The organism is Streptomyces sp. 150FB (assembly GCF_000818195.1).
Classification (GTDB): domain Bacteria; phylum Actinomycetota; class Actinomycetes; order Streptomycetales; family Streptomycetaceae; genus Streptomyces.
Genome location: NZ_JTHL01000001.1, coordinates 3520106 through 3577776 on the forward strand (window position 1 = coordinate 3520106; position 57671 = coordinate 3577776).

Annotated in this window: 49 protein-coding genes and 1 tRNA gene (1 of these 50 cut by a window edge); 20 read left to right on the forward strand and 30 right to left on the reverse strand. The window is 69.9% G+C overall.

Annotation, left to right across the window (positions count from 1 at the left end; translation table 11 throughout):
• Positions 1-170: 170 nt before the first annotated feature.
• The gene (locus QR77_RS14985) at positions 171-1169 is read right to left on the reverse strand and encodes a sigma-70 family RNA polymerase sigma factor (protein WP_040022255.1); all 999 of its coding nucleotides are present in this window, start codon (positions 1167-1169) and stop codon (positions 171-173) included.
• 154 nt (positions 1170-1323) lie between these two features.
• Here QR77_RS14985 and QR77_RS14990 point away from each other — a divergent pair, with 154 nt between their 5' ends.
• Positions 1324-1887, forward strand: a complete 564-nt coding sequence (locus tag QR77_RS14990) for a GNAT family N-acetyltransferase (RefSeq protein ID WP_040022256.1) — start codon at positions 1324-1326, stop codon at positions 1885-1887.
• A gap of 116 nt (positions 1888-2003) precedes the next feature.
• Here the strand turns inward: QR77_RS14990 and QR77_RS14995 are convergent, their stop codons facing one another.
• Positions 2004-2786 (reverse strand): class III extradiol ring-cleavage dioxygenase, encoded by a 783-nt coding sequence (locus tag QR77_RS14995; RefSeq protein ID WP_040022257.1) that lies wholly within the window; start codon positions 2784-2786, stop codon positions 2004-2006.
• A gap of 150 nt (positions 2787-2936) precedes the next feature.
• On the opposite strand from QR77_RS14995, the gene QR77_RS15000 reads away from it, so the two are divergent.
• A complete protein-coding gene (locus QR77_RS15000) occupies positions 2937-3488 on the forward strand; it encodes a MarR family transcriptional regulator (RefSeq protein ID WP_052488759.1) in 552 nt (183 codons plus the stop codon).
• Positions 3489-3633: 145 nt separating this feature from the next.
• Here the strand turns inward: QR77_RS15000 and QR77_RS15005 are convergent, their stop codons facing one another.
• Together QR77_RS15005 and QR77_RS15010 are read right to left on the reverse strand one after the other, a co-directional pair.
• Entirely contained in the window at positions 3634-5181 is a 1548-nt protein-coding gene (locus QR77_RS15005; protein WP_040022259.1) for an MFS transporter, read from the reverse strand.
• 289 nt (positions 5182-5470) lie between these two features.
• Complete coding sequence (locus QR77_RS15010) at positions 5471-6124, reverse strand: TetR/AcrR family transcriptional regulator (protein ID WP_040022260.1); 654 nt, start codon at positions 6122-6124, stop codon at positions 5471-5473.
• 400 nt (positions 6125-6524) lie between these two features.
• On the opposite strand from QR77_RS15010, the gene QR77_RS15015 reads away from it, so the two are divergent.
• A complete protein-coding gene (locus tag QR77_RS15015) occupies positions 6525-7934 on the forward strand; it encodes a M6 family metalloprotease domain-containing protein (RefSeq protein WP_078877810.1) in 1410 nt (469 codons plus the stop codon).
• 12 nt (positions 7935-7946) lie between these two features.
• Here the strand turns inward: QR77_RS15015 and QR77_RS15020 are convergent, their stop codons facing one another.
• The 7 genes from QR77_RS15020 to QR77_RS15050 all read right to left on the reverse strand — a co-directional run bounded on the left by QR77_RS15020 (position 7947) and on the right by QR77_RS15050 (position 16529).
• Positions 7947-9692 (reverse strand): class I adenylate-forming enzyme family protein, encoded by a 1746-nt coding sequence (locus QR77_RS15020; protein WP_173476307.1) that lies wholly within the window; start codon positions 9690-9692, stop codon positions 7947-7949.
• Positions 9693-9829: 137 nt separating this feature from the next.
• Entirely contained in the window at positions 9830-10591 is a 762-nt protein-coding gene (locus QR77_RS15025; RefSeq protein WP_040022262.1) for an SDR family oxidoreductase, read from the reverse strand.
• Between the two features lie 239 nt (positions 10592-10830).
• Positions 10831-11406 carry an isochorismatase family cysteine hydrolase gene (locus tag QR77_RS15030; protein WP_040022264.1) on the reverse strand — a complete coding sequence of 192 codons (576 nt, stop codon included), beginning with the start codon at positions 11404-11406 and terminating at the stop codon, positions 10831-10833.
• Between the two features lie 124 nt (positions 11407-11530).
• A complete protein-coding gene (locus QR77_RS15035; RefSeq protein WP_236711111.1) occupies positions 11531-13147 on the reverse strand; it encodes an MFS transporter in 1617 nt (538 codons plus the stop codon).
• A gap of 110 nt (positions 13148-13257) precedes the next feature.
• Positions 13258-13707, reverse strand: a complete 450-nt coding sequence (locus QR77_RS15040; RefSeq protein WP_040022265.1) for a MarR family transcriptional regulator — start codon at positions 13705-13707, stop codon at positions 13258-13260.
• 150 nt (positions 13708-13857) lie between these two features.
• Entirely contained in the window at positions 13858-15180 is a 1323-nt protein-coding gene (locus QR77_RS15045; protein ID WP_040022267.1) for a ThuA domain-containing protein, read from the reverse strand.
• Positions 15181-15347: 167 nt separating this feature from the next.
• Positions 15348-16529, reverse strand: coding sequence for an FAD-dependent monooxygenase (locus tag QR77_RS15050; RefSeq protein ID WP_040022269.1), 1182 nt, complete (start codon positions 16527-16529; stop codon positions 15348-15350).
• Positions 16530-16714: 185 nt separating this feature from the next.
• Between QR77_RS15050 and QR77_RS15055 the strand changes: the two genes are divergently transcribed.
• From QR77_RS15055 to QR77_RS15080, 6 genes are all read left to right on the forward strand, one after another.
• Complete coding sequence (locus QR77_RS15055) at positions 16715-17707, forward strand: GntR family transcriptional regulator (RefSeq protein ID WP_040022270.1); 993 nt, start codon at positions 16715-16717, stop codon at positions 17705-17707.
• A gap of 73 nt (positions 17708-17780) precedes the next feature.
• A tRNA-Arg gene (locus tag QR77_RS15060) sits at positions 17781-17853 on the forward strand.
• Between the two features lie 484 nt (positions 17854-18337).
• On the forward strand, positions 18338-19021 hold the full coding sequence (locus QR77_RS15065; protein ID WP_040022272.1) for an HAD-IA family hydrolase: 684 nt from the start codon (positions 18338-18340) through the stop codon (positions 19019-19021).
• Between the two features lie 635 nt (positions 19022-19656).
• The gene (locus tag QR77_RS15070; RefSeq protein WP_052488762.1) at positions 19657-20361 is read left to right on the forward strand and encodes a TetR/AcrR family transcriptional regulator; all 705 of its coding nucleotides are present in this window, start codon (positions 19657-19659) and stop codon (positions 20359-20361) included.
• A gap of 55 nt (positions 20362-20416) precedes the next feature.
• Positions 20417-21640, forward strand: coding sequence for a cytochrome P450 (locus QR77_RS15075; RefSeq protein ID WP_040022274.1), 1224 nt, complete (start codon positions 20417-20419; stop codon positions 21638-21640).
• Positions 21641-21741: 101 nt separating this feature from the next.
• Entirely contained in the window at positions 21742-21936 is a 195-nt protein-coding gene (locus QR77_RS15080; RefSeq protein WP_040022276.1) for a ferredoxin, read from the forward strand.
• Between the two features lie 83 nt (positions 21937-22019).
• On the opposite strand, the gene QR77_RS15085 is transcribed toward QR77_RS15080, so the two are convergent.
• The 4 genes from QR77_RS15085 to QR77_RS15100 form a co-directional block, all read right to left on the reverse strand.
• Positions 22020-22805, reverse strand: coding sequence for an SAM-dependent methyltransferase (locus QR77_RS15085; RefSeq protein ID WP_040022278.1), 786 nt, complete (start codon positions 22803-22805; stop codon positions 22020-22022).
• Between the two features lie 184 nt (positions 22806-22989).
• Positions 22990-23559: a hypothetical protein gene (locus QR77_RS15090; RefSeq protein WP_040022280.1), complete on the reverse strand. Its 570-nt coding sequence runs from the start codon at positions 23557-23559 to the stop codon at positions 22990-22992.
• A 170-nt stretch (positions 23560-23729) separates the two neighbouring features.
• Positions 23730-24506: an SDR family NAD(P)-dependent oxidoreductase gene (locus tag QR77_RS15095; RefSeq protein ID WP_040022282.1), complete on the reverse strand. Its 777-nt coding sequence runs from the start codon at positions 24504-24506 to the stop codon at positions 23730-23732.
• An 84-nt stretch (positions 24507-24590) separates the two neighbouring features.
• Positions 24591-25613 (reverse strand): aldo/keto reductase, encoded by a 1023-nt coding sequence (locus QR77_RS15100; RefSeq protein ID WP_040022283.1) that lies wholly within the window; start codon positions 25611-25613, stop codon positions 24591-24593.
• A gap of 213 nt (positions 25614-25826) precedes the next feature.
• Here QR77_RS15100 and QR77_RS15105 point away from each other — a divergent pair, with 213 nt between their 5' ends.
• Positions 25827-26666 carry a helix-turn-helix transcriptional regulator gene (locus QR77_RS15105; RefSeq protein WP_040022284.1) on the forward strand — a complete coding sequence of 280 codons (840 nt, stop codon included), beginning with the start codon at positions 25827-25829 and terminating at the stop codon, positions 26664-26666.
• Between the two features lie 65 nt (positions 26667-26731).
• Here the strand turns inward: QR77_RS15105 and QR77_RS42175 are convergent, their stop codons facing one another.
• A complete protein-coding gene (locus QR77_RS42175; RefSeq protein WP_052488763.1) occupies positions 26732-27988 on the reverse strand; it encodes an alpha/beta hydrolase in 1257 nt (418 codons plus the stop codon).
• A 171-nt stretch (positions 27989-28159) separates the two neighbouring features.
• Between QR77_RS42175 and QR77_RS15115 the strand changes: the two genes are divergently transcribed.
• Entirely contained in the window at positions 28160-28711 is a 552-nt protein-coding gene (locus tag QR77_RS15115) for a TetR/AcrR family transcriptional regulator (protein ID WP_040027988.1), read from the forward strand.
• A 110-nt stretch (positions 28712-28821) separates the two neighbouring features.
• Here the strand turns inward: QR77_RS15115 and QR77_RS15120 are convergent, their stop codons facing one another.
• The 3 genes from QR77_RS15120 to QR77_RS15130 all read right to left on the reverse strand — a co-directional run bounded on the left by QR77_RS15120 (position 28822) and on the right by QR77_RS15130 (position 34151).
• Positions 28822-29391: an ATP-binding protein gene (locus QR77_RS15120; protein WP_052488764.1), complete on the reverse strand. Its 570-nt coding sequence runs from the start codon at positions 29389-29391 to the stop codon at positions 28822-28824.
• A gap of 417 nt (positions 29392-29808) precedes the next feature.
• Positions 29809-31500 (reverse strand): hypothetical protein, encoded by a 1692-nt coding sequence (locus QR77_RS15125; protein WP_040027990.1) that lies wholly within the window; start codon positions 31498-31500, stop codon positions 29809-29811.
• Positions 31501-31775: 275 nt separating this feature from the next.
• A complete protein-coding gene (locus tag QR77_RS15130; protein WP_040022285.1) occupies positions 31776-34151 on the reverse strand; it encodes a serine hydrolase in 2376 nt (791 codons plus the stop codon).
• 190 nt (positions 34152-34341) lie between these two features.
• On the opposite strand from QR77_RS15130, the gene QR77_RS15135 reads away from it, so the two are divergent.
• From QR77_RS15135 to QR77_RS15145, 4 genes are all read left to right on the forward strand, one after another.
• Complete coding sequence (locus tag QR77_RS15135; RefSeq protein ID WP_040022287.1) at positions 34342-35085, forward strand: GPP34 family phosphoprotein; 744 nt, start codon at positions 34342-34344, stop codon at positions 35083-35085.
• A gap of 307 nt (positions 35086-35392) precedes the next feature.
• Positions 35393-36250: a helix-turn-helix transcriptional regulator gene (locus tag QR77_RS15140; RefSeq protein ID WP_040022289.1), complete on the forward strand. Its 858-nt coding sequence runs from the start codon at positions 35393-35395 to the stop codon at positions 36248-36250.
• Positions 36251-36502: 252 nt separating this feature from the next.
• A complete protein-coding gene (locus tag QR77_RS43565) occupies positions 36503-36712 on the forward strand; it encodes a DUF397 domain-containing protein (protein ID WP_078877811.1) in 210 nt (69 codons plus the stop codon).
• A 496-nt stretch (positions 36713-37208) separates the two neighbouring features.
• Positions 37209-38804: a sodium:solute symporter family protein gene (locus QR77_RS15145; protein ID WP_040022291.1), complete on the forward strand. Its 1596-nt coding sequence runs from the start codon at positions 37209-37211 to the stop codon at positions 38802-38804.
• Positions 38805-38932: 128 nt separating this feature from the next.
• On the opposite strand, the gene QR77_RS15150 is transcribed toward QR77_RS15145, so the two are convergent.
• The 4 genes from QR77_RS15150 to QR77_RS15165 all read right to left on the reverse strand — a co-directional run bounded on the left by QR77_RS15150 (position 38933) and on the right by QR77_RS15165 (position 47107).
• On the reverse strand, positions 38933-40048 hold the full coding sequence (locus tag QR77_RS15150) for an ADP-ribosylglycohydrolase family protein (RefSeq protein ID WP_040022293.1): 1116 nt from the start codon (positions 40046-40048) through the stop codon (positions 38933-38935).
• Between the two features lie 105 nt (positions 40049-40153).
• Positions 40154-43384, reverse strand: a complete 3231-nt coding sequence (locus QR77_RS15155) for a tetratricopeptide repeat protein (protein WP_040022295.1) — start codon at positions 43382-43384, stop codon at positions 40154-40156.
• Between the two features lie 203 nt (positions 43385-43587).
• Complete coding sequence (locus QR77_RS15160) at positions 43588-46179, reverse strand: bifunctional FO biosynthesis protein CofGH (RefSeq protein WP_078876690.1); 2592 nt, start codon at positions 46177-46179, stop codon at positions 43588-43590.
• Positions 46180-46279: 100 nt separating this feature from the next.
• Positions 46280-47107 (reverse strand): LLM class F420-dependent oxidoreductase, encoded by an 828-nt coding sequence (locus QR77_RS15165; protein WP_040022298.1) that lies wholly within the window; start codon positions 47105-47107, stop codon positions 46280-46282.
• A 302-nt stretch (positions 47108-47409) separates the two neighbouring features.
• Between QR77_RS15165 and QR77_RS15170 the strand changes: the two genes are divergently transcribed.
• From QR77_RS15170 to QR77_RS15180, 3 genes are all read left to right on the forward strand, one after another.
• Positions 47410-48936: a CehA/McbA family metallohydrolase gene (locus QR77_RS15170; protein ID WP_107069080.1), complete on the forward strand. Its 1527-nt coding sequence runs from the start codon at positions 47410-47412 to the stop codon at positions 48934-48936.
• 173 nt (positions 48937-49109) lie between these two features.
• On the forward strand, positions 49110-49748 hold the full coding sequence (locus QR77_RS15175; protein ID WP_040022300.1) for an ATP-dependent Clp protease proteolytic subunit: 639 nt from the start codon (positions 49110-49112) through the stop codon (positions 49746-49748).
• Position 49749: 1 nt separating this feature from the next.
• Positions 49750-50355, forward strand: coding sequence for an ATP-dependent Clp protease proteolytic subunit (locus tag QR77_RS15180; protein WP_040022302.1), 606 nt, complete (start codon positions 49750-49752; stop codon positions 50353-50355).
• Positions 50356-50365: 10 nt separating this feature from the next.
• Here QR77_RS15180 and QR77_RS15185 read toward each other — a convergent pair whose 3' ends face one another.
• Complete coding sequence (locus QR77_RS15185; RefSeq protein WP_040022303.1) at positions 50366-50998, reverse strand: TetR/AcrR family transcriptional regulator; 633 nt, start codon at positions 50996-50998, stop codon at positions 50366-50368.
• 173 nt (positions 50999-51171) lie between these two features.
• Here QR77_RS15185 and QR77_RS15190 point away from each other — a divergent pair, with 173 nt between their 5' ends.
• Complete coding sequence (locus QR77_RS15190) at positions 51172-51732, forward strand: hypothetical protein (RefSeq protein WP_040027991.1); 561 nt, start codon at positions 51172-51174, stop codon at positions 51730-51732.
• A gap of 59 nt (positions 51733-51791) precedes the next feature.
• Here QR77_RS15190 and QR77_RS15195 read toward each other — a convergent pair whose 3' ends face one another.
• Together QR77_RS15195 and QR77_RS15200 are read right to left on the reverse strand one after the other, a co-directional pair.
• Complete coding sequence (locus QR77_RS15195; RefSeq protein WP_040022304.1) at positions 51792-52145, reverse strand: beta/gamma crystallin domain-containing protein; 354 nt, start codon at positions 52143-52145, stop codon at positions 51792-51794.
• Positions 52146-52298: 153 nt separating this feature from the next.
• A complete protein-coding gene (locus QR77_RS15200; RefSeq protein ID WP_040022305.1) occupies positions 52299-53225 on the reverse strand; it encodes a LysR family transcriptional regulator in 927 nt (308 codons plus the stop codon).
• A gap of 170 nt (positions 53226-53395) precedes the next feature.
• On the opposite strand from QR77_RS15200, the gene QR77_RS15205 reads away from it, so the two are divergent.
• Entirely contained in the window at positions 53396-54733 is a 1338-nt protein-coding gene (locus QR77_RS15205; RefSeq protein ID WP_078876691.1) for an MFS transporter, read from the forward strand.
• Positions 54734-54739: 6 nt separating this feature from the next.
• On the opposite strand, the gene QR77_RS15210 is transcribed toward QR77_RS15205, so the two are convergent.
• The 4 genes from QR77_RS15210 to QR77_RS15225 all read right to left on the reverse strand — a co-directional run.
• On the reverse strand, positions 54740-55303 hold the full coding sequence (locus QR77_RS15210; protein ID WP_150130377.1) for a hypothetical protein: 564 nt from the start codon (positions 55301-55303) through the stop codon (positions 54740-54742).
• Positions 55304-55308: 5 nt separating this feature from the next.
• Positions 55309-57105 carry an alpha/beta hydrolase gene (locus QR77_RS15215; RefSeq protein ID WP_052488766.1) on the reverse strand — a complete coding sequence of 599 codons (1797 nt, stop codon included), beginning with the start codon at positions 57103-57105 and terminating at the stop codon, positions 55309-55311.
• A complete protein-coding gene (locus QR77_RS46650) occupies positions 57102-57533 on the reverse strand; it encodes a hypothetical protein (protein ID WP_040022306.1) in 432 nt (143 codons plus the stop codon). Before QR77_RS46650 ends, QR77_RS15215 begins: the two co-directional genes overlap by 4 nt.
• A 122-nt stretch (positions 57534-57655) precedes the next feature.
• Positions 57656-57671: the 3' portion of a helix-turn-helix transcriptional regulator gene (locus tag QR77_RS15225; protein ID WP_040022307.1), read on the reverse strand. It continues 458 nt past the right edge of the window; only the last 16 of its 474 coding nucleotides appear in the window; its start codon lies off the right edge, out of view; the stop codon is at positions 57656-57658.

Sequence of the window (57671 nt, forward strand, 5' to 3'; positions counted from 1 at the left end):
CCCCGCGACCCCGGCCCACAAGCCCTACGCCCCCGCCCCCGGACACAGGTGAGCCCCGGCACCTGGGGGGGGTTGGTGCCGGGGCTCGTCTGAGGGGGCCGACGAATCGGCCGCTACGCACAAACAAGCTGTGCGGATACGGGTGACACTACGGCTGCGGAGCGGCTGCGTCACGCCGCCGCGTCGAAACCTGTGTCGCGAGCCATTTTCTTCAGCTCCATGAGCGCGTGCTTCTCGATCTGCCGGATGCGCTCACGAGTCAGGCCGTGCTCCTTGCCGACCTCGGTCAGCGTGCGCTCGCGGCCGTCCTCGATGCCGTAACGCATCTTGATTATGGACGCCGTTCGCTGGTCGAGCCTGCTGATCAGGTCTTCCAGCTCCTCGCTGCGCAGCAGCGTCATCACGGACTGCTCCGGCGACACCGCCGAGGTGTCTTCGAGCAGGTCACCGAACTGCGTGTCCCCCTCGTCGTCCACCGACATGTTCAGGCTGACCGGGTCACGTGCCCAGTCGAGAACATCGGTAACACGTTCGGAGGTGGAACCCAGCTCCTTGGCGACCTCCGCGTGCTCCGGATCACGGCCGTTCTCGCGATTGAACTCGCGCTGCACACGCCGGATCCTGCCCAGCTCCTCCACCAGGTGGACGGGCAGCCGGATGGTCCGGGACTGGTCGGCTATGGAGCGGGTGATGGCCTGACGGATCCACCACGTCGCGTACGTCGAGAACTTGAAGCCCTTGGCGTAGTCGAACTTCTCCACCGCGCGCACCAGGCCCGCGTTCCCCTCCTGGATCAGGTCCAGCAGCGGCAGTCCGCTGCGCGGGTAGCGGCGGGCGACCGCCACCACCAGGCGGAGGTTGGAGCGGATGAAGACGTCCTTCGCGCGCTCACCCGCCGCGAACAGCGCTTCGAGCTCCTCGCGCGAGGCGCCCCCGGCGTCGCTCTCCACCTCACCGTCGAGGATATGGCGGGCGTACACACCTGCTTCAATGGTCTGGGACAGCTCGACTTCCTTTGCGGCGTCGAGCAGCGGCGTACGTGCGATCTCGTCGAGGTACATGCCGACCAGGTCGCGGTCGGCGATCTCCCCGCCTACGGCGCGAACACTGCTTGCCGCTTTCGTCCCACCGGAAGTGGTGGTACGACGGGCGACGGCACGGGTTGCCATGCGAGCTCCCTTACTGGAATGAGTAGGTCGCGACACCCTCCCGGGTGCCCTGCATCCGTTGGTAAGAACGACTGGAATCCGGACAGAATTCCCCGGGCCTGCGTTGATTTTCGGGCTGATGCAGTACCCTGTTGCGGCGCCACGGGGAGGCACAATGCCGCAGACGACGACAGACACCGAGGTCAGAGCGGGAGTGGAGGCCGATATCGGCCCGCTCACGGATCTTTACAACCACTACATCCGTGAGACCGCCATCACGTTCGACACCGTCGCGCTCACCCCCGAGAACCGGTTGCCGTGGCTGCGTTCCCACCGTGAAGACGGGCCGCACCGGCTTTTGGTTGCTCAGGATGTCCCGTCTGCCCGCATTCTCGGGTACGCGACCAGCAGCCCGTTCCGCCCGAAGGCCGCGTACTCCACCTCCGTGGAGGTGAGCGTCTACTGCGCCGCCGAGGCCGTCGGGCGCGGCGTGGGGACGCTGCTCTACAGGTCGCTCTTCGAGGCGCTTGAGGGCGAGGACGTCCACCGCGCCTACGCCGGCATCACCCAGCCCAACGAGGCGTCGGAGCGGCTGCACAAACGCTTCGGCTTCCAGTACTTGGGGACGTACGGCGAGGTCGGGCGGAAGTTCGGCCGGTACTGGGACGTCGACTGGTACGAGAAGAACCTCGACTCGCCCACACCGGTCGCCCCGCCGCCGCCCGGGACGCGGCCCTGACCCGCGAGGGCCCCATGGGGGCGGGTCCGGAGGCCCCAACCCCCGAGTGGAAGCCCCTACTTCCACCCCGCCCCCGCGCCGGCCGGCGCCGCTCAGGGCCGGTCGGCCGGTTCGGATCAGCCGAACTGGACGGACCGTTTCGCCAGGCCCATCCAGAAGCCGTCGATCATGCTCCGCCCGCTGTCCAGCTCGCCCTCAGAGGCGCCGAGCGTCACGAACAGCGGGGCGAAGTGCTCCGTACGCGGGTGCGCGAGGCGGCCCGCCGGAGCCTTGTTCTCGAAGTCCAGCAGCGCGTCCACGTCCTGCGCCAGCAGCGCCCGCGTACCCCAGTCGTCGAACTCCGCCGACCAGCCTGGCACACCGCCCGCCGCCTGCCGCAGGGCGGCCAGGTTGTGCGTGAAGAAGCCGCTGCCCACGATAAGTACACCCTCGTCCCGCAGCGGCGCCAGCCTGCGCCCGATCTCCAGCAGCTTCCGCGGGTCGAGCGTCGGCATGGAGACCTGGAGAACGGGAATGTCAGCCTCGGGGAACATCTCCACCAGGGGCACATAGGCGCCGTGGTCGAGCCCCCGGTCCGGCACGTCCTGTACGGGCGTACCCGCGCCGCGCAGCAACTTCCGGACGGATTGCGCTAGTTCGGGCGCTCCGGGAGCGGCGTACCGTACAGCGTAATAGTGCTCGGGAAAGCCCCAGAAATCGTGCACGAGCGGCACGGTCTCGGTCGCTCCGAGCGCCAGCGGAGCCTCTTCCCAGTGAGCGGAGACCATCAGGATCGCCTTGGGACGGGGGAGCTTCGCCGACCAGTCGGCCAGCTCGCGGGGCCAGAGGGGATCGTCGGCGAGGGGCGGGGCGCCATGGGACAGATAGAGGGCGGGCATCCGCTCCGCGACTTCGCGCATGACATCTCCCGGCTTACTTGAATCATCAAGCATTCGCTTCAGGGCATACCTTAACCTGATCTAGTTCAACATTCAAGAAAATCCGACAATCTGACAAGCAAGACAACCTGCGGGAAACGACCCGCGGGCCGACCAAGTGGAGTGGGGTCCATGACCGACGGCAGTAAGGACGAGGAGCCACGCGAGCCGAGTGAGCCGGGCGAGCCGGGCGAGCCGGGCGAGCCACGCTGGCTCAGCGGCGAGGAACAGCGCGTCTGGCAGGCGTACCTCCAGGCCACGCACCTGCTGGAGGACCATCTCGACCGTCAGCTCCAGCGCGACGCCGGAATGCCGCACATCTACTACGCCCTGCTCGTCCACCTCTCCAGGGCGCCCCGGCGCCGGATGCGGATGACCGAGCTGGCCATGACCGCCAAGATCACCCGCTCGCGGCTCTCCCACGCGGTCACCCGGCTGGAGAACCACGGCTGGGTCGAGCGCGAGGACTGCCCGTCCGACAAGCGCGGGCAGAACGCGATCCTGACGCGGAAGGGCGAGGACGTGCTGCGGCGGTCGGCGCCCGCGCATGTCGCCGCCGTACGGCAGGCGATCTTCGACCGGCTCACCCCCGAGCAGGTCGGGCAGCTCGGCGAGATCATGCGGGTCATGGCGGAGGGGCTCCAGCCGGAGGGTACGGGCGCGGATCTGCCCTGGCGCCGCTGAGTCGCGGCGGCACCAGGGCAGATCCTTGGTGGAGCGGTGGAGCGGTGGAGCGGTGGAGCGGGCGGAACGGCGGTACGGACAGGCAGTACGGCCGTACCGCCGCTGCGGCGTCGCCGCGTCGCAGCGGCGGCGTCAGCGCGTCCCGTCAGTGCATCGCCACCGGGATCCTGAGCTCGTCCTCGTCCCCGTCGGCCCCCTGCGTCTCCGAAGAGGAGACCTTCGAGGCACCGGGCCGTCCGGCGTTGATGAACGTCAGCGCGATCGCCGAGGCGACGACCAGGATGCCGACCGCCCACCAGATGGCGCTCGTGTAGCCGTGCACCAGGGCCTGTGCCTGGAACAGCTTCTGGTTGCCGCCGGCGGCGGCGGCCAGCGTGTGCCCGGCGACGTACGCCGTGGTGGCGGAGGCGGCGATCGTGTTCAGCAGTGCCGTACCGATCGCACCGCCCACCTGCTGCGAGGTGTTGACCATCGCCGAGGCGACACCCGCGTCCCGCGGCTCGATGCCGTGCGTGGCGAGCGACATGGCCGGCATGAACGCCGTACCCATACCGAGGCCGAGCAGCACCATGCCGGGCAGGATCACGCTGGCGTACGGCGAACCGACCTCCAGCCGCGTCAGCAGCAGCATGCCGACGGCGGCGAGGGCGAAGCCCGGGCCCATCAGCAGGCGGGCCGGGACGCGGTTCATCAGGCGGGCGCCGACCTGCGTCGAGCCCGTGACCATGGCGGCGACCATCGGCAGGAACGCGAAGCCGGTCTTGACCGACGAGTACCCCTGGACGACCTGGAGGTAGTAGGTCAGGAAGAGGAAGAGACCGAACATCCCGATGATGGCGAGGCCCAGCGACATGTAGATGCCGGCGCGGTTGCGGTTGGTGACCACCCGCAGCGGCAGCAGCGGCGCCTTGACCTTCGACTCGACGAGGGCGAACGCGGCGAGCAGCACGACGGTCGCGACGAACAGGCCGATCGTCACCGGGTCGGACCAGCCGTCGGAGGCGGCGCGGGTGAACCCGTACACCAGCGAGACCAGGCCCAGGGTGGAGAGCACCACACCGGGGACGTCCAGCGGCGAGCGGTTACGGCCGCCCGCGGGCTCCCTGATCACGAAGAACGCGCCGAGGGCGGCGATGATCGCGAACGGGATGTTGACGAAGAACGTCCAGCGCCAGTTCAGGTACTCGGTCAGGAATCCACCGAGGAGCAGACCGACGGCGCCACCGCCACCGGCGATCGCACCGAAGATGCCGAACGCCTTCGCGCGCTCCTTGGCGTCGGTGAAGGTCACGGCGAGCAGCGAGAGCGCGGCCGGCGCGAGCAGCGCGCCGAAGAGGCCCTGAGCGGCACGGGAGGTGAGCAGCATCGCCTCGTTGCCGGCGGCGCCACCGACGGCGGAGGCGGCCGCGAAGCCGAGCAGGCCGATGACGAACGCGCGCTTACGGCCCCACAGGTCGCCGATGCGGCCACCGAAGAGGAGCAGACCACCGAAGGCCAGCGCGTAGGCCGTGATGACCCACTGCTTGTTGGCGTCGGATATGTGGAGGTCGGTCTGTGCGTGCGGCAGTGCGATGTTCACGATCGTCGCATCGAGCACGACCATCAACTGGGCGAGCGCGATGAACACCAGCGCCGTCCAGCGCTTGGGGTCGGTGTGTCCGATATCCGATCGGACTTCTGCTGTTTTTGGCATGGAGGGATCCACCTAAGGGTGCGAAAAGGCGAAAAGGTACGCAGGTGCCGGCGACGCTGCCGGACCCGCAAGGTCTGGAATCACCCGGGTGTTGAGCCGCCGGGTTGAGGAAGTGACGACGTGGAAGTGACGACGTGGTGGACGGACGGAGCTGGATCGGGTCCTACGGGGTGGGCTGTACGGCACCGGCCCGGGCGGTCGTGACCTGGCGGTCTTGACCTGACAGTCGTGACCTGGCGGTCCTGTCCGGGCGGGGGCCGTAGCCGGAAGTCATGGGTTCATGGGCGCGTCACGGAGCGGCGCGGCGCAGATCCTCCAGAGTCGCGGCAGAGCCGGACAGTCGGGACCGGGCCGGTGCCTCCAGGCCGTCGAGGAACAACTGGAGATGCCGGTGGGTGAACCGGTCCATATTCAGACACCCCGTACCCGGAAGTGGTCGGGTGAGCTGGGACAGCGCCACCATCAGGTCGCCCACGGCGACGTCGTCACGCAGCCGTCCCGCCTGCCGGGCCCGCTCCATCAGCGCTTCCACGGCGCCTTCGAGGCGTACGCGGGCCGCGTCGAGATCGGGCCGGTCGACGGTGAAGTCGCCGGAGAGCATGGGGCACAGGGCCCCGATCCGCTCGTCGGCGGCGGCGTGCACGAAGTGGCGCAGCGCGGTGAAGGGGTCGCCCTCCTCCGCGGCGCCGCTCTCGGCAAGGTCCGCCGTACGGGCCATCACGGAGAGGACGACGTCGTGGATGAGGGAGGTCCGGTCGGCGAAGTGCCGGTACAGCGTGGCATTGCCGATGCCGGCCCTGCGGGCGATCTCGTCGAGCGGGGCCTCGGGGCCGTACTCCACGAAGATCTCACGCGCCGCCGCCACGATCCGCTCCCGGTTACGCAGAGCGTCCGCGCGCGGCCGTGCGACACGGCGCGCCTCGGGTTCGGTGGCGGTGGTCACGTCGGGCCTTCCCTCTGTTGTGCGAGCCGTTGCACGCACTGTGCGCGAACGGTCGTGAGAGTTGATGGGTTTAGCTGCTCGGGGTCCTGATCGCCCACGTCATTGCTGACGAACGGTTTACAAGCCGGACATAACCGGTTCATGAGCCGTACATAAGCGGGGACCCCCTCCCCGCTTTCGCGGGACACAGGTGCAAACGGGGATGGCATCCCCGGTTATTTCACCGGACGCCAGTGACCTGAGTCACATGCCCACTTCGGGTCTCCGCCGGGTATGTCCGCCGCGCACGCGGGTCACCACGATCGGCGCACCCAGCGAGCGCCGACACGCCGATGGACGGAGGGTGATCGAACAGAGCGCGGCCGGACCGCCGGCTGCCGCGTACCCGGAAGGCGACCGCATGCGGCAGACCCGTCGGATACGCGAGTCCGGCAGCGCCGGAACCCCTCGAAAGCCCAGCGAGTCCACCGCTTCTCACACAGCCCACGCGTCCCACGCCTCACACGCGGCGCGTACGTCCCGTAGCTCCGGAGCCCGGCCCCGGTCCCCCAAGCACCGGCGCCCCCGCAGAGCCGGTGCGCTCGCGGGCCTCGCCGCCCTCACCTTCGCGGCCCTCACCACGGCGAGCACCACGCTCCAGGCCCCCTCGCGGGCCTCGGCGGGACCGGTCGCCGCCTACGGGGACTCGGCCCTCAACCCCTGCCGTATCGCCTCGGCCACCGCCGTACAGATGTCGGAAGGCGTGCCGACCGGGGCCGGCTACTCCCCCTCCACCGGCACCGTCCGGGCCCTCAACCTCATGATCGACTTCCCGGACGCGCGAGGCTCGGGGACGGCGCTGAACCGTCTCGCCGAGTTCTTCCCGCAGACCTCCGAGTGGTTCAGGACCAGTTCGTACGGGCGTCTCGACTACCGCCCCGAGGCGCCGCTGAAGAACTGGCTCCGCATGCCGAAACGCTTCTCCGAGTACGGGATAGAGCGCGGCTCACCGTACGAGCCCGGCTACCGCGGCCTCGTCGACGACATCGTGGCCGCCGCCGACCCCAAGGTCGACTTCGGCTCCTACGACCTGATCAACGTCCTCGTCACCCCGAACGCGGGACCTTCCGCGCTGGACACCGTCCTGTCCGTGACCTTCTCCGGCAACCACGACGCCCCGCGGGCGGACGGCGTACCGCTCGCCAACACGTCCTTCGTCTACAGCCGCCAGGACGACGGCTCCGGCTCGTACACCAGCACCGGCTACCGCGTGCTGCCGCACGAGAACGGCCATGTCTTCGGCCTTCCCGACCTCTACACCATGAGCGGGGGCGGCGCCGTCGGACACTGGGACATCATGTCCGAGGACTGGGGCGTCAACAACGACCTGCTGGGCTGGCACAAGTGGAAGCTCGGCTGGCTCGACGACAGCCAGATCCGCTGCGCCCCAGGGCGGGGCACCAGCGAACAGGTGCTGGAGCCGCTGGCGACGACCGGCGGGCCAAAGATGATCTTCATACCGCTCACGGCGGAGTCCGGGTACGCGGTGGAGGTACGGACCCGCGCCGGCAACGACGAGGCGGTCTGCGAGCCCGGCGTGCTGATCTACCGCGTGGACTCCGGGGTCGACACCGGGCGCGGACCTGTCACGGTCTCGGACAGCGCCAAGAACAGCGGCGGCTGTACGCGGCGGCCCAATGTGCACGCGGAGCTGTCGGACGCGCCGTACCGGCCGGGGCAGTTCTTCGCCGACCGCGCGAACGGCGTCAGGATCAGCGTGGTCTCGGAGACGGGCGAGGGGCAGTTCCGGGTACGGGTGGAGCGCTCCTGACGGGCCTGACGGTCACGCACGGCCGTCCGCGTCCGCGTTCGCGCGGGCCCGGATGTGTGCCTGTACCGGCCCGCGCAGCTCGCGCTTGAGCACCTTGCCCGTGGAGTTCCTGGGCAGCGGCTCGTCCCGTACGAGCACATGCGCCGGCACCTTGAAGGCCGCCAGGCTCGCGCCGACGTGCGCCCGCAGCTCCCCGGCGTCCGCCGTGGCGCCCGGCCTGAGCCGTACGACCGCGGCGACCTCCTCGCCCAGGACCGGGTGCGGTACGCCGAGCACCGCGGCGTCGGCCACGTCCGGGTGGTCGTGCAGGACGGCTTCGACCTCGACGCAGTACACGTTCTCGCCGCCGCGTACGACCATGTCCTTGATCCGGTCGACGACGGTGACGCGCCCTTCCCGTACGGTCGCCAGGTCCCCGGTCCTGAACCAGCCGTCGCTGAACGCCTCCGCAGTCCCGGCCGGGTCCTGCCAGTAGCCGCGTACGAGCGCCTGGCCGCGCAGCCACAGTTCGCCCACCTCGCCCTCGGGCAGCGCCCGGCCCCCGCGCCCGGCGATCCGTACCTCGGTGGCGGGCGTCGGCCGGCCCACGCTGTCGGGGAAGGCCCGGTAGGCGGCGCCGAAGTTGGCCAGCACGCCGCCGGAGGTCTCGGTGAGGCCGTAGCCGTTGCGCGGCTCGACGCGCTCGCCGTGGCGCGCGGTGAGCCGGCGGACCAGGTCGGGCGGGGCCGCGGCGCCGCCGGTGTTGAGCATGGTGAGCGAGGGCAGTTCGTCGCCGGACTCGGTCGCGGCGTCCAGGAGCTGGAGGGCGGTGGTCGGCACACCCGAGAACGTCGTCACCCGGTGCTCGGCGATCAGCTCCAGCGCCCGGCGCGCGTTCCACTTGTGCGTCAGGACGAGCGTGCCGCCGGCGGCCATCACACCGTAGAGGCTGGTGAACGCGGCCACATGGAAGAACGGGAACGTCATCAGCGTGACGGGCGCCGGTGCCCGCCCGGGGATGTCCCCGCGGCAGAGCGCGGCGGCCGACGAGAAGTAGCCCGGGTTCATCGCGGCGCCCGCCTGGGCGAGGTGGGTGGCGACGGCGCCCTTGGGGCGGCCGGTGGTGCCTGAGGTGTAGATGACGGTGGCGTCGTCCTCGGGGCGCACCTCGACGTCGGGCGGTGCGGCGGCGGGGTCGGGCGCGGGCAGGTCCTCGTAGCGTTCGATGTACCGCTCGATGGACCGCTCGGTGCTTCCGGTTGCTGTCGCACCGTGGTGGTGGAACGTCATGATCCGCACCCGTTCCCGCTCGGCCCAGCGCGCCACGCGCGGCAGCCGCTCGCCGTCCACGAGCAGCACGCGCGGCGCGCTGTCGTCCAGCGCATACGTGAACTCCTCGTCGGTCCACCAGGCGTTGAGCGGTACGGCGACGAGCCCGGCGAGCTGGGCGCCCCAGAAGGCGATCTGCCACTCGGGGTGGTTGCGCATGGCGATCACGGCGCGGTCGCCGGGGCGCAGCCCGTACGTGTCGACCAGGCGCACGGCGAGCGCGGAGGCGGCGGCGAAGAACTCGCCGTAGGTGTACGAGCGGCTCTCGGCGACCAGGAAGGGCCGGTCGCCGTAGGCCCAGGTCGTCTCGACGAACTCGCGGAGGGTGCGCGGACCGTTCGCGTAGACCAGCGAGCCGTCCTCGGCGCGTACGACTGCGTACGGCGCCCCGGGCGCGGTCAGCGCGGCCTCGGCGCGTACGGCGGGATCGTCCGGCGGCTCCACCATCATCCGGTCCTGTCCACCTCTCCGACTTTCCAAGCGCTTGCTCAGGTTCTCCGTGCGCGGCCGACGCTATGCCGGGGCGTCGGGCCGGGTCAACAACGGGCCGCGGCGCCCGCCCCGCGCCCATCACCCGACGCGGGCGGTCAGTCGGCCTGCGCGCCGCACGTGATGTTGAGCGCGGTGCCGGTCAGCGACCTGGCGTGGTCGGAGGCGGCGAAGACCGCGACATTCGCCACGTCCGCCAGCGAGGCCGCCCGCTTCAGCATGGTCCGCGCCTCGGTCTCCTCGACGATGGTCTTCCGCCAGGCGGTGTCGACACCCGGCGGGATCGCCTCCAGGATGCCGGCGGTCTGGAGGGTGAGCGCGCGGATGCCGTACCCGCCCAGCTCGCCGGCGAGCTGCCTGCGCAGGGTGTCGAGCGCCTGGAGACCGACCTGGAGGCCGCCGAGGCTGGAGCCGAGCAGCGGGTCACCGTACCCGCCGAAGAAGAGGAGTACGCCGGAGCGCTGCCGGATCATCTGGCGCGCGGCGGCGCGTGTGGTCAGGAAGTTGGTCCGCAGCGCCGTGACGACGGGCTGCTCGAAGTCGGCCAGCGCCAACTCGGCGAGCGGGGTGCCCTGCACGACGTTGTGCGAGATCAGATTGAACGAGATGTCGATCGAACCGGTGCGTGCCACCACGTCGTCGGCGTGCGCGTCCACCGCCCCCTCGTCGAGCGCGTCGACCACGGCGGTCTCGACCCGCCCGCCGTCCGAGTCGATGTCGGAGGCCACCCGCTCCAGCGGCTCCGGCGTACGGCCGGCGAGGAAGACGTGCGCCCCTTCGTTCGCGTAGGCGCGCGCGACGGCGCCGCCGATCGAGCCGCCACCGCCGTAGATCACCGCGGTCCTGTCCTTGAGAAGCATGCAGGCTGTCCCCTCTGTCCCTCGGGCTGTAGCTCGGGTCTGTCGCTCGGGCTGTGGCTCGGGCCCGTTGACGGAACGTACGCTCCGCCAGGCCCTACGACCGGCGGAACCCGCCGAACTCATCGCCCGCGGGACAGAAAAGCGACAGCGGAAGGCCCCTGACGGCGGGAGCGATGTCCTGCCGTCAGGGGCCTTCCGCCGGTGCGCCGGGCTGCCGGGCGCGGGCGCCCCGGCGCGGCTCACTTGCCGATGGCCGCGACCCATTCGTCGACGGTCACGATGTCCGCCTGCCTCGGGAACACCTTCTCGGTGAGTACGCGGTGCACCTCGGGGTCGGAGTCCAGGCAGCCGTCCTCCAGCACCGTGAGGCGGAAGTCCAGGTCGGAGGCCTGACGCAGGGTGGACAGGACGACACCGCTGGTGGCGATGCCCGTCAGGACGAGCGTGTCCACTTCACCGGCGCGCAGCACCATGTCGAGGTCGCTGCCCGCGAACGCGCTGACGCGCTTCTTCGTCACCACCAGCTCACCGGGCCGGGGCGCGGCGTCGGGGTGGATCTCGGCGAGGGGGTCACCGTCTGCGAACCCGCCGCCCGCCGGGGCGCTGCCCGCGATCGCGCCGAAGCTCTTGTTGCGGGCGCTGATCTCGGGGTGTCCGGCGCGGAAGCCGACCACGACGTAGATCACCGGTACGCCGGCGACGCGTGCGGCGTCGATGGCCCGGCGCAGGCGCGTCAGGTACTCGGGGTCCTCGGCGATGAAGCGGTCGACGATGCCTCGCTGGACGTCCATCACGAGGAGGGCGGTGTTGCCCATGCGTACGGTCCTTTCGCTTTGCTGATCGTTCTTGTCGTTCTTGTCGTTCTTGTCGTTCTTGCGGTCTTGCGGTCTTGCGGTCTTGCGGGTCTTGCGGCGCTGTCGCGCCCGCTTTGTGCTACCGCTACCGCGCCGACTCGGCCTTGTAGTGCCGGCCGCGCAGGACCGAGGCGATCGCAGCGACCACCGCCATCCCGGCGGCGACGGTGAAGACGACAACGAGACCGTGGTGGAAGGGCCCAGAGACCAGCTCGGGGAAGAACTCCTTCCCGGTCAGCGTCTTCGCCTGGCCGGGCGACACCGTCCTCAGCACACCGCTCGGCTCCAGCAGGTGGCTGATCGGGTTGTTGCCGAGGAACGTGGCGAACAGCGTGCTCACCGGCGGCAGCCCCGCCACCTGGTCCGCCGTACTCGCCGGCACCCCCTGCGCCTGCAACCCGCTGGTCAGCGCGTGCGGCAGCCGGGTGGCCAGGCCGGAGATCATCAGCGAGAAGAACACGCCGATCGACAGGGCCGTACCCGAGTTCTGGAACGTCGAGCGCATCCCTGACGCGACCCCGCGCTGCTCCGGCGGCACGCTTCCCATGATCGCCGAGGTGTTCGGCGCGGAGAACATCCCCTGTCCGAGCCCGCTCAGCAGCAGCAGTCCGGCGAACTCGGGATACGAGAAGTCCACCGGCAGGCTCAGCAGGCCGACGAACGACAGCGCCACCAGGCAGAGCCCGCCGGTGGCGAACAGCCGGGCGCCGAAGCGGTCGGACAGATAGCCGGACAGCGGACCGGCGATCAGGAAGCCGACGGTCAGCGGCAGCATGAAGATGCCCGCCCACAGCGGGGTGCGCTCGAAGTCGTACCCGTGCAGCGGGAGCCAGATCCCCTGGAGCCAGATGATCAGCATGAACTGGAGCCCGCCGCGCGCGATCGCGGTGAGCAGCGCCGCCAGATTGCCCGCGGCGAACGCCCTGACCCGGAAGAGCCCCAGCTTGAACATCGGTTCGGCGATCCGCGTCTCCGCCACGCAGAACACGACGAGCAGCAGCACGCCGGCGCCGAGGCCGCCCAGCACCACGGGGTTCGACCAGCCGGTCGGGTCGTCGCCGTACGGCTGGATGCCGTACGTGATGGCCGCGAGGATCGCCCCCGTACCGAGCGTGAACGTTATGTTGCCGACCCAGTCGATACGCCCGGGCCTGCGGGTGCCCGTCTCGCGCAGGCTGCGGTACGACCAGATGGTGCCGATCACACCGATCGGGACGCTGACCCAGAACACCGCGCGCCAGTCGATGACGGCCAGCAGCCCGCCGGCGAGCAGCCCGAGGAACTGTCCGGCGAGCGCGGTGATCTGGTTGACGCCGAGCGCCATGCCGCGCTGTCTGGCGGGGAAGGCGTCGGTGAGGATGGCGGCGGAGTTCGCGGTCAGCATCGCGCCGCCGAAGGCCTGCACGATGCGCCAGCCGATCAGCCATACCGCGCCGGAGCCGCCCTTGAACGGGTCGAGGGAGAGGGCGAGCGAGGCGGCGGCGAAGATCGCGAAGCCTATGTTGTACATCCGGACCCGGCCGAACATGTCGCCGAGCCGGCCCAGCGCGACCACCAGCACGGCGGACACCAGCAGATAGCCCAGGATCATCCAGAGCAGATAGCCGATGTTGCCGGGGGCGAGCGGGTCGAGGCCGATGCCGCGGAAGATGGCGGGCAGCGAGATGATCACGATCGAGCTGTCGACGGAGGCGATCAGCACACCGAGGGTGGTGTTGGAGAGGGCGACCCACTTGTAGCGGTCGCCGACCGGGGAGTCCCTGCGCGCGAGGGTGTTTTTGTTGGCGCCCTGCTTGCCGTCCTTGCCGAAACTCACAGCCGCTCCGCCAACCTGTCGAGCAGCGGCAGCACCGCCACGAGCTTGCGGCGCTCCGCCGCGGTGAACTCCTCGTCGAGCACGGTGGTGAGCCGCTGGACGGACTCCGACCGCCGGTCCATCAGCACCTGACGCCCCGCCTCGGTGACGGTCATCACTGCCCGCCGCCCGTCGGCGCTGTCCTGCCGCCGGCGCACCAGGCCGCGTTCTTCGAGGGCCGCGAGGGTGGTGGCCATGGCCTGCGGGCGTACGCGTTCCAGCTCGGCCAGCGCGCCGGGCGAGTCGGCGCCGTCGCGGCTGAGGCGCGCCAGGACGGACACCTCGGAGAGGGTCACGTCACCGACGGCGTGTGTCTGCCGCAGTCGGCGGGCGATGCGGGCGACGGCCAGTCGTATCGCCGCTCCGGCCTGTTCCGCGTCGTCGGACGCGGCTCCGATCTCGTTCATATTTAGTAACAATAGACTTATCAATCAACCGGAAGCATCCCGCCCCGCCACACACGAAAGTCTCCCGGCGCGCATGGTGCGCACCGGGAGACTTTTACGGCTGATACGGCTGATACGGCTGATCAGACCGGCAGGGAGGGCTACTGGCCCCTACGGCTGCTGGGTGAGCTGGAAGGACTGCGCGGCCGAGCCGTTGCAGGCGCTCTGTACGAGCTGCGCGCCGTCCGTCGTGTTGGCGGGTGCGCTCAGGCACTTCCCGCTGTGCCTGGCCGTGAAGTGGTAGCGGCCGGAGGTCTCGGCGACCGCCTTCCACTGCTGGTTCGTGCCGCCCGTATAACTCCAGAGCTGGAGCGCGGCGTTGTCGGCGAGCGAGACGTCCCGTACGTCGACGACCTGCTGCGGGTTCGCCCGTATCCCGATGCGGGAGAAGCCGCCGTCCGTCGCACGGATCTGGTACTGCTGGGCGCCGGTGCCGTTGCAGGCGTACTGGGTGATGTCGGTGCCGTTCGCCGTGGCGGCGGCCTTGGCGTCGACGCACTTGCCGTTGGCGCTGTTGGCGAGCGTGTACCACGCGGTCTCGGAGATCGGGCCGCCCGGCGGCGTACCGCCACCGTCACCGACCTGGCCGGTGCCGAGCCACTTCAGGCTGTCGATCAGGTAGCGGTTCTGGGTCTCGCTGGCGAACGTCGACGACAGGCGGGTGTTGTTGCTGTAGTTCATGTCGTTGTGCCCGAAGTTGTTGTAGACCATCTTGTACTGGGTGTTGGTCCACAGGATCGGGTAATAGCCGCTGGTCCAGTCCTGGTTGGGGTCCGTACCGAGCGGGAAGCTCACCGGGTCGACCGAGGCCAGGATCTTGATGTTCGGGTTCTGCCTGAGGTCGTTGCTCCAGCTGTACCACTCGCTGACAGCGGACGTGAAAGTCGCCGGCAGGTTCGCGGTGTTGGGCAGGGAGTGGTCCTCGACCTTCAGCGTGGCGGCCTCGGGGCCCCAGGTGTTGGTCTGGAAGTTCCCGGATCCCAGGAAGTCGTTGTAATACCAGGGCCATTCACCGGCGTTGGTGGTGAAGGCGGACACATGGAAGCCCATCCAGCCGCCGCCGCCCCGCATGTACTGCTCGAACCCGCTCCGCTGGGCGGCGCCGTGCGGCGCGTCGTCCAGGAAGAGGATCACTTGGTACTGCTTCAGGTCTGAGACGTTCGACAGCCTGTCCCAGTTGTTGGTGGCCTCGTACGAGAAGTTGTTGGCCGCCGCGGTCTTGGGGAACCACTCGTTCGCTTCTTTGACGAAGTCGATGTGGGCGGCGTCGTAGGTGCCGCTGTAGAAGGCGAGCACCTTGAACGCCGCGGCCGCCGGCGCCGCCGGTGCCGCGACGGCGCCCGAGGCGGGAGCGGCGGTCAGGCCGAGCAACAGGCCCAGCATCGCGAGCAGTCCCAGGCCGATCTGTCTCACACGGGCTTTGTTCCTGGCCATCCGGGATGGTCCCTTCCTCTGCCTACGTGGGGGGTGAGGCGGTCACACTGTCGTGCATATGACAACCCTCTCGCTGAGTAAAGAAGTGAACCAACCCCCTGTCAAGGCTTTGGTATGGACCATCATGGCGAAGGCCGCCGGGATGACCGGTCGCAGCCCGGAAACCCTCAACTGTCCAGCGAAATCGCGTTCTTGGCCCGCTCGATGGATTCCTCGGCGGCGCGACTGCCCGAATTCTCGATGGCGAGCTCCTGGTTGAGCTCGACGAACGGCCGCAGGCGCTCCTCGTAACGGGCGAAAGCCGCCCGGTGCCCCACACCCACGCCCCCTCCCGCACCCTCCAGGACCTTGCCGAGTTCGTCGGCGAGCACGTAGGCCCCCACCAGGGCCACACTCGTACCCTGCCCGGAGAGCAGCGACGGACTGTAGCCCGCGTCGCCGACCAGCGCGCACCTGCCACGCGACCAGTGGTCCATCCGGACCTGGGCCACCGCGTCGAAGTAGAAGTCGGACGCCGCCCACATGCCCTTCAGCAACTGCGGTGTGTCGCCGCCGAGATGGCCGAGGCCGCCGGCGACGAGCGCCTTCTGCTGCTCGATGTCCCGGTGGTCGTAGGCGGGCGGCTCCGACCTGAAACCGAGGGTGGCCCTGATCTCCGAGTTGTCGCGCACCGGATAGAGGCAGTAGGTCGCGGTGCCGTCGTCGAGCCACACCTGCCAGTTGTCGAGATTGACGAAGTTGTCGGTACTGAAGACGGCCACATGGGGACCGAGCGGACGGAGGTACCGCCCGTCGTCACACCCCTCGTCGCCGAAGGCGAGCTGCCGCACCTTCGAGCGCAGCCCGTCGGCGCCGATCACGAGGTCGAAGGTACGGGCGGGGGCGCGCTCGAAGCTCACGCGTACGCCGGCCCCGCCCCCGCCCCCCTCACCCTCCCCGTCCTCATCCTCATCGTTGTCGAGCGTGGCGATGGAGTCACCGAAGAGGTACTCGACGCCCTCGCGCGTCCGCCCGTACAGCAGCTCGGTGAGGTCGTCGCGCAGCAACTCGATGTCGTCGCTGTCGAGTCGTCCGCTGCTGAGAGTCATCTCCGTGGAGCGCCAGACCTCCTTGCCGTCGCCGTCGAGCATGGTCATGCCGCCCATGCGGGTACGGACGGCCCGCGCCTCCGCCAGGAGCCCCATCCGGTCGATGACGTCGAGCGCGACACCCCGGACGTCGAGCGCCTGCCCGCCGGGACGCAGCGCGGGGGCGCGCTCGACGACGGTCGGCGCGTAGCCGCGACGGCGCAGCCAGTGGGCGAGTGTGAGGCCGGCGACGCTGGCGCCGGAGATGAGCACGGTCTTCATGGGCTTTCCCTTCCAACGGTGTACGCACAGGAGCGCACGCCGTGAATATACGCCGTACGCACAGTGCCCCCAAGTGCGGTTACGGCCATCCTGTACTAGCCCAGAGAGGCTCTTTCCCCACTTTCCGCTGATAGCCTCTGTGCTAGTACAGCCGAAAAGATTTACGAAATAGAGGGAGGCCCCGGATGGTCGGCGAACGCGACGTTCCGCCCTATCTGCGCATCGTCGCCGAGATCCGCCGACGCATCGCCGAAGGCGAACTCGCGCCCGGCGACCGGGTCCCGTCCATCCGCCGGATCGCCGAGGAATGGAACGTCGCGACGGCCACCGCGACAAAGGCGCTGACGGCCCTGCGGCAGGAGGGCCTCGTACGGGCACGCGCCCGCGTCGGCACCGTGGTGGCAGCGCCACGCCACCGCCCGGCCCAGGCCACCGGGGCCGCCCAGCCCCGTACCCCACCCACCGCCCCGGACCAGGAACTGACCCGCGAACGTATCGTCCACGCGGCCATCGAGATCGCCGACACGGAGGGACTGGCGGCCCTGTCCATGCGCGGGGTCGCGGCGCGCCTGGGCGTCGCGGCGATGTCCCCGTACCGCCATGTGACCGGCAAGGACGACCTGGTGTCCTTGATGGCCGACACCGTCGCCGCCGAGATCACCTATCCGAGTGACCCCCCGGCGCACTGGCGGGCCCGCCTGGAGTGGGGCGCCCGCTCACTCTGGTCACTGCACCGCGCCCACCCGTGGCTGACACAGACCGGCCCCCTCACCCGCCCGCTGGTACTCCCGAACCTGATGAGGTACTCGGAGTGGATGCTGAGCGCCCTGGACGGCCACGGCCTCGACGCCACAACGATGCTCAACCTGAACGTGCTGCTCTACAGCCACGTCCAGGGCCTGGCGGCCCAGCTCGAACGAGAAGCACAGGCCGTCGACGTCACGGGCCTGACGGACGACCAGTGGCTGGACACCCAGACCCCGGCCCTGGCGGCGATCACGGAATCCGGCGACTACCCCACGTTCACCAGGGTGGTCAGCTCCCTCGGCACGACGGGCTACGACCTGCGCCTGGACGAACTGTTCGAGATCGGCCTGAGCTCAACGCTGGACGGCCTGACGGTACTCATCGAATCCCACCCCCCACCACCGCCACCCCGCCCCCACCGAAACGCCTGAGCCGCCCCCACGCACCACCCGCTACACTATGGGCCGTGGCGCAGGCTCCAACGGCCCGCACCAGCACAAGACTGCCTTCGTAGCTCAGGGGATAGAGCACCGCTCTCCTAAAGCGGGTGTCGCAGGTTCGAATCCTGCCGAGGGCACAGCACGTTAAGCCGCTGACCTGGGGTTTCTCCCCCAGGAAGGCACGCTACTCGGCCTCGGACTCATCGTCCGGGGCCGTTTGCGTGAGCGGTCCGTGAGCGGACGGGAAGTTGATCTCCCGGATACCGCCACGCGGCTCGGCATCATCCGGCACGGACGCGTCGGCCTCACCGAGGCTCTGGGGATCGTTCGTAGCGTTTCCTGTGATCCGTGCGTCCATCCGCGTAGGCACGGTGAGGTTGGGGTAGGTACCGGGACCGTCCGTCGCGCAGTGGACAAGGCAGAGACGAAAGGCCGGGGCCGTCGCATGCCAGGACTGGTGTCTGCAGACCGCGTCCACCACCGACGAAAGGCCGCGGGAAGCGTGCGAGACAGAGCCTGGCCAACCAGCACCGGACAGGCGGCAGACGTGGCCGAGCCTGAGCTGACCAGCGAGTAGCGCGACGACGTGGTACGCACACTCGGAATGGGGGGTACGCAGCTATGCCGCAGCGCACCTGTAGTGCCGGTCAGCACGTTCTGCGGGGGCTCATCCTGGACTTTGCCGGGGTGTTGACCGCTGATCCGCGTCCCGCGCATCGCGCGTGGGCGGAATCCGAGGGACTTCACGCTGACGCGTGGGGTGCCGCCCTTGGTGGCGATCCTGAAGGGCGGCGGCTGTACTCGGCGTTGGAGGTCGGGCTGATCGGCCAAGCCGAGTGGAATGCGGGAACAGCCACCCTGCTCGGTGCACATGTCGATCCGGCGAACCTGATGGGCCGGGCCTGGTCCGCCGTGCCCGCGGCACGGCAGATGGCCGCGCTCGCCCGTGCTGCCAAGGAAGCGGGATACCAACTCGCTCTGCTGTCCAACAGCTTCGGCCTGGATCCTTTCAATCCCTATGAACACGCCGACATCTGGGATCTGTTCGACGTGCATGTCATATCCGAAGTGGTCGGCATGGCGAAGCCGGACCCGGCCATCTACCAACTGACGTTGGACCGTCTCGGCCTTTCCGGGGAGGCATGCGTATTCGTTGATGACCACTCGGTGAACCTTCCGCCCGCCAAGGCGCTCGGTATCACTCCCGTCCTCGCGACTCACGAGGCAGATACGGTCGCCGCACTGGAGGGCCTGCTCGGTGTGACCGCGGCGCGGGCCGGTCAGCCGAAGCGGCCGTTTACGTAGTCCGCGATTCGGGTGTCTTGGGGGGGTGAACATCGCGTGGGTGTCGCCGTGTTCGGTTCTGACTCCTGGGGTGCCCTGGGCCGCCCAGGAAGAACGCGCAGGCGTGGGAGACCCGTGCGGCCTGTTGCATGTACGGGTGGACGGGCGGGTCGGTGTACGGGCGGATACGCGGGCAGAGGGCGGCGCCTGCACCGTTGTCCGAACGAGAGGCGCCCTCAGGCAACTTCCGGTGACGAGGTGCGCGAATGACGTGTGGGCGCGCCCGCCGTACGACCCTTTACGCGCCGTCCGCCGGCCTTCCTCACGCTTCACACCCCCGCCGCTCCTCTCCTCGGACCGCCGGCGCGGCACGTGGAGCGGCCATCGCAGCCTATTGAGGCGGTGGTGACGGTTGGGAACCAATCGGATACCCAGAGAGATGGTTCGCCGCGATACTGCCCCTTGGTCATCGTCCGGCCACCGGAGGCGGGCAGAAAGCGTGTTCAGCGGTCGCATGGCTGATTTAAGTCAGTCGCTTGACGTATGTAGGTACCCGGCGTTCACTGATCATCTGCGCCAGGCACGTCAGACACGTCGGTACGTCAGATACGTCGGTACGTCAGGCACGTTGGTACGTCAGGCGAGAGGGGACCCCGATGACCCATCCGTCCGCCCGCTCCGGCCGGGCCGTCGGGACCAGAGAGGTGATCCTCACGGTCGCCGAGCGGCTGTTCGCCGAACACGGGGTGTTCGCCGTGTCGAACCGGCAGATCAGCGAGGCCGCCGGGCAGGGCAACAACGCCGCCGTCGGCTACCACTTCGGCACAAAGACGGACCTGTTGCGGGCGATCGTACGCAGGCACAGCGAGCCCATCGGCACACTGCGCGACCACATGCTGGCGCAGGTCGGCGACTCCACCTCCGTACGGGACTGGGTGGCCTGTCTGGTGTGTCCCGCCACCGAGCATCTGGCCGAACTGGGCAGCCCCACCTGGTACGCCCGCTTCGGCGCCCAGTTGATGACCGACCCGGTGCTGCGCGAGCTGATGCTCGACGAGACCTTCGGTCCCCCGATCCGGCGGACCCTCGACGGACTCAACCGCTGCCTGCCCGAACTCCCCCTGCCCGTACGGATCGAGCGCGGCGACATGGCACGCAACCTGATGGTGCACATGCTCGCCGAACGCGAACGCGCCCTGGCCGAAGGCACCCACACCGCCCGCCCCGACTGGCCCGCGTACGCGACCGGGCTCATCGACGCGATCGCCGGCCTCTGGCTCGCGCCCATCACGCCCGTCACCTCCGTCACGCCCCTCACCTCCGTCACGCCCGTCGCACAGGTCGGCAGCGCCCGCACCTGACCCCCCACCCCGCACCGAGCCGGTCCAGGCGCGGCGCGGCGTACGAAAGGACACCATGACCAACACCCTGTCCCCGGCCGAAGAACAGTCCGCCGAGATACCCGAGTTCCCGATGCCCCGCGCGGCCACCTGCCCCTTCGACCCGCCGCCGGCCCTGCGGGAGCAGCAGGAGCAGGGGCCCCTCACCAGGGTCAAGCTCTGGGACGGCACCACACCGTGGCTCGTGAGCCACTACACCGAGCAGCGCGCCCTGCTGGCCGACCCCCGGGTCAGCGCCGACGTCACCAAGCCCGGCTACCCCAGCGGGGCTCCCGTCGTCGGCAACAGCATCGGCTTCATCCTGATGGACGACCCCGAACACGCCCGCCTGCGGCGCATGGTGACGGCGCCCTTCACGATCAAGCGGGTCGAGGCGATGCGCCCCCGCGTGCAGAAGATCGTGGACGACCTCATCGACGACCTGCTCGCCGGGCCCAAGCCGGTGGACCTGGTCCAGGCGTTCGCGCTGCCGGTGCCCTCGCTCGTCATCTGCGAACTGCTGGGCGTGCCCTACACGGACCACGACTTCTTCCAGGAGAACAGCAAGACGATCATCAACAGGGAGGCCACGACCGAGGCGCGCAGCGCCGCTCTCGGGCACCTGGCCGAGTACCTGGACAAGCTGATCGGGCAGAAGCTGGAGTCCCCCGAGGACGACCTGCTGTCCGGTCTCGCCGAGCGGGTCACGGCCGGGGAGCTGCCCAGGGACGAGGCGGCCCGGATCGGCGTACTGCTGCTGATCGCCGGGCACGAGACGACCGCGAACATGATCGCGCTCGGCACGCTCGCCCTGCTCGAACACCCCGAGCAACTGACCGCGCTCCGCGAGACGGAGAGCCCGGCGCTCGTCTCCTCGGCGGTCGAGGAGCTGCTGCGCTACCTGAACATCACGCACAGCGGGCGCCGCCGGGTGGCGCTTGAGGACATCGAGATCGCCGGGCAGACCATCAAGGCCGGCGAAGGACTGGTCCTCGCCAACGACATCGCCAACCGCGACCCCGCCGTCTTCTCCGACCCCGACGACCTGGACATCAGCCGCGACGCCCGGCGCCACGTCGCCTTCGGCTTCGGCGTCCACCAGTGCCTCGGACAGCCGCTGGCCCGGATGGAACTCCAGGTCGTCTACTCCACCCTGTACCGCCGGATCCCCTCCCTGCGGCTCGCGGCGGACATCAAGGACCTCCCCTTCAAGCACGACGGGGCCGTCTACGGCGTGTACGAGCTGCCCGTCACCTGGTGAACGGGCCCAGCCCCCGGCGTACGCGCCACCCAGCACTCTCCCCCGCCACAACGCGCCGCCCAGGCCGCCCCACCCGAACGCCGCTTTCTTGAAGGAGCACCGTGAAAGTACTTCTGGACCAGGACAAATGCGTTGCCTCCGGCCAGTGTGTCGTAGCCGCCCCTGACGTGTTCGACCAGCGGGACGAGGACGGCATCGCCGTACTCCTCGACGCCACACCGCCCGCGTCCGGCGCGGAAGACGTCCGGCACGCCGCCGCCGTCTGTCCCGCCCTCGCCATCATCCTGGAGGAGTAACTCCCGGCTGTACGCGGCGCGATGGCGCGGCGGCCCCGGGGAATCACTCCCCGGGGCCGCCGTCCGTGCGTTTCCGCAGCCGGCTACGGGATGCGGGCGACCGCCGCATACACGACGCTCTCCTCGTCCTTCGGCGCCGGTGTGTCCTTGAACCACTGCGGGCTGGTCACCAAGCCCGGGTCGACCAGGTCGAGTCCCTCGAAGAACCGCAGGACCTCGGCACGGGTCCGGTTCCGCAGCGGGATTCCGCTGGTCTTGTACGTCCCGACAACTCGCCGCACCTGCTCGGGTGTCAGGAAGTCCTCGGTGGCGTGCGACAGCACCAGATAGCTGCCGGACGGCAGCGCGTCGACGAGGGTGCGGACGACGGTGTACGCCTCCTCCTCGGGTACGAAGTGCATGAGCGCGACCAGCGACAGCGCGACCGGCCGGCTGAAGTCCAGGAAGGTACGGGCGTGTTCGAGGATCGCGGCGGGCTCGCGAACGTCGGCCTGGATGTAGTCGGTGGCGCCCTCGGGCCTGCTGATCAGCAGGGCCTCGGCATGGCGCAGCACGATGGGGTCGTTGTCCGTGTAGACGATCCGGGACTTGGGCTCGATCTGCTGGACGATCTGGTGCAGGTTCGGCTCGGTGGGGATTCCGGTGCCGATGTCGAGGAACTGGTCGACGCCGGTACGCGCCACCCAGGCGATCGCACGGTTCATGAAGGCCCGGTTGTGCTGTGCCCCGCGCCGCGCCTCCTGCGAGAGCCGCTCGCCCACTTCGCGGTCGACGGGGTAGTTGTCCTTGCCGCCAAGGAGGTAGTCGTAGATGCGCGCCGGGTGCGGCTTGCTGGTGTCGACCTGGGACTTGGGGATGCGTGCCGTCACGGAGAACTCCGGTGTGCTGTGTCGTCGGCGGGTGCGACGAGGCCGGGCGCGAGTTTACGCCGCCCGGCCCCGGAGCTTCCGGCCGGTGGGCCGGACCAGACCGGCCCGGACCACGACCGGCCGGACCACGACCGGCCGGGCCACCACGGGACGGGACGCGGCACCAATCTCAAGACCCCGGAGGCTACTGACCGATCTCCGAAGCGCGGCGGCTGCTCAGCCAGCCGTACGAGCCGAGCTTCGGGCGCAGCTTGGTGTCCAGGCTCCAAGTCGCCCCGGCGAAGGCGTAGTAGAGGGCCAGCGAAGCGAAGATGTAGCCGACCGAGGGGCCGAGGTCGGTCATGCCCGACTTCCACGGCAGGTGGAAGCCCTCGGCCGAGGACCAGATGCCGAACGAGAAGATCGCGCTGCCGATGAAGACGGCGTTGCTGAACACCCCGAAGATCAGGCCGAGCGCGATCAGCGTCTCGATGATCGCGGTACCGACCGCGAAAGCGCCGGGACTTGACGTACCGATCGAGTGCCACATCGACAGCCACTGGTGGATCACCGGGGTCTGTACGTCGGCGGCCTTGCCGAGTTCGTCGCCGAGGGTCTGGCCGTGGATGAAGCCGGGGAGCCATTTGAAGATCGCGTCGACGGCCCAGAGGACGCCGAAGGCGATCCGTACCACCGCCGCGCCGTGCAGCCGGCGGAGTGCGGGCGAGGTGGCGGACCCGGTGGCGGGGACGGCGTGGGGCTGGGTGGTGGTCACAGGCGTGTCCGTTCGGGGAATGAGTCAGGGGACACGACTTAGGTTAGGCACACCTAAGTGGAAGTCAATGTGATGCTTCACGCCCCCGGATGCTTGAACATTCCGGTCCGTATCCCCGTATCCCTAGAACACCCCTTTCGCGGAAGGGCCGTCCGGGCGGACCGCTTCGCTCAGCTCTCCTGGACCGTCGGCCTGACGACCATCTCGTTGACAGCCATCCGGCGCGGCCTGGTCACGATGTAGCCGACCGCCTCCCCGACGTCCTCGGCGGTGAGGTTCTCCATGCTTCCGTACCAGGCCCGGATGTTCTCGCGGACGCCCGGCTGGATGTGGTCCGTCAGCTCCGTCGCCACCGCGCCGGGCTCGACCACGCTCACGCGTACGTACTTGCCGGCGAACTCCTGGCGCAGCGCCTCGCTCAGCCCCGTCACACCGAACTTCGACAGGTTGTAGGCAGCCGCGCCGGGGCCCGCGACCCGCCCCGCGACCGAGCTGATGTTCACCAGGTCGGCCACTCCGCGCGGGCCTTCGGCCGCCGCCTCGACCAGGTGCGGCAGCGCCGCGTGCGCCACCTGGAGCAGTGCGGACACGTTGATGTCGACCGTCCGCAGCCACTCCTCGACCGGCGTACCGATCGCGGGGCCGATCAGCATGACGCCCGCGCTGTTCACCACGGTGTCCAGCCGGCCGAGGGCCTCCACGACCCGGCCCACCACGGCGGCCGCCTCCCCCGGCGCCGCGAGGTCGGCGTCGAAGGCGTGCGCGCTGCCGCCCTCCTCGCGGATACGGGTCACCACACCGTCGAGCCGGTCCTTCCGGCGCGCCACCACGGCAACCGCCGCGCCCTCGGCGGCCAGCGACAGCGCGGCGGCCTCGCCGATACCACTGCTCGCGCCGGTCACCAGCGCCACAGTGCCGTCAAGCCGTCCGCGTCCACGTCCACTCACAACTGTTCTCCTTCAATGCGGCCTTCGTCACGGCCTTCGTCACGGCCTTCGTCACGGGCTTCAGTACGGGCTTCGGTACGGGGCTCAAGCGGGGTCTTCGCGGGTGTCGGAGACCCAGTCGGGGTCCTCCCTGTTGTCGGAACGCCCGCCGACCACACCCAGCGCCAGTTCGTCGAGCAGCGCCATCCGCTCCGCGTCGAGAGCGACGTCCAGGGACCCGATGTTCTCGTCGACGCGCGCCGCGCGCCGCGTACCCGGGATCGGTACGACCGGCAGCCCGAACTGCCGCCCCCGCACCCGGAGCCAGGCGAGCGCCACCTGCGCCGGGGTCGCCCGCAGTTCGGCCGCGATGCCCTGGATGGCCCGTACGACGGCCTGGTTGCGGTCGAAAGCCGCACCCGAGAAGCGGGCGAGACCCGCGCGCCAGTCACCGGCCAGGACGGCGGGGTCGGTGAGCGTACCGGTGAGGAAGCCGCGCCCGAGCGGCGCGTACGGCACGAAGCCCACGCCCAGCTCGACCGCCGCCGGCACCACCGCCCGCTCGACGTCCCTGCTCCACACCGACCACTCGCTCTGCACTGCGGCGATCGGGTGGACTCCGTGCGCGCGGCGCAGTTCGTCGGCGGTCACCTCGGACAGTCCGAGGTGACGGACCTTGCCCTGCCGGACCAGCTCCGCCATGGCGCCCACGGTCTCCTCGACGGGGACCGCGAGCTGGCGGCGGTGCAGGTAGTACAGGTCGATGGTGTCGACGCCGAGCCGCCGCAGGCTCGCCTCGCAGGCCGCGCGTACGTGGTCGGGGTCGTTGCGCGTCGACATCCGGCCGTTGTCCGCCTCGTCGCCGAGGACGATCCCGAACTTGGTGGCCACGGTCACCTCGCCCGGCCGCTCCTTCAGCAGCCGCCCGACGAGGCGTTCGTTGCCTCCTTCGCCGTACGCGTCCGCCGTGTCGATCAGGGTCACGCCCCGGTCGACCGCGTGCCGCAGGGTGGCCAGGGACTCGGCCTCCTCCACCGGGCCGTAGACGTCGGAGAGGCCCATCGCTCCGTAACCGATCGCGCTGACCGTCAGCCCGTCGCCGAGCTGTGTCGTGGGCACTTGCGTCATGGCGGTGTTCCTTGTTCGTGGACGTTCGTGGACGTTCGTGGACGAGAGATCCGGCGACTCCGCGGCTACGGACCCGATCCGCCCCGCTTCCCTCTCCACACAACCACCGCGCGGTACCCCCCACACCACCTCAGCCGCGCCTCACCGGACCGAGGTCCCAGGGACCTACCCTCAGGCCGCCGCACCCGTCGCGGCGGCCGTAGAGTCGACGGCGTGGAGCAGAACGCGGAGCTGCGCGACTTCCTGCGCAGCCGGCGCGCCAGGATCACCCCGGAGCAGGCCGGCATCCGGCCGCACCCGGGTCCGCGCCGCGTCCCGGGCCTGCGGCGCGAGGAGCTGGCGCTTCTCGCCGGCGTCAGCACCGACTACTACGCGCGGCTGGAACAGGGCCGCGACCTCAACGTCTCCGACGGGATCCTGGACGCCCTCGCCGGCGCCCTGCGCCTGGTCGACACCGAACGCGCCCACCTCTACCGGCTGGCCCGCCGCCCCACCGGCCGCCCCCGCCGCAGCGCGCCGGCCGCGCAGCGGATCCGGCCCGGGCTGACCAACCTGCTCGCCGGCCTCGACCATCTGCCGGTGTTCGTCATCGGCCACCGGATGGACGTCCTCGCCTCGAACCACCTGGCGCACGCGCTGCTGACGGACTTCGAGGCGCAGCCGGCGCGTACGCGCAACTTCGCGCGGTACATCTTCCTCGACCCCACAGCGCGCGAGCGCTTCACCGAGTGGGACGACATGGCGGCGGACACGGTGGCCAACCTGCGCCGCTACAGCGGCCGCTTCCCGCACGACCCCCGGCTGGCCGAGCTGGTCGGTGAACTGTCCGTCCAGGACGCGGACTTCCGTACCTGGTGGGCGGCGTACGACGTGCACTACGACACGTACCGCGTGAAGCACGCCCGCCACCCGGTCGTGGGCGACCTGGTCTTCGACTGCGAGACGCTGATCTTCCCGGACGACCCGGACCTGATGATCAACATCTTCGCGGTCGGCCCGGCCTCGGAGTCGGCGGCCCGGCTGCGGGCGCTGGCCCGGCTCGGCGCCGAGTAGCTCTTGTCCGACGGACCGCTGCGGATCGCTGCGGATCGCTGCGGACCACGACGAACCGCTGCGGGTCACTCGCTCTTCGCGAACACCTCGTCCAGGAAGTCGAACTCGATCTGGTTGGCCAGCCCCCGGTTGTTCACCGCACAGTGCGCCTCGCCGCCCTCGAACTCCTCGATGAAGCGCTCGGCCTTCACGCAGGACAGCCGCTCGTAGAACCTATGGCCGTCGCTCGCCAGCGAACCCTCCCCGGCGCCGCCGATGTTCAGCAGCGGGCAGGTGATCCTGTCCTCCAGCCCCCAGATGTCGAACTCACCGAGGTAGTCGATGTAGTCCTTGATCGGGCGGTCGAGCATGCCGAAACGCTCCCGCACATCCCCGAGGAGCAGCCGCGCCATCGGCGACGACAGGTCGACCCGCGATTCGAGATCGTCGATCTCGGCGTACGACTCGTTCTCCTTGATCCCGATCAGGTTGAGGATCGCGGGCCGGAACGACGGCGTGAGAGTACTGGTCACCACCGCCTTGATCCGCTTCTCGGTGGCGACGGCCCGGGGGACGAACAGGCCGCCCATGCTGTATCCGGTGAGCGAGAGACGTTCCGGATCGACATCCGTCCGGCTCAGGGCGTGGTCGACGACGTAACCGATCTGGACGTCGAGGTCGGGCCGGAACGTCAGCTCGGGGTTGGAGTAGTACGCCCCGCGCTGACCGGGGAGTTCGACGATGAACGCGTTGTAGCCCCGGCGGACGGCGGCGGCGCCGGTGAAGAAGTACAGCTCCTCGGCGGTCATGTCGCCTCCGCCGATGATGATCGCCGTGGCGCGCGGCTCCACCGGACCGCTCGGCTTCACGAAGTACCCCGGGAGAACCGCGCCGTTCTCGTACGGGACTTCCACCGTCTCGAACGGAATCCCGGAGAGAGTCATGCCCGTCCGGAAGCAGTGACGGTTCCTCTCCCAGGTGGGAATCCTCGTGTCGTCGGCCCGCTCCAGGAACATGCCGGCCGCGCGCCAGTACGTCGAAGCGCGCAGGTACGCCTCGCTCGCGCTGACCTCATGCCCCTTGGCGAGGCTTTCCGTCGCGATGCCCTCCACCCGCCGCGCCGTTTCCGACCACGCGTCGTACCACCCGGCGAGGTCGCCGTCCGTGATCTTCGAAGCGGTCGCGTAGCACTCGCCGACGGCGGCGCCGCCGTTGTCCGCGGACCCCAGGGCGAGCGCCAGTTGGAAGTCGAAGTTCGACCCGAAGCGCCGCGGCAGACCGGCCGTCGACATGAAGACATCCGCATCGCCCTGCACGGTCGCCTTGGCGTTGTCCGTAACCATTCCAGCCCCTTTTCCGAACCAGTAAGATGCAGAACTGCATCTTGTGAGACTCACCGTAGGGCACCCTGTTAAGATGCGCAAGTGCATCCTAAAGAAGCTCACTCAACAGCTCAGTCGACAGCCCAGCCGGCGGCTCAGACGGCACAGGGACGGCGTCGACGCGGCGCGGCGCTGGAAGAGGCCCTGCTCACAGCGGCGTGGGAGGTGCTGCGCGACAACGGCTATGCCGGATTCACCCTGGACGCCGTGGCCGGCCGGGCAGGCACCAGCCGACCGGTCATCGCCCGCCGCTGGGCCGGCCGGCACGACCTGCTGCACGCGACCATCGCGCACATCGGCGCGAGGCAACCGTCCCCGACACCCGACACCGGAAGCCTGCGCGGTGATCTGATCGCCCTGCTGCGCGAGCTGAACGCGTCCCGCCTCGACCTCGCGACCGTGCTGGGTGTGCAACTCGGCGGCTACTACCAGGAGACCGGCACGTCACTGTCCTACCTCCGCGATGTCCTGCTCAGCGGCGAGGACGCGGTACTCGACCGGATCCTCGGCGCCGCGGTCGAGCGCGGCGAAGCCGACCCCGAACGGCTGACCTCACGCATCCGGTCCCTGCCGGTCGACCTCCTGCGCCACCACGTCTTTCTGACGTTCCAGCCGATGCCGGACGACGGCATCGAGGAAATCGTGGACACGATCTTCCTGCCCCTCGTCCGACCCGCACCGTGACCGGACAGCTCGGCCCGCACCGTGACCGGACAGTCCGCCCCGCACCGTGACCGAGCGGTCCGCGGCGCAGAGCGCCGGAAGGTTGGAGACCGATGGGCGAGCCGTCCGGATTAGCTGTCGGTGCACGACGGCCATGTGTCCACCGCCCACTCCGGCCAGCTCGGCCACCCCGCCGGTGGGGTGGGAATCTCGCCGCCGTCGAGTTCGGCGGCGTCGGGCACCTGGAACCGCTCCCGCCAGGCATCCAGGTCGGCCTCGCCCATCGGGAACGTCTGATGCGGTGCCGTTTCCTGGCGGTGCGCGATGCGGGCGAGCTGGACGTCCTTGTCCACGGGCAGGTAGACCACCTGGCACGATGCCCCGACCGACCGGGCCAGCCAGCGCAGTGCCGACCGTTCATCGCGGCTCCAGAGCCCGTAGTCGAGTACGACGCTGGTCCCCAGCCGCAGCGCCTGTAGGGCGACCGAGATCAGCCGCCCTTCGAGCACCCAGCGCTTGCCGTCGGCCGTCGAATCGCCGAACAGCGGGATCATCCAGTGATCTGGGGTCAGCCGCAGCGCCCGGTGGGTTGCGGCGAGCTCCTCGGCACGGGTGGTTTTTCCAGCCCCGGGGAGCCCGACCATCAGGAACAGGGTGGCTGCATGCGGGTGCTGTGAATCGAAACGCTGCGACTGAGACATGACTTCCCTGATCAGGCGGGATGACCCGGCGTCACAGGAATACGAGTGACTGCCGGCAGGACACTGACCCGGCGGTACGTCCTGGCACTGCCCCGCGGGGGGAGCAGGCAATGGCCGCGGTTACAGCGACCGCGGTACCGCCGTTAAGCAGCGGTTGTAGTCATGGGAGCGCAGCAGCACATGTCTTGACCATAGCGGACAGCCGATCCTGTGGGGACGGATGTCTGTCCTGCCCTGGACCGTCAGCACTGGAACCAGCGCTGTCCTGTTCAGCGGGCACAGCGGGACTCTGTCCCCGGTCGGCCGGTGGTGCTGCACCCCGCACGGCGGCTCGGGAACTGCGCAGCCGGTACGGGAGCGAACGCACATCTCGGAATCGGCGCCTTCGGATTCCAGGATCCCCGCCCGCGTCAGGCCCTAACGCAACTCCGCCGGGCACGCCGTGCCCCGTGGCAGCCGGTACGGCGCGGCCAGCCGGTACACCCCTGCCCGGGGCGCCAGCAATTGCGTCCACTCGTCGCCGTCCGCGTCCTTCACCGCCTTGATCAGGCAGCCGCTCGGGTTCGTGTACGCCCTGACGTGGTCCGACGGGTCCGCCTTGGACTGCTCGGTCTCCTGCGGCGGCACCACGCTCTTGCCGTCCTTGTCGACCAGCCCGAGCCACGGCGAATACGGGATACGGATCAGCACCCGGCCCGCCGACTTCACATGGATCGTCAGTTCGTCGGCGCCCGCCAGGTCCACCGTCGCCGGCGGGTCCGCCAGCGGCCTCGGGTCGTCGACGGAGTACAACTGCCAGTTCGCGTCGGTCCAGACGTGCTTGAGGTACGGCAGGCCCGCCCGTACGAGCTGCGCCTCGCGCTCCGCGCCCGAGTCCGGCCGGCCCGTCGGCAGCACCACGTACCGCACGGCCCAGCGGTCCAGCCAGGTGCGGTAGTTGTCGGCCGTCAGGGTGTCGTCGTAGAAGATCGGGTTGCGCCCGATGTCCGCCTGCCGGTTCCAGCCGCGGGCGAGGTTGACGTACGGCGTGAGCGCGGAGGATTCGCGGTGGCTCCGGGGCGGCACCACCTCGACGCGGCCCTTCTCGGCGTTCACCCGCTGCAACTGGTTGACGAGCGGCGCCAGCTCCCTGGTCCAGGACGCCGTAGGCGCGGTCGCGACCATGTCGTCGACGCCCTTGAAGCCGATCCACACGTTGAGGCCGGCCAGCGCGATCAGCACGGCGTACCAGCGGTACGTGCGGGGCGCCGCGTACGGGAGCGCGGCGAGCAGTACCACGCCGCCGAAGACCATCACGAGGCGCGAGACGTTGGAGCCGATCTGCGAGTCGATGACCCAGGTCAGCAGCACACCGATGCCGTAGACCGCGGTGGCGGTGCGGACCGTGCGCCACTTGGCCGGCACCAGCACGAACACCGCCACAGCGAAGATGAACGGCAGTGAGGCCGACCCGATCGACATCGGCTGCGTACCCGAGAAGGGGAACAGCCAGGCCGAGAGCAGCACGACCAGGAGGGGGGCAAGGCCCAGCGCGTACGCCCCAGGGCGGCGCTTGTTGAGGAACAGCGCGGCGGCGACCACGCCGAGGAACAGCCCGGCCACCGGGCTCGCCGCTGTCGCGAGTCCGGCGAGGGGCGCGGCGACCCAGGCCTTGGCCCAGCGTCGCCTACGCCAGCGGTACGGCCAGCAGAACACCGCGGCGACCGCGCCGAGCGCGAACAGCATGCCCAGGCCGAACGTGACGCGCCCCGACAGCGCGTTGCACAGGAACGCGAACACCCCGGCCATCGAGCAGGCGACCGGATTGCGGACAGCGCGGACCCGCACCAGGACCAGCGCGGTCAGGCCGGCGGAGAGCGTCCCGGCGAGCATCATCGTCGTACGGACGCCGAGCACCGACATCAGGTATGGGGACACCACGCTGTACGAGACCGGGTGCATCCCGCCGTACCAGGCGAGGTTGTACGCGGAGTCGGGGTGGCGGCCGACGAACTCGGCCCAGGCGTCCTGCGCCGCGATGTCGCCGCCGCTGTTGGCGAAGAAGAAGAACCAGAGGAGATGGACCAGCGCGGCGACGACGGTGGTGAAGAGAACCGGGTGGTCCTCCAGGAAAGCGCGGGCGCCGGTGCGCTGCGGCGCTTGTATTCGGGCGCCCGCCGGGATGGCGCCGTGGTTCGTCCGCCTCGGCTCAGTGGTCGTCACTGCGGCTCTCCGCGTTCCTGGTGTGCCGTCCCCCGGCGCGAGCGAGTCACCGTTCCGGCGCCCGACGGTTGCCTGTTGTTCCGCTGGCTGTCCGTTTCGTGACGCTAGCACGTGACAACGACAGCGGGGACGGTCACCGGTCCGGGTGACACGTCCCCGCTGTCGCGGAAGAGCCGATCAGGTCAGAAATTTCCCAGCTTCGCGCCGAAACCGGGCTCGGCCAGAGCCTTCTGGAGAGCGACGGGCACCGTGACCTGGCCGGAGCCCCTGCCGACGGACATGCTGCCGACGACGGTGCCCGCCTTCGCCGAGTGCGGGAGCGACTTGCCGTTGTCGCTGAAGTCGAGCCGGACCTTGAGGCCGCCCCAGCCGACCGCCTTGAGGTCCTTGGTGACGACGATCGGGGTCCTGGTGCCGAGTCCGTCGTCGACGTAACCGACGACCTGGCCCTTCTTCGCGACGGTGCCCGAGGTGACGCCTGCCTGGGCGGCCTTGATCAGCTTGAGGCTGTCCTGGTTCGCCAGCTCCAGTTTCTGCGAGAGCAGAGAGGCGTTCTGGATCCCCATGACCATGCCGACCACACGGCGGTCCTTGCCGTCGACGACCGTGTTGGCGGCCCAGAGCAGATTGCCGCCGGCCGGGGTCGACGAACCGGTCTTGATGCCGCTCACACCGTCCTGGAGCAGGATCGAGTTGTTGTTGTAGATCGTTTTGTCTATGCCGGGGATCTCGGCCTGCGGGGTGTTCACGATGTCGCGGAAGACGCTGTTCGCCATGACCGCCTTCGCCAGTTTGAGCTGGTCGACGGGGGTCGAGACAGTGGTGGGCGTCAGGCCGCTCGGGTCGGTGTACGTGGTGTGCGCCATCCCGAGCTGCTTGGCGGCGTCGTTCATCTTCTTGACGAAGGCCGGCTCGGCGCCCGCGTCCCAGCGGGCCAGCAGCCGGGCCGCGTTGTTGCCCGAGGGGATCATCAGGAGCTGGAGCATCTGACGCTCCGTGTACTGCTGCCCCTCCTTGATCGGCGCGGTGGACTCGTCGGGACGGTTGGACTCGTCGCCCGCCTGCTTGTCGACCGTGATCTTCGGGCCGTTCTGGTCGCCCGTGATCGGGTGCGCCTTGAGGATCACGTACGCCGTCATCGTCTTGGCGACGCTCGCGATGGGCGCGGGCTTCTGCGGGCCGTACGTACCGATGGTGCCGACGCCGTCGACCTCGACGGCGCCCTGGCCCTCCGTGGGGAACGGCATGGCGAGCGTGTCGCCGTCGAAGGTGAACGTGGGCGAGCCGGATCCCGCGAGAGTCGGCGCCGGGAGCGGGCGCAGGACCTGGACGACACCGAAGACGATCAGCAGGAGCAGGACCAGCGGGGTCCAGATCTTGACGCGCCGCACGGTCGTGCGGACCGGAGTCTCGCGCGGGGGCGGGGTGTTGGTCAGCTCGGCGAGCAGGTCGAGCGGCGGCTTGGGCGGCATGGGCTGCTGCCGGGTGCGCTCGGCGCCGCTGAGCGAGGCGGGCGCGGGCGCCGGTACGGAGGGCTCGGGCTTCGGGGCGGTGGTGGTGCCGAAGCCCGCGCCGAAGTCCGACGGGGTGTCGTCGCGGCGCAGCGGTACGAACGTGCTGCCGCGGTCGGCGCCGGCGGCCGTGCCGGTGCCTGTGCCCGTGCCCGTACTCCCGTCCAGCTCCGCGGGCTTGGGCTTCTTGAGTGCGGTGGTGGGCCGGTCGACCACGGGGCGGGGGCGCGCCTTGAGGGTGGTGGTGGGGCTGTCCACCTGCGGACGGTCGTCGCTGTCGTCGCTGCCGTCGCTCGTGTCCGTGGCGTCGCTGCCGGCGTCCGCCGAGGGGCTTTTGGCGTCCTTGGGCGCGTCGGTGGGACCGGCGGCCCAGGAAGGCGTTTTACGACCTTCGACGGGCGGTGCGGCCTTCGCGTCTTTCGTGTCCTCGGCGGCCTCGGTCTTCTCGGCGGCCTCGGCGGCCTCGGCGGCCTTCGCGTCCGGCGCGTCCTTCGCGCTGTCCGGCTCGGACGGCTCGGACGGCTCGGACGGCTCGGACGGCTCGGACGGCTCGGACGGCTCGGACGGCTCGGACGGCTCGGACGGCTCCGACGACGCGGCGCGCTCTTCGTCGCCGGACGGTTCATCCGCATCCGCATCCGCGTCCGCGTCGGTATCGGCATCGGCGGCCGGCGGCTCCGCCGAGTCCGTCCCGTCGGTCACCGCGTCCGGCTTACCCGGCTCCTCCGGCTCCTCGGACCCTTCCGGATCGCCGCCCGGCTTTGCGGTTGCGACCTCTGCCGACGCCGCCTCGGGCTCCGTACCCGACCCCTTGCCCGGCCCCTTGCCCGACCCCGTACCCGCTTCCGCTTCGGTCCCGGCCCCGGGCTCGGGAGACGCCCCACGATCCGTATCGCTCTCGGTCCCGGCACGCGCCGAGGATTCCGCGTCCCGGTCGGCGGCCACCGCCGATTCCCGGAAGACCGCGAGTCTCGGATCCCCCTTCGCCCGGGTCGTCTCCCCCGACGACTGCCGTTGTTCCGCCTTGCCGGGGGACTCGCCCGCCACCGTGTCTCCTTCGCATCGCAGCGCCGTACCGCGCTGTCCGAACCATCTCTCAGTTTCGCGTCTGAGAGCGCGACCTACGTGCTAGACGAGAACGACATACATAACGGTTCCCGCACAAAGCACCCAGGCACCCTCGACAGACCAATGTGAGAGGGGTCACCCTGTCATTCATCCACGCGGGGAGGCATGGATGGGCAAGAGCCGCAGAAGTATCCCGGAGGAGCTCCTGTTGCTCGCTCTGGACCCGGCCACGGGTACCACAGCGCAGCCGCAGTCGCTCGACCTCGGCCTGGCCGGAGCACAGCTAGTGGAGCTGGCGCTGGCAGGACGGATAGCCCCTGACGGGGATCGTATCGCCGTGGTGATGCCACGGCCGACCGGAGATCCGACTCTGGACTCCGCGCTGGAACTGCTGCGCAGACGCGGCAGCCCGGTTCGGGCGGTCCACTGGATTGGCGGGCCCCGCCTGGGGCTGCGCCAGACTTACCTCTCGCATCTGGAGCGGTGCGGCATGGTGCATGCCGTGGCGGGTCAGATGTGCGGGGTGCTGCCGACGACGCGCTACCAGGCGACGGAGACGGCAATCAGCCGGGAAATCAGGTCCCGGCTGGACAGTGCGATCCGCACCGGCGTACCGCCGGACCCGCGGACCGCGGCGCTCGCCGCCCTGGCCCACGCGGTCGGACTCGGCAAGCACCTGTACCCCGGGAACGAGGGGCGCTCATCGCGCTCAAGGCTCCGGGATCTGATCAGACACGACCCCATGGGCGGTCTCGTGGCGCACGCCGTGATGGACGTTCAGAACGGTGTGGCCGCACAGCCGCGCCGTAACCCCACCCAGGGCGCCCAGAGCCCGCAGAGCGCCCCTGTCGGACGGCAGGGGGGCGTGCCGATGCAGCCACAGCACCACGGAAGCATGGCCCGCGCCATCTGAACCGCACCGACAGCAGCACCGACATCACCGTCGTCACGCAGCACACGCAGTACACGCAGCACAGAGCACGACCAGCAGACCGCACCACCCAGCAGTCCGCCGCACCGACGTCCCCAAAGCCGGTCCGGGAGCCGCACAGAGACGCGCGGGGCAGCCAGGCACCATCGGCTGCCCCGCGCGTCGCGTCCGGCCCCCAGCGGCCCGGCGTACGCCCTCTGTCGCCATTTCCCAGCGCGGCCGGGATCATTGGTGGCAGTCTGCTGAGCAGTAGATACGTACAGCTACGCAGCCGGAGGTGCAGTTTCCCGTGGCGTCCAACGTCAACCCCACCGTCAGGCGACGCCGATTGGGCCAGGAGTTGCGCCGGCTCCGCGAGCTCAGAGGCATGACTGCCGAGGAGGTGGCGGAGCGCCTGCTGGTCTCGCAGTCGAAGATCAGCCGCCTGGAGAACGGCCGCCGGTCGATCAGCCAGCGTGACGTCCGCGACCTGTGCGGGGTGTACGAGGTCGAGGATCACCGCATCGTCGACTCGCTGATGCAAATGGCCAAGGACTCCCGCCAGCAGGGCTGGTGGCACGCCTTCGGCGACATCCCGTACAGCGTCTACATCGGTCTGGAGACGGACGCCGCCTCGCTGCGGGTGTACGAGCCCCAGGTGATCCCCGGGCTGCTCCAGACGCGGGCGTACGCGGAGGCGCTGATCAACGGCGCGCTGCCCGAATCGACCGTGTCCGACGTCGAGAAGCGCGTCGGGGTACGGCTCAGGCGCCAGGACCGGATCACCGGGGACGAAGACCCGCTGCGGCTGTGGGCCGTGGTGGACGAGGCGGCGCTGCGCCGGGTGGTGGGCAGCAGGCAGTTGATGCGCGAGCAGTTGGAACACCTCGTCGAGCAGTCGAAGTTGCCGCATGTCACCGTGCAGGTACTGCCCTTCGAAATGGGAGCGCACCCGGGAATCACCGGGCACTACGCGGTTCTCGAATTCCCGGACGCCTCCGACTCCAGCGTCGTCTATATCGAGGGCGTCACGAGCGACCTTTACCTGGAGAAGGCGAATGACGTGCAGCGGTACAGCGTGATGTACGAGCACCTGCGCGCCCAGGCCCATAACGTCGATCAGACGCGGGACTTCATCGCCGATATCGCCAAGGGGTACGCCCGCTGAGGCGACCGGGAGATCCCGCCGGCACCGAACAGGAGCTGCGGACGGGAGCCGTCCGGTTTGCCGGGAATAGCCACGCCTGATTGACGGGTGGGGGCATGATACAGCTCAACTGCCCCCACCTGTAAGGCCCGCCCGGGAGAGGTCATCCGGATGAGTGAATGGCTGACCCACACAACGAGCCAGGCGAGTAGCGTCGATCATGCCAGCAGGACGTTGGCGGGATTTCAGACCACTTGCTGAACCGGAGTGAACATGGCAATTCTCCAGGGCGCCACGGACGCGTGGACCAAATCTTCGTACTCGGGCGGGAACGGGGCATGCGTAGAAGTGAAGTCCCCCGAAGTACGGCTCGTCGCCGTGCGGGATTCAAAGGCCCCCGAGGGACCTTCGATTTCTTTTGTCCCCGCCTCGTGGAACGCGTTCGTGCGCGAGATGAACACGGGCGCTTTCGACCTCGGCTGAAACAGCCGACGCTCGACCGGCATTCTGCTCTTGCGCACGAATAGCCATTGATTTCAGCACGTACGCATCACAGACAGAGCCCTCTCGACCGGTCCGCCGTCCTGGCCGAGGGGGCTCGGCCATGCCCGGCCGCACCCCAGCCGTGCCCGGCACCTTCTCTCGCCGTTCCGTTTGCCTCCCCTTCCCAGCCGCTCGGGACCCGCATCCCGGGCGGTTTCGCGTTTCTGGCCTCAGCCATGGCCGGAGTCCTGACGAAGTGTCCGCTCATCGTGTGGCTGTCGTCACGTTCACGACAACAACCCTTCAGGTCAAGAAAGCGTAAAATCGTTCGGCTTTCTGACTGTCGTTCACACTCATGACCTCGAGAACCCTTGACCCGCCACCGTACGAAGCGGTTCAATCCCCCAAGTCCCCACTCCCGCACGGGGCTGCCGCTGATCGGACGCACTGACGAAGCGCCAACGACGTTCACAAGGCGGACCCCTGGAGGGGGCACATGAACAGCCTCGACTGGATCGTGCTCATCGCGTACTTCGGTGTGATGATCGCGATCGGTGTCTGGTCGCACAAGCGCGTGGACAATGTCAGCGACTTCTTCACCGCCGGCGGCAAGATGCCGTGGTGGCTGTCCGGCATCTCGCACCACATGTCCGGCTACAGCGCGGTGATGTTCACCGGGTACGCGGGCATCGCGTACCAGTTCGGCGTCACCTCGTTCGTGACCTGGTCGCTGCCCATCGCCATCGGCATCGGGATCGGCGCCAAGCTCTTCGCGCCGCGCCTCAACCGGCTGCGCTCGCGGCTGCACGTCTCCTCGCCGCTCGAATACCTGAAGAACCGCTACGACGTGAAGACGCAGCAGGCGCTCGCCTGGTCGGGGCTGCTCCTGAAGATCGTCGACGTCGGCGCCAAGTGGGCGGCGGTCTCCACCCTGCTCTCCGTCTTCACCGGGATCTCCCTCAACCAGGGCATCCTGATCACCGGTGTGATCACCGCCGTCTACTGCACGGTCGGCGGCCTGTGGGCCGACGCCCTCACCGAGCTGGGGCAGTTCATCATCCAGCTCCTCGCCGGTGTCGCGATGCTCGTCGCCGTGATGGCCAAGCTCGGCGGCTTCAGCGCGCTGTGGACCGTGTGGGACAAGCTCCCCGACGGCCACGCCGACCCCACGGCCGGCCCGTACACGGTGACGTTCCTGGTGGCGTTCCTCTTCATCAAGACCTTCGAGTACAACGGCGGCATGTGGAACCAGGCCCAGCGCTACATGGCCACGGCCAACGCCCACGAGGCCACCCGCTCGGCGCGGCTCTCCGCCATCCTCTGGCTGGTCTGGCCGACGGTCCTGTTCTTCCCGATGTGGTGCGCGCCGCTGCTCGTCCACGCGCAGAAGGCGGACGCTTCCGACTCGTACGCCCTGATGACCGAACAGCTCCTGCCGCACGGTCTGCTGGGCCTGGTCGTCGTCGGCTTCTTCTCGCACACCATGGCCATGTGCTCCTCGGACGCCAACGCGATCTCGGCGGTCTTCACCCGCGACATCGCGCCGGTGCTCGCCAAGTCGGCGCGCAGTTGGTCCGAGAAGGCCGGGCTGCTGGCGGCCCGGGTGTCGACGATCTCGTTCCTGGCGCTGTCGATGGCGGTCGCCACCCAGGTCAACTCGCCGACCTTCAAGGACATCATCACCGTCGTCATCAAGTGGGTGGCCGGACTGATGGGGCCGATCGCGATCCCGTTCATGCTCGGTCTGCTCAAGACGTTCCGCAAGTCGGGCCCGACCGCGGCGCTCGTGAGCTGGGCGGCCGGACTTTTCGCGTTCTATCTGGTCAACTACCCGATCGACTCGCACGTCGACGGCGGTGTCGGCCTCGAATACCAGGTCTCGGTGCCGCTCGTCGTCTCGCTGATCCTGTTCATCGTGATCGGCTACCTGAAGCCGGAGGCGACCCCGGCCCGCGACGTGCTGCTGGCCCGGATCAACGGGCAGGGCGACGGCGACGGTTCGGACATCACCGCCGCCTCGCTCGACCTGCCGGGACAGGCGGGGCCGAGCGACGCGAAGGTGCTGGGCGGACGCGACGGCAAGGACGGCTGACGCACCACCCGTACGTCGCGCGTATACGTACGCGTACGGCGTGAACCGCGCGGGCCCGGCTCCGGGAGGCATCCGGAGCCGGGCCCGCGTGCCGCGTCAGCCGCCTGCTCCGTCAGCGGCCCGCACCGTCAGCCGCGCGGGTAACGGGCCAGCCAGGCCGAGGAGTTGATCGCCGGGCTGTGCAGCGCCGGGCCCTGCGTCATCTCCATCGCGAAGTCGTCGGACAGCTCCAGCAGCGTGGGCCGCCCCTCCACCTCGGCGAGCCACGCGGGCGGCAGCGCCGTCTCCCCGTGCAGCGCGCCGAGCAGCGCCCCGCAGAGCGTGCCCGTCACCCCCGAGGGCCCGTCGTGGTTGACGGAGAGCCGCAGGCCGTGGCGTACGTCCTCGCACACCAGCGCGCAGTACACGGCGACCGCCAGCGCCTCCTGCGCCGTACTCCCCTCGCCCAGCGTGGCGATCCTCGCCGGTCCCGGAATGCCCTGCCGTACGGCGCCCAGCGCCTGTTGGAGCGCGTCCGTGACCGGCTGGTGGCCCGGCCGGGGCGCGAGCAGCGCCAGCGCCCGCTGGACCGCCGGATCCAGGCTCTCGCCGCGCGCGAGGCCGTGCACGATCACGGCGAAGGCACCGGCCGAGAGGTACGCGGCGGGGTGGCCGTGCGTCTGGGCGGCGCACTCCACCGCGAGCTGGCACACCAACTGCGGCTCCCAGCCCACGAGCAGCCCGAACGGCGCCGACCTCACGACAGCGCCCGCGTCGGACGCCGTCGGGTTCTTGGGGGCGTCGAGCGTGCCCATCGTGTCGTCGCCGAGCCCGGTCAGGCAGGCGGCGGCCGGATCGCGGCGCGCGTACAGCCACTCCTCAAGGCCGAGCCAGCCGTTGTCCTTGCGGCGCTCGTCGGGGCCCCAGTCGCGCTGGGTCGCCGCCCAGCGCAGATAGGCGCGGTGCACGTCGGTGGGCGGATGCCAGGCGCCGGTGTCCCTGCGCACCTGGGCGCGGATCAGCCCGTCGACGCTGAACAGGGTCAACTGCGTGGCCGCTGTGACGGTTCCGCGGCGGCCCATGAACGGGACGAAGTCGACCACGGCGTCCATGCCGTGCGCGGCCCGCATCTCCTCCAGGGTGAGCGTGGCGACCCCCGCGCCCAGCGCGTCCCCGATGGCCCCGCCCAGCAGGCAGCCCCGTACCCGGCTACGGAAGTCCTGCTGCTCGGCACGGCCCCAGATGGCCCCGGACGGTGTACTCACGCGCCCTCCTTCTCCTCGGCCTGCCCAGCGAACTGCGCAGCACTGTAATCGAACGTGACCAGCGGTTCCGGGGCGCGGAGAGCGCCGGGGGAGACTTCGCGGGGCCTACTCCCATCGCGCGGCCGTCGCGTCGCGTGCGGCGGTCAGGCGTGCGAGGGCCGGGGCGAGGTACTCGGTGTCGGTGTCCGTGCCGGGGGCAGTGTCCGTGCCGGGGGCAGTGTCCGTGCCGGGGGCGGCGGTCAGTTCGGTCAGGTAGCCGGTCAGCTCGGCCAGTTCGTCCCAGCCGCATTCGGCGGCGAGCACCGTGTCCAGCGAGGCGTCCAGCAGGGGCCCGTCGCCGAGTGCGGCGGCGCAGGTCACCGACCAGAACGCGCGCTTGCCCGCCCCGAAGTCCACCGCCGCCAGGCGCTCGGCCACCTCCCGCCAGGCCGGTCCGGCGGCCCAGGCGCCGTCCGTCGCCGTCACCGCCAGGGCGTAAGCGAAGGCGCCACGCAGCGGGTTCGTGACGCGCAACTGCTCGGCGGCGGCCAGGGCTTCGGCGCTGCGGCCCGCACGGCGCAGCGCGTCGCACCTCAGCAGGAGGATGCCGCCGGCGGACGCGCCCCCGGCGAAGGCGGGCGTCAGCCGGTCCAGCGCGCCGAGGGCCGCTTCCGGGTCACCGGCGAGCAGGTGCGCCCTGGCCGCCGCGTACAGCGGTACGCCGGTCTGGTCGGCCCGGTCGGCCCGGTCGGCCCGGTCGGTGAGCGCCGCGCATCGTTCGAGGTCGGCCAGCGCGCTGTTGACACGGCCCATGGCCAGCGCGGTCCTGGCCCGCTGTTCGTACGCCCACGCCCCCTGCGACCCCAGCTCCAGGGCCCGGTCCGCGTCGGCGAGAGATTCCCGGTGACGGCGGAGCGCCCGGTTGACGACGGCCCGGTGCGTCAGCGCCCAGCCGTACGCCGGCCGCAGCGCCACCGCCCTGTCGAGGTCGGCGAGCGCCTCGGTGTGCCGCCCCATCCGGTGGCGGACGTTCCCCCGTCCCGCGAGCGCCGACGCGTGGTCGGGCCGCAGCGACAGGGCGCGGCTCAACTCGCGCTCCGCGTCCTCGTAACGCCCGGCGACGCGGTAGGCGTCGCCCCGCTCGGAGGCGATCCAGTCGCTGTCGGGAGCGATCTCGACGGCCCGGTCCAGATCGGCGAAGCCCCGGTCGTCGCGGCCCGTCGCGCGCAGCAGCCGGCCCCTGCGTACCAGCGCCCAGAGGTAGTCGCCGTCCAGCTCCAGGGCGCGGTCGAAGTCGGCGAGCGCCTCGGTGTACGCGGCGAGCAGGTGCCGGCACACACCCCGGCACGCCAGCAGGAACGCGTTCGCCGGGTCGAGCGCCAGCGCGCGGTCGAGTACGCCGACGGCCTCCTCGACCCGGCCCGAGCGGCGCAGCGCCTCCGCGTACCAGCCGAGCACCCACGGTGTGCCGGGGGCCAGTTCGTCGGCGCGGCGCAGATCGGCCACGGCGGCGGCGTAGTCGTGCAGCTCCACGTGGTTGACGCCGCGCCCCGCGTACGCGAGGTAACTGCCGGGGTCGAGCGCGAGGGACCGGTCGTACTCGGCGAGCGCCGCCTCGTTCTCGCCCGCGTTGTACAGCTCGCGGCCCCGCACCTCGTGCGCGGCCGCCCGGCCCGCCGTGTCCAGGCCCGTACCGTCGATGAGCAGCCCGAGCGCGGCGCGTATCCCGCCGCCTTCACCGCCCCCGGCGTCGGCATGAAGATCGCCATCGCCATCGGCACCGGCACCGGCACCGGAGAGCGCGGCGCGCAGCCGGGACCCCCAGTCCCGTACCTCCCGGTCGTCCGTGTCCTCCCCCGCCTCCGCCAGCACCCGCGCGCACCTGCGGGCCGCCGTCCGGCCCTCGCGGCAGGCGTCGACGACGGTGGCCAGCGCCCCGGGGAGCGCGGCGTGCGGCGACGCGCACAGCTCGTGGTACGTCTCCTCCAGGCGCAGCGCCCGCCACGCCGCGCTCTCCCAGAGCTTGTCGGGCCGGACACCGTCCTCGGCCTCCGCGCGCCAGCCCGCGAACGTACGCGCGAGAGCCGCGTGCTGCTCACGCCAGCGGTGCGGCGAACGGGTGTGCTGGAGGCGCAGCATGGGGACGCGTACGACGTCGTGGTAGCCGATGCCGCCGTCCTTGGGCGTGGCGAACGGCAGGTCGCACAGCCACCCGTACAGCCCGGCCGCCTCCTCCCCCACCGCCGCCAGGAAGATGTCCTCGTTCAGCCGTCGCGGCAGCGCGCACGCCAGCGCGGCCGCCCGCCGCACCGGGTCCCGCTCCCACTTCAGGAAGCGCTCGACCGCGGTCGCGCTCGGATCGCCCACGTCGCCGGGGTCGGTGGGCTGGTTCTCCGCGAGAGTGGAGACGAGGACGGGCAGCCCCCGCGAGAGCCGCAGGATCTCGGTGACCACCCCCTCGTCGGTCACCTGCTTCGCCGCCAGCAGCTCGCGCGCTTCCCCGTCCGTGAACGGCTCCAGCCGCACGTCCGCCATGAAGTAGGGCCGTCCGCCCCAGCAGGCGCTGTCGAAGGGGCGTTGGCCGGCGACCGTCACCACGGCCCGGGGCGTGAGCCCGCCGTACTCCTCGGTGGTCATCAGGTCGCGGAGCCAGGTGTCGAGGAAGGGCGCGGTGCGCTCGTACGTGTCGAAGAACAGCGCGATCCAGGGGACTTCGGCGGCGACCTCGGCCAACTCCCGTGTCAGTACGGGGGTGAGCACCTGCTGCGGCGCCAACACCAGCCGTACGTCGTCCGGGTTGCGGAAGCGCGAGGACAGCGAGGCCCACACCTGGTCGGCGGCGCCCGCGAGTTGTCCGGCGTCGATGACCCCGGTGAGCGCGCCGAGCCCGGGGACGGCGCCGAGTCCGACCAGCGAGGCGACGGCGACCGCCCGGCCACCGGCCGAAGGACCGGCGGGAGGGTGCACGTCCCCGGGCAGCGAAGCCAGCACGGCCTCGTGCCTGCGCTCCCGGTAGGTCGCGAGCATCCTGTCCAGCCGCGCGAGCGGATGTCCCTTTCTGGCGAACTGCTCGCTGATCGAGGCCAGCGCCTCCGGGACGCTGCCCACCGACTCGTCGAGGTACGCGGTGAGCGCGCCCCGCTCCTCGGCGGCCCGCCGCATCTCCCGGACGAGATACGTCTTCCCGACGCCCGCGCTGCCGTGCAGATGGAAGAGGAAGCGGTGCCCCGGGTCGTCGTGCGGGATGTCGAAGTTCGCCCGGAACGACGCCAGTTCGCCGCCGCGCCCGACAAAGCGGGTACGCGCGTGCCGCTGGATCAGCTCGGCCATGGACGGCCCCGACCGCCGCTGCGCCATCGTTCCTCCCGTACCCGGTTTCCCCGTGACTCCACCCCTGGCCCCCTGCCCCCCGGGGCCGCCTCAGTCTGGCAGCTCGTCAGGGGCAGGGGCAGAGGATCACGGTTCATTCACAGGTGGGCACGGAGGCCGTCTGGCACGACGGCGGTCCCGGTCGGAGCAGCGGCGGCAGCCCCGGCATCAGAGCGGCAGCGGCTCCCGCGTCAGAGCAGCGGCAGCAGCTCCGGCAGATGCCCGTCCGACGCAGCCGCCGCCCGTACCCGCTCCTCGGGCACCTCGCCGTACAGCGTCGTACGCGGCTTCGCCGGCCGTCCCGCCGCCTCCGCGATCGCCACCAGGTCCTTGACCGACCGGTACGAGCCGTAACTGGAGCCCGCCATACGGGAGATGGTCTCCTCCATCAGCGTCCCGCCCAGGTCGTTCGCGCCCGAGCGCAGCATCTCCGCCGCGCCCTCCGTGCCGAGCTTCACCCAACTGGTCTGGATGTTGGGGATGTACGGGTGCAGCAGCAGCCGCGCCATCGCCATCACCGCGCGGTTGTCGCGGTCCGTCGGCCCCGGCCGCGCGATGCCCGCCAGGTAGACGGGGGCGTTGGTGTGGATGAAGGGCAGCGTCACGAACTCCGTGAAACCGCCCGTCTCCTGCTGGATGTTCGCGAGGGTGCGGAAGTGCCCGAGCCAGTGGCGCGGCTGGTCGACATGGCCGTACATCATCGTGGAGCTGGACCTGATGCCCAGGTCGTGCGCGGTCTTGATGACCTCGATCCAGGTCGCCGTGGGCAGCTTGCCCTTGGTCAGGATCCAGCGCACCTCGTCGTCGAGGATCTCCGCCGCCGTGCCGGGGATCGAGTCGAGTCCCGCCTCCTTCGCCGCCGTCAGCCACTCGCGGATCGAAAGCCCGGTGCGGGAGGCGCCGTTGACGACCTCCATCGGGGAGAAGGCGTGCACGTGCATGCCGGGGACGCGTTCCTTCACGGCGCGCGCGATGTCGAAGTACGCATCGCCCGGCAGGTCCGGGTGGATGCCGCCCTGCATGCAGACCTCGGTCGCGCCGACCTCCCACGCCTGCTCGGCGCGGTCGGCGACCTGGCTGAGCGAGAGCGTGTAGGCGTCCGCGTCCGTACGGCGCTGCGCGAAGGCGCAGAAGCGGCAGCCGGTGTAACAGACGTTGGTGAAGTTGATGTTGCGCGTGACGATGTACGTGACGTCGTCGCCGACCACGTCGCGCCGCAGCTCGTCCGCGATCCGCGTCAGCGCGTCCAGCGCCGGGCCGTCGGCGTGCAGCAGGGCGAGCGCCTCGTCGTCGGTGAGCTTCGTCGGGTCGTCTGCGGCCTGCGCCAGCGCCTGCTTGATGTCGCCGTCGATCCGCGAGGGCACCATGCCGGGCGCCGCCGCCTCACGCAGGGCCTCCCAGTCGCCGTACACGTCCTCGAAGTCGTCGCGCCGGTCGGAGGTGCGGCCCTCGGTGTCGATGGTGCGGTGCAGATCGGTACGGCCGGTCGCGGTGAACCCCTCGTCGGGCTCCTGCCACGGCAGCCCCGACGGCTTCACCCCCTCGCGCGCGAGCCCGGTCTCCTCGTCGGCCAGCGCCCGTACGTGCGGCATCAGGCGCGGGTCCAGCCAGGGTTCGCCGCGCTGGATGAACTCCGGGTAGATCGTGAGGCGTTCACGCAGCTCGAAGCCCGCGTCGGCGGTCCGCGCCGACAGCTCCTCGATCTGCGGCCAGGGGCGTTCGGGGTTGACGTGGTCGGGCGTGAGCGGCGAGACGCCGCCCCAGTCGTCGATGCCGGCGCCGATCAGCAGCGCGTACTCCGCGTCCACGAGGTTCGGCGGCGCCTGGATACGCGCCGAGGGGCCGAGCAGGTGCCGGGCCACGGCGATCGCCGCCGCCAGCTCCTCCAGTTCGGCGTCCGGCATGCCGCGCATCGCCGTGTCCGGCTTGGCGCGGAAGTTCTGCACGATGACTTCCTGGATGCCGTGGTAGGCGCGGGCGGTCCTGCGCAGTTCGAAGAAGGCGTCGGCGCGCTCGTCGTACGACTCGCCGATGCCGATCAGCACACCGGTCGTGAACGGGACGTTGGAGCGGCCCGCGTCCTCCAGCACCCGCAGCCGTACGGCGGGCTCCTTGTCCGGCGAGCCGTGGTGCGGGCCGCCGGGCTCGGACCACAGCCGGGTCGCCGTCGTCTCCAGCATCATGCCCATGGACGGCGCGACGGGCTTCAGCCGCTGGAGGTCGGTCCACGACATCACACCCGGGTTCAGGTGGGGCAGCAGGCCGGTCTCTTCGAGGACCCGGATCGCCATGGCCCGTACGTACGACAGCGTGTCGTCGTACCCCTCGGCCTCCAGCCACTCCTTCGCCTCGGGCCACCGGTCCTCGGGCCGGTCGCCGAGCGTGAACAGGGCTTCCTTGCAGCCCATCTCGGCGCCCTTGCGCGCGATGTCGATGACCTCGTCGGGCGAGAGGAACATGCCGTGACCGGCCCGGCGGAGCTTGCCGGGCACGGTCACGAAGGTGCAGTAGTGGCACTTGTCACGGCAGAGCCGCGTCAGCGGGATGAAGACCTTGCGGGAGTACGTGATGACTCCCGGCCGGCCCACCGCCGCCAGTCCGGCGTCCCGCACCCGGGCCGCCGAACCGGCGAGGTCCTTCAGGTCGTCGCCGCGCGCCTGGAGAAGGACCGCGGCCTCGGTGACATCCAGCGCGACGCCGTCCCGCGCGCGCTTCAGCGCACGCCGCATCGCGTTGGCGGTCGGTCGTCCGGTCCCGGGTTCCTCAGGCGCGCTCGTCGTCATACTTTGAGCATACGTACGGGAGCACCCAGGTATTCCGCGATGTCCCAGGTCATCAGACGTACGCGATCAGAAGCCCGGGATACAGGAGGACGCGCGGGAGTCAGAGGTACGCCGCGAGAGCGTCCAGCGCGGTCAGCACCTCGGCCTCCCCGGCGGACGGCAACTGCACCACGACCTCCTCGATCCCCAGGTCCGCGTAGTGCGCCAGCTTCCCGTCGCTCGGCCGCACCGAGTACGGCACGATCCGCAACGCGCCGGGCTCCCGCCCCGCCGCCTCCCACGCCGTACGCAGCCGGGGCGCCGTCTCCGCGAGACCCTGGCCGCCGATCGGCAGCCAGCCGTCCGCGTAGGTGGTGATCTGCTCGATCTGCTTCGGCCCGAGCGCACCGCCGATCAGGATGCGCGGCTTGCCGTTCACCGGCTTCGGGTACGCGTCGCTGGCGAGCACGGACCGGTGAACGCCCTTGTACGCCGTCGGCTTCGGCGCCCACAGCGCCCGCATCACCTCCAGGTCGTCCTTGGCCAGCTCGCGGCGCGTGCTCCACTCCACACCGTGATCGGTGGCCTCCTCCTTGTTCCAGCCGTAGCCGACACCGAGCGTGAAGCGCCCGCCCGAGAGGTGGTCGAGGGTCGCTATCTGCTTGGCGAGGTCGATCGGGTCGTGCTGCGGTACGAGCGTGATGCCGGTGCCGAGGCCCAGCCGCTCGGTCACGGCGGCGGCCTGGGCCAGGGCCACGAACGGGTCGAGCGTACGGCCGTACTCGCGCGGCAGTTCGCCCCCGGCCGGGTACGGGGTGGTCCGCTCGACGGGTATGTGGGAGTGCTCGGGAACGTAGAGGCCGGCGAAGCCGCGCTCCTCCAGCTCGCGGGCGAGGCGTACCGGAGTGATCGTCTCGTCGGTGAGGAAAATACCGGTGGCGATGCGCATGGACGTACCTCCGTGGGGGTGGTTGCGGGTGCGTGTCGGCCATGGGTGAGCACAGGGGGAACAGACCGGCGGCCCAGACTATGCCGCGCCTCGCAACCCTCCATCTCCCTTCCCTTCCACGCCGGTTCACGCCTGGGGCGGACAGTCGCCGGGCACGACACGCCCACATGACGGAACAAAACAACCGGAAACGGAACAGACCGAAACCGGACGGAAGAGGGAGAGCGACCATGTGCGAGGAGCACGCGGCAGGCACCACCGACGGCGCGGCGGGCACGGACCACGCGGGTGCGGGTGGCCGGATGGGCAGACGCGGACTGCTGGTGACGGGAGCGGCGGCGGCGCTTACGTTGGGAAGTGTGAGCTTCGCGAACGCGGCATCGGCCGACCCCGGTGCCGGTGCGGGCAGCAGCGGCACCGCCCGCACCGAGACCCGGACGGTGCGCGGCACCCTGCCGCCCGGCGCCCCCGACTTCGTCCACCTGCCGGTGGAGGTGCCGTGCGGAGTGAGCGAGCTGCGCGTCTCGTACACGTACGAACGCCCCACGGTCCCGGCCGGCACCCAGGGCAACGCCCTCGACATCGGCCTCTTCGACGAGCGCGGCACCGCCCTCGGCGGCCCCGGCTTCCGTGGCTGGTCGGGCGGCGCGCGGACGGAGTTCTTCGTACGGGCGGACGACGCGACCCCCGGCTACCTCAGGGGCCCGGTGCGCGCGGGCACCTGGAACATCATGCTGGGCCCCTACACCGTGGCGCCCGAGGGCCTCACGTACGAGGTCACCATCACCCTCACGTACGGCCCGACGGGCACCGTCCCGAAGCCGTCGTACCCGCCGGAGCGCGCCAAGGGGCGCGGCAGGTCCTGGTACCGCGGCGACTGCCACCTCCACACCCTCCACTCCGACGGCAAGCGCACCCCGGCCGAGGTCGCCGCGCTGGCCAGGGCCGCCGGGCTCGACTTCATGCACAGCAGCGACCACAACACGTCGTCAGCGCACCGCGCGTGGGACGGCCTGTGGAGCGACGACCTGCTGATCCTCGTCGGCGAGGAGATCACCACCCGTAACGGCCATGTCCTGGCGATCTCCACCGACCCCGGCACCTGGATCGACTGGCGCTACCGCGCACGCGACAACCGCTTCGGCCACTACGCGCGCGAGGTCCGCAAGGCCGGCGGCCTGGTGGTCCCCGCGCATCCGCACTCCACCTGCATCGGCTGCAACTGGAAGTTCGGCTTCGGCGACGCCGACGCGGTCGAGGTGTGGAACGGCCCCTGGACCGCCGACGACGAGGTCTCGCTCGCCGACTGGGACAACAGCCTGGTGGCGTCGGCGCGTTCGGGCATGGCCTGGACCCCGGCGATGGGCAACAGCGACGCGCACAAGGACCCCGACGCGATCGGCACACCCCAAACGGTGGTGCTGGCCGACGACTTGACGCGTCAGGCGATCCTCGCCGGCATCCGGGCGGGCCACAGCTACATCGCCGAGTCGGCCAAGGTCTCGCTGACGTTCGGCGCGACGGGCGGCCGGGCGGCGCACGCCGGGATCGGTGAGCGGCTGCGGGTGGACAAGGACGACGCGGTGACCGTACGCCTTGAAGTGACCGGAGCGCCCGGCTGCACGGCCCAGTTCGTCACCGACCAGGGCACGCTGTACACGGCGCCGCTCCCCGAGTCCGGCTCGGGCACGGTGGAGTGGACGACCACCGCGTCGTACGCCGCGTACGTACGGGCCGAGGTCAGGCACGCCCCGACGGTCCCGGGACTGCCCGGCGCGCCCGCCGCCTTCACGAACCCGGTGTTTCTCGGGGAGCAGCCGCACAACTGACCCGCGGCGCTTGGGGGGGCGGGGCGTTGGGGGGCGGGGCCCGGAGGTCTCTGCCGGGGGCGAATCTGCTGAGGGCCGAGAATCCGGACGTAGCACCGCGATCGGGCCGAAGGTGGAGAGACGGGCGGCGTACGAGAGCCGCCACCGCCCCGCCCACCAAGGAGGCTCCTCCCATGACCCCGCCCCTGCCACCCGCGGTACGCGCGACCGAGGACGACACCCCCTCGACCCGGTTCGACGACCATCTCGCCGCCCAACTCCTGCACCAGCGCATCGTCTTCCTCGGTACGCAGGTCGACGAGGTGTCGGCGAACCGTGTCTGCGCGCAGCTCCTGCTCCTGTCGGCGGAGGACCCGAAGACCGACATCAGCCTCTACATCAACAGCCCCGGCGGGTCGGTGACAGCCGGTCTGGCGATCTACGACACGATGCGGCTGATCCCCAACGACGTGTCGACGCTCGCCATGGGATTCGCCGCGAGCATGGGGCAGTTCCTGCTCACGGTGGGCGCCGGAGGAAAGCGCCACGCGCTGCCGAACGCGCGGATCATGATGCACCAGCCGTCGGCCGGCATCGGCGGAACGGCCGCCGACATCGCGATCCAGGCGGAGAACCTCGAATTCACCAAGAAGGCCGTCGAGCGCATCACCGCGGAGCACACAGGCCAGAGCCAGGAGACGATCTCCCGCGACGGCGACCGCGACCGGTGGTTCACGGCCGAACAGGCCAAGGAGTACGGCATGGTGGACCGCGTCCTGGAGTCGCTGGCCGACGTACGCCCGGCGGGTTCGCAGCGCAGGCTGGGCCTCTGACATGAGCCAGTACACGATCCCGACCGTGGTCGAGCGCACCCCGCAAGGCGAGCGCGCGTACGACATCTACAGCCGGCTGCTGGCCGAACGGGTCATCTTCCTCGGCACCGAGATCGATGACGGCGTCGCGAACGTCGTCATCGCGCAACTCCTCCACCTGGAATCGTCCAGCCCGGGCAGCGAGATCGCGATCTACATCAACTCCCCCGGCGGCTCGGTCACTTCACTCATGGCGATCTACGACACGATGACCTTCGTCGGCTCACCGATCTCGACGTGGTGCGTCGGCCAGGCGGCGTCGACCGCCGCGGTACTGCTGGCCGGCGGCGATCCGGGCCGACGCTTCGTCCTGGAGCACGCCCGGGTGCTGCTGGGCCAGCCGGCGAGCGGCGGCCGGCAGGGGACGGTGTCGGACCTCAGCCTCCAGGCGAAGGAGATGCTCCGCATCCGCTCCGAGGTCGAAACGGTCCTGTCCCGCCACACCCACCACGACGTGGCGACGCTGCGCGCCGACATGGACCGCGACAAGATCTTCACGGCGGAGGAAGCGGTGTCCTACGGCCTGGCCGACGAGGTCCTGAGCCGCCGCCACGCCCCGACGCGCTGAACGCGAGCGCTCAGCGAACCATGCCCGTGCCGGAGATGGCGGCGCCGGGCGTGGGCGCTGAGTCGGCGCGCGCCTGAAGGATTCCTTCGATGCCCAGCAGGAAGGTCTCGGAGACCATTTTGGGGTCGAAGAGACAGCCGGCCGCCATGGCGCCGTCCCTGAGCATGACGAGGTGCCGGGCGGCCGGCCCGGCGGGCGCGTCGCCGACCCCTGCCAGCTCGTCCGTGACGGTGTTCAGGAACCACTGCCGGTGAACCAGGACGGCCTGGTGGACCGGGTGGGTGGGGTCCGGATACTCGGCCACCGCGTTGAGGAAGGCGCAGCCGCGGAAACCGGGCGACCGGATGCCTTCGGTGATGGACCTGCCGACGGCCCGGACCCTGTCCGCCGCCGCCTGGCTGCTCGCCTGCGCCGTGGCGACCTGTCCTCGGATCCCCTGGTCGGCTTGATCGAGGTAGGCGAGGACCAGCTCTTCCTTGCCCGCGAAGTGCCGGTACAGCGTGGCCCGGGTCACCTCCGCCTCCGCGGTGACGCGGTCGATGCCGACGGAGTGAATGCCCTCCGCGTAGAAGAGCCTCATCGCCGTGCTCAGCAGCCGCGCTCGCGCTTCGGACGCCCTACCGCTCTCTGGACTTCGGCTCATGCCACCAGAGTACCAAACCGCTGAGGGAGAACGTTCGGTATTGACAAGGGTCGCGCCAGCCCTCTCTAATTCCATGCGACCGAACGTTCTCCCTCATGGCGACCGGATCGACACCCGCACGGCCCGGCACGGACACACACCTGATGGCAGAAGCCAACCGAAAGGCACCCCCCGTGGACACTCTCCTGAGCACCACTTCCCCCAGCGTTCCCCTGACTCTGCGCAAGCTGTACTTCCTGCGCTTCGCCTTCGCCGCCGTGTGGGCCGCTCTGCTGTTCACGACCGCCGACACACTGGGGCCGCTCAGCGTGGCCCTCCTGGTGATCTATCCCCTGTTCGACGTGGCAGCCGCGATCGTCGACGTCCGGTCGGCCAAGGCGAACGGCGATACGGCTCCGGCGCTCTACGTGAACATCGCGATCAGCTCGCTGGCCGTCATCGGCCTGGCCCTCGCCGCCACGTCCGGGATCCCGGACGTCCTGCGGATCTGGGGAGTCTGGGCCGTCGCTTCGGGAATCGTCCAGCTCGTCGCCGGTACGGTCCGCCGGGCGTTGGGCGGCCAGTGGGCGATGATCATCAGCGGTGCCATCTCAGCGTTCGCCGGCACATCGTTCTTCCTCCAGGCCGGCAGCGACGACCCCACGCTGGGAAACCTCGCCGGCTACGCCTTCCTCGGAGGCGTCTTCTTCCTCATTTCGGCACTCCGGCTGAAGCGCGCCCGCAACGGTGCGTGAACGCCGCGGCGGCCGTTCCGATCGGCTGATCGGAACGGCCGATCGGAACGGCCAACTCGTTACAGGATTTCGATCGCGTTCACCTTCGGCGGGCGGTTCGGGAAGGAGATCTCGTGCCACCGTGCGATTTTCACCGAATCGCCATTGGCGTCGAAATAGATTAAGTCGTTGTTCCCCGTGGAGATCTTGTCGACCCACCACCCGCCGAAGTTGGTCCTGCCACGGTTCGCGTAGCAGTCCACGCTCTGCTTCCCGCCGTTGTGCGACCAGATCTTCAGGAAGTTTTCCCCGCCGCGACATTCCACGTGGTCGATGGCGTACGCGGAGCTGGTCGGCACGATCATCGTGAACGTGGCGGCTGCGGCGAAGGCCACGGCCACGGAGCGTACGGCTCTCTTCGTTTTTGAGATCACTTGTTCTCCTTAACTCGAATATCGAATCGGGAGCGCACTTCACCACCACCGTGGGTGCTGTCGTGCTGAACAAGCATCTCGGCGCCCGGCACCCTCGTCAATAACACAAATAGAAAGCCAAGAAAGTAATACCGGAATACTCGCGAGTGCGGCCTACGCCCAACTCGGTGTCCAGACATCGGTGTTCCGGGGGCCTCTCGGGCCGCGCGCGAGGTGTTTCCGCAGGGCCGTGAGGGCCGGGTGCGGGTTGTCGGTTCGCCAGATCAGGGAGTGCGGGTAGACCGGCATCGGCTCGCGCACCACGATCCTTCTGAGGTCCTGCCGCGCCGTCCAGACCAGGTGGGTCCGGGCGCCGACGAAGGTGGCGAGTGACGCCGACTCGCTCACCACTTGCAACAGGTGCTCCACGCCGAAGTTGGGGCCCTTGGCGTCGATGGAGAGGCCGAAGGCGGCGGCGAGTTCCGCGTAGTAGGCGCCCCATTCGGAACCGGGGACAATGCCGGGCATCCAGATCCCGTGCCGGGCGAGTTCGGCCAGAGTGGTCGTGCGCGCCGAGGCGAGGGCGTGGGCGGGACCGGTCAGCAGCTCGATCGGTTCGTCCAGGACGCGCACGGTCCGTACGGTGCCGGGCAGCCGGTCCGGCGGAATCCGCTGGGTGCAGAACGCCGCGTCGATCGTTCCCGCGTGGACGGCCGCCGTGGCGGCCTCCGCGTTCGGGAGCGTCACGACGTCGAGTTCGGTCCCCGGATGCTTGCGGTGGAAGTCCTGGAGCAGCGCCGCCGACGCGAGATGCCGGCCGAGGACGTCCACTCGCAGGGCGCGCCGCCCCGGCCGTACGGACTCGGTCGCGCGCCGGGCCGCTTCGAGCAGGGCCCGGGCGTGCGGCAGGAACGCCTGCCCGTCGACCGTGAGCCGGGCGCCGCGCGCGGTCCGCGTGAACAGCCGTACGCCCAGCTCCGATTCGAGGGCCGCGATCCGTTTGGAGACCGCCTGCTGGGTGATGGCCAGTTCGGCTGCCGCCTCGCGGAACTGCCCCTGTTCGGCGGCGACGACCACCGTACGCACCGCGTCGAGGTCCATCCCGACACCCTAACCACCCCAGGTCACGAGCACCTTCGGGTATGCCGACCGGCACAACTTCCGGTTGTTCCGGGCCGGGGTCCGGTTGTTTGATGACGGGCCGCTCCTCGCTGTTTGATCTGGGCCGACAGGACCAAGGGCTGTTCGGATCGAGCGGGGCGTGGGCGGACATGGCAGATGTGACAGACGTGGCGGATGTGACAGATGCGGCGGGCACGACGAACAGGCAGCCGAAGCAGCGGCAGCGGAAACAGCGGCAGCCGAGACCGTCGCTGGGCCGGGACTTCGGGTGGCTGTGGGGCGCGTACGCGGCCAGTACGGTCGGCACCTGGTTCGCCCTCGACGCGTTCCCGCTCATCGCGATTCTCGTACTGCACAGCAGCGCGACCCAGGTGTCCGTCCTGTCGGCTGCGGGTCTGGCCGTGGGGGCGCTGATCGCGGTGCCGCTCGGGCCCTGGGTGGAGTTCCGGCGTAAACGGCCGGTCATGATCACGATGGATGTGCTGCGGTTCCTGGCGCTGATGTCCGTACCCGCCGCGTATGCGGCGGGTTGGCTGAACTTCGTTCAACTTGTCGTCGTGTCGGTGATCGTGGCCGCCGCCAACATCGTGTTCACCGCGGCGAGCGGCGCGTGCCTGAAGGCGTTGGTGGCCCCGGAGGATCTGCTGGTGGCCAACGGCAGGTTCGAGACGACCACCTGGACGGCGACCGCCGTCGGTCCGCCGCTGGGCGGCGCCGCCATCGGGGTGTTCGGGCCGCTGACGACGGTGGTGCTGGACGCGGCCACGTACGTGCTCTCAGCGCTCGGCATCCGCGCGATCGGCGGCCAGGAGCCGGAGCCGCCGACCAGAGCAGCGAAGCTCTTCGGCGCGGGCGACATCATGGAGGGCTGGCGCTACATCCTGCGCCACCCGCGTCTGCGACCGCTGTTCCTCAACACCAGCCTGGTGAACGGCCTGATCATGGCGACCGCGCCGCTGATGGCGGTACTGCTCCTGCGCGACCTGGGCTTCTCGCCCTTGCGGTACGGTCTCGCCTTCGGCGTGCCGTGCGTCGGCGGCCTCGTCGGCTCGCGGCTCGCGCGGCCGCTGGTGGCGAGGTTCGGGCAGCACCGGGTGCTGCTGGCGAGCGGTGCGCTGCGGGCGTGCTGGCTGCTGGGGCTGGCCTTCGTACGGCCGGGCATCTGGGGGCTGGTGCTCGTCATGGCGATCGAGTTCGGCCTGATCACCTGCATGGGCGTCTTCAACCCGGTGTTCGCCACCTACCGGCTGGAACACACAGCGACCGACCGGGTCGCCCGGACCCTGTCGGCGTGGTCGGTCACGAGCAGCGCGACCATCGCGCTGCTGACGGTGTGCTGGGGGCTGCTCGCGGCGGTTACGGGCCCCCGCACCGCCATCGCCGTCGCCGGCGTCCTGACCCTGATCACACCACTGCTGCTGCCGCGCCGGGAACGGGCGGTGGGAGCCGTGACGGTGCCTGTGCCCACCGAGGACCGGGCCTGGTGATCCGGCTCAGAACTCCTGGTCCAGCTTGGTGCCGGCCGGGGCGCGGAAGCAGGCCGAGACGACGTTGATCAGGATCAACGGTGTCTTCTCCTTGGTCGACGCGGTGGAGATGTGCAACTCAGCGTTGACGGAGAAGCGCTCCTTCTTGTAATCCGCCGTCATTTCCAGAGTTTTGTCCTTGCTCTTGTTGGGCCCGTATTCGACGATCTTCCAGTCGTTCTTGGGAAGTGCCTCCCTGAGGCGCTGAAAGCCCTGCTTCAATTCGTCCTCGGAGACCTGGTACACCGACCACGGATGCAGCGTCCGGTACAGGTGCTCCGGGTCCTCGTCGCACGGCGAGACTCCAGGACCTGGCTCCGTCACCTTGCCGCCCTTGATCCCGATCATGTTGAGAATCTGGCTGGATACCGACCCTGTTTTGTCCTTGGCCTTGGCGACCGCCAGCGTGGTGGGGGTGTAGTCAAGATCGTCCACTGTCTTGGAACATCCTGTCGCTGCGAGGGAAAAGGCGATGGCCGTCGCCGCCATGGCGAGACCGCGCCCACGGTACTTGGCCTTGCCGACGGCCACATTCACTAGTCCTCACTCACCCTGCTGTATTGGCCCACAACGACGAAGGCCTGGTTCTTGAGGCTCTCGGTCCCGTTATTCCAGTAATCGCTATGACCACTGGTGTCAACATCCATACGGTGGGCGCCGAAGGCCTCGTCCGAGGGAATGTTCTGGATGTAACCCGCGTCGTACGGGATTCCGTTCCACTTCGAGACACCCCATTCGTAACCTCCGAGGCCGACGCTCTTGCCCAGCAGCGGAACCGGGTCGGTCCGTCCCGCCTCCGACCACACATGGTCCTTGCCCACGTCGAGATCGTCCGCGTTGCCGACCAGCATCCCCGGACTTCCCACCACCACAAGGTCGTCGGCGGCCAGATCGCCCTTCTGGGCCGCCGCGCCGATCGTGGTCGTGCCGTAACTGTGCCCGATGACCGTGGTGTGGCTGGCGTCGGCCCCGCCCTGGGCGCTCTGGAGCCCGTCCAGGAACTGGTTGAGCTTGGGGGCCCCGTCGTATGCGAAGTGCTTCTGCGGCGAGTCCGTCACGATGTTCTGCGGAGCGTCGTATCCCAGCCAGGTAATGGTCGAGAGCGACTCCCCCGGGTCTTTGGCGTGCCCTTCTCTCCAAATGGCCAACATACGGCTGACGTCACCACCGAAACTCTCCAGCTTCGACGAGGTCCCCGGCACATACACCGCCGTGTTCTGCGCCGTGTCCGGGTTTCCGTTGGCGAGGATCGCGTGGCCGTTCCCGTCCAGGTCGAAGCCCAGGAGGTACGCGTCCGGCAGGCCGTTCTCGCCCGTCTTGTCGAAGCGGGACTGGATGGCGTCCATGCCCTTGAGCTGGGTTCTGAGCTTGTCGCCGCCCCCGTCGTGCCACGTCTGCCACGCGGGGTTGGTGATGGCCACCGGGTACGAGCCGTACGGGTTGGCGATCATCTTCGGCGGCTCTTTGCCCAGGCTGTCGAGTTGCTGCCGCACCTTGGCGTGCGTCTCCGCGAGCACCATCCGGTTGGCGTCGTCCCGCACCGTGCTGGGTATCCCGTCCAGCGCGCCTATCTCGTGCGGATACACCGTGCTGTACTCGTCCTGCTGCTCCGGCGTGAGGCTGTCCCACCACTTCTTGTTCTCCGCCGGGGACTTGCCGTGCGGGATGCTGTTCTTGTCGAGGAACTCCGACGTCGCCTTCGCCACCGCCGCCGTGTCGCTCGCCGCGTCGGTCAGCATGGCGTCGGTGACGTCGATGCCGGGGGGCGCCTTGAGTTTACGGAGCGCACTCGCGTAACGCGCGTCCGTCACGCCCGCCTCGCTGAGCGCGTCGGCTATGCGCTGGGCTATGTCCTCGGCCTTGCCCTTGTTGATGTCGGCGCCGCCCTCCGCCACTCCCGGCAGCAGCGGGACCGGGGCGCCGGGGGTGGCCGTCCCCCTGCCGGGCGCGAAGGGAACCGCGGGGGTGTGCGTGTAGGTGACCGAACCGTCGCTCTCCACCGTGAACTTGAGGCTCTCGGCATCCGCCAGCGCGTCCTTGAGTTTGCGCTGCGGGGCGGCGAGTTCGGAGGCGAGGCCGTTCAACAGAGTACGGACCAGGCCGCATTCGGTCTGTGTGTACTGGAAGTTGCGCTCAAGCCGCTGGATACGCGACACGGCGGCCGTCGCCGACTCGCTCTCCTGGGTCTTCTTCAGCGCCCCGGTCATCTCCGACTGGACCTGGTCGTGCGCCGCGCCAGCGCGGCTGCTCACCGTGCCCCACCCGTCGGCGACATCGTCCAGACCGCTGAGCTTCACATCGCGAAGCTGCTGCCACGTCAGCCCGGCGGTCACTGCCCCTCTTTCCAGGCACTCGGGACATGCACGGCGTCCGACTGCGCACCGGTGTCCGTGTCGACCTCGCCCATGATGGCGGCGACATCGGTCAACTTCGGTCCCAGGCTGCCGCATTCGCGCCCGACGGCGGTGAGCCGCTCGTCCCAGGAGGTGTGGACCTCCGTGAGCGCGCTCAGGCTGGTCAGCCCTTCAACACCGGTCGGCGCCTTTCCCACGGCGATGTCCAGATCCCGCTTCGCGGTGTTCAGGCCCGTTCGCAAGGTGCCGGCCACCGCCGCCGCATGGGTCCAGGGTCCGTCCGTGTGGTTGAGCGTCCCGGGGCCACCGCCCCCGCCGGGCTCCGGCGCGACATGGTCGAGCCCCATCTTCGCCGAACTACGCCGGGCCGCCTCGGACTTGAGCTGCTCCCACTCCTCCCACGCCATGCGTGGCCTCTTTCCCCGTGTCTCATGGTGCCGGACGAGCGCCGGCATCATATCCAGGGGGATGCTAGTCCGAAAGTCCCCCCTTTGGCGGGAAGTCGCACCAAGACAGGGGGCCGGAATCGTCAGGCGGCGAGGCGC

Coding starts and splice junctions, on each gene's coding strand:
- QR77_RS14990 (WP_040022256.1), top strand. CDS start 1,324: ATGCCGCAGACGACGACAGACACCGAGGTCAGAGCGGGAGTGGAGGCC.
- QR77_RS15135 (WP_040022287.1), top strand. CDS start 34,342: ATGGGCAAGAGCCGCAGAAGTATCCCGGAGGAGCTCCTGTTGCTCGCT.
- QR77_RS15050 (WP_040022269.1), bottom strand. CDS start 16,529: ATGAAGACCGTGCTCATCTCCGGCGCCAGCGTCGCCGGCCTCACACTC.
- QR77_RS15200 (WP_040022305.1), bottom strand. CDS start 53,225: ATGGACCTCGACGCGGTGCGTACGGTGGTCGTCGCCGCCGAACAGGGG.
- QR77_RS15100 (WP_040022283.1), bottom strand. CDS start 25,613: ATGACGCAAGTGCCCACGACACAGCTCGGCGACGGGCTGACGGTCAGC.
- QR77_RS15120 (WP_052488764.1), bottom strand. CDS start 29,391: ATGTCTCAGTCGCAGCGTTTCGATTCACAGCACCCGCATGCAGCCACC.
- QR77_RS15000 (WP_052488759.1), top strand. CDS start 2,937: ATGACCGACGGCAGTAAGGACGAGGAGCCACGCGAGCCGAGTGAGCCG.
- QR77_RS15025 (WP_040022262.1), bottom strand. CDS start 10,591: ATGCTTCTCAAGGACAGGACCGCGGTGATCTACGGCGGTGGCGGCTCG.
- QR77_RS15055 (WP_040022270.1), top strand. CDS start 16,715: ATGGTCGGCGAACGCGACGTTCCGCCCTATCTGCGCATCGTCGCCGAG.
- QR77_RS15180 (WP_040022302.1), top strand. CDS start 49,750: ATGAGCCAGTACACGATCCCGACCGTGGTCGAGCGCACCCCGCAAGGC.
- QR77_RS15205 (WP_078876691.1), top strand. CDS start 53,396: ATGGCAGATGTGACAGACGTGGCGGATGTGACAGATGCGGCGGGCACG.
- QR77_RS14985 (WP_040022255.1), bottom strand. CDS start 1,169: ATGGCAACCCGTGCCGTCGCCCGTCGTACCACCACTTCCGGTGGGACG.
- QR77_RS15165 (WP_040022298.1), bottom strand. CDS start 47,107: ATGCGCATCGCCACCGGTATTTTCCTCACCGACGAGACGATCACTCCG.
- QR77_RS15160 (WP_078876690.1), bottom strand. CDS start 46,179: ATGACGACGAGCGCGCCTGAGGAACCCGGGACCGGACGACCGACCGCC.
- QR77_RS46650 (WP_040022306.1), bottom strand. CDS start 57,533: ATGGCGTGGGAGGAGTGGGAGCAGCTCAAGTCCGAGGCGGCCCGGCGT.
- QR77_RS15075 (WP_040022274.1), top strand. CDS start 20,417: ATGACCAACACCCTGTCCCCGGCCGAAGAACAGTCCGCCGAGATACCC.
- QR77_RS14995 (WP_040022257.1), bottom strand. CDS start 2,786: ATGCGCGAAGTCGCGGAGCGGATGCCCGCCCTCTATCTGTCCCATGGC.
- QR77_RS15175 (WP_040022300.1), top strand. CDS start 49,110: ATGACCCCGCCCCTGCCACCCGCGGTACGCGCGACCGAGGACGACACC.
- QR77_RS15185 (WP_040022303.1), bottom strand. CDS start 50,998: ATGAGCCGAAGTCCAGAGAGCGGTAGGGCGTCCGAAGCGCGAGCGCGG.
- QR77_RS42175 (WP_052488763.1), bottom strand. CDS start 27,988: ATGGTTACGGACAACGCCAAGGCGACCGTGCAGGGCGATGCGGATGTC.
- QR77_RS15145 (WP_040022291.1), top strand. CDS start 37,209: ATGAACAGCCTCGACTGGATCGTGCTCATCGCGTACTTCGGTGTGATG.
- QR77_RS43565 (WP_078877811.1), top strand. CDS start 36,503: ATGGCAATTCTCCAGGGCGCCACGGACGCGTGGACCAAATCTTCGTAC.
- QR77_RS15155 (WP_040022295.1), bottom strand. CDS start 43,384: ATGGCGCAGCGGCGGTCGGGGCCGTCCATGGCCGAGCTGATCCAGCGG.
- QR77_RS15065 (WP_040022272.1), top strand. CDS start 18,338: ATGCCGCAGCGCACCTGTAGTGCCGGTCAGCACGTTCTGCGGGGGCTC.
- QR77_RS15015 (WP_078877810.1), top strand. CDS start 6,525: ATGCGGCAGACCCGTCGGATACGCGAGTCCGGCAGCGCCGGAACCCCT.
- QR77_RS15045 (WP_040022267.1), bottom strand. CDS start 15,180: ATGGCCAGGAACAAAGCCCGTGTGAGACAGATCGGCCTGGGACTGCTC.
- QR77_RS15170 (WP_107069080.1), top strand. CDS start 47,410: ATGGGCAGACGCGGACTGCTGGTGACGGGAGCGGCGGCGGCGCTTACG.
- QR77_RS15070 (WP_052488762.1), top strand. CDS start 19,657: ATGACCCATCCGTCCGCCCGCTCCGGCCGGGCCGTCGGGACCAGAGAG.
- QR77_RS15020 (WP_173476307.1), bottom strand. CDS start 9,692: ATGATGGTGGAGCCGCCGGACGATCCCGCCGTACGCGCCGAGGCCGCG.
- QR77_RS15005 (WP_040022259.1), bottom strand. CDS start 5,181: ATGCCAAAAACAGCAGAAGTCCGATCGGATATCGGACACACCGACCCC.
- QR77_RS15030 (WP_040022264.1), bottom strand. CDS start 11,406: ATGGGCAACACCGCCCTCCTCGTGATGGACGTCCAGCGAGGCATCGTC.
- QR77_RS15040 (WP_040022265.1), bottom strand. CDS start 13,707: ATGAACGAGATCGGAGCCGCGTCCGACGACGCGGAACAGGCCGGAGCG.